Origin of the sequence: Hymenobacter sp. BRD128 (assembly GCF_013256625.1) — a bacterium.
GTDB lineage: Bacteria > Bacteroidota > Bacteroidia > Cytophagales > Hymenobacteraceae > Hymenobacter.
Genome location: NZ_CP053908.1, coordinates 341,920 through 399,590, shown reverse-complemented (window position 1 = coordinate 399,590; position 57,671 = coordinate 341,920). Strand labels below are relative to the sequence as shown.

The 57,671-nt window shown below is 57.8% G+C and carries 45 protein-coding genes, 1 other RNA gene and 1 pseudogene (2 of these 47 only partly in view); 17 read left to right on the top strand and 30 right to left on the bottom strand.

The genetic code is table 11. The annotated features are described in order from the left end of the window. Together GKZ68_RS01925 and GKZ68_RS01920 are read right to left on the bottom strand one after the other, a co-directional pair. Nucleotides 1–202, bottom strand: partial view of a glycosyltransferase family 4 protein gene (locus GKZ68_RS01925; protein WP_173110207.1) — the 5' end (the start) only. It extends 1,094 nt beyond the left edge of the window; the window shows 202 of its 1,296 coding nt (coding positions 1–202); its start codon is at nucleotides 200–202; its stop codon lies beyond the left edge, outside the window. Nucleotides 203–275: 73 nt separating this feature from the next. Next, nucleotides 276–2,039 carry an ABC transporter ATP-binding protein gene (locus tag GKZ68_RS01920; RefSeq protein WP_173110205.1) on the bottom strand — a complete coding sequence of 588 codons (1,764 nt, stop codon included), beginning with the start codon at nucleotides 2,037–2,039 and terminating at the stop codon, nucleotides 276–278. Nucleotides 2,040–2,306: 267 nt separating this feature from the next. Between GKZ68_RS01920 and GKZ68_RS01915 the strand changes: the two genes are divergently transcribed. Next, nucleotides 2,307–3,308, top strand: coding sequence for a beta-1,6-N-acetylglucosaminyltransferase (locus tag GKZ68_RS01915; protein WP_173110203.1), 1,002 nt, complete (start codon nucleotides 2,307–2,309; stop codon nucleotides 3,306–3,308). 1,132 nt (nucleotides 3,309–4,440) lie between these two features. After that, nucleotides 4,441–4,635 carry an integrase core domain-containing protein gene (locus tag GKZ68_RS01910; protein ID WP_173110201.1) on the top strand — a complete coding sequence of 65 codons (195 nt, stop codon included), beginning with the start codon at nucleotides 4,441–4,443 and terminating at the stop codon, nucleotides 4,633–4,635. Nucleotides 4,636–5,165: 530 nt separating this feature from the next. Here GKZ68_RS01910 and GKZ68_RS01905 read toward each other — a convergent pair. The 6 genes and pseudogenes from GKZ68_RS01905 to asnB all read right to left on the bottom strand — a co-directional run bounded on the left by GKZ68_RS01905 (nucleotide 5,166) and on the right by asnB (nucleotide 13,354). Next, nucleotides 5,166–6,242 carry a DUF563 domain-containing protein gene (locus tag GKZ68_RS01905; RefSeq protein WP_173110199.1) on the bottom strand — a complete coding sequence of 359 codons (1,077 nt, stop codon included), beginning with the start codon at nucleotides 6,240–6,242 and terminating at the stop codon, nucleotides 5,166–5,168. Nucleotides 6,243–7,156: 914 nt separating this feature from the next. Beyond that, a pseudogene (locus GKZ68_RS01900) lies at nucleotides 7,157–7,516 on the bottom strand (sugar phosphate nucleotidyltransferase); the annotation flags it as partial. 254 nt (nucleotides 7,517–7,770) lie between these two features. Then, nucleotides 7,771–8,838 carry a DegT/DnrJ/EryC1/StrS aminotransferase family protein gene (locus GKZ68_RS01895; RefSeq protein ID WP_302052003.1) on the bottom strand — a complete coding sequence of 356 codons (1,068 nt, stop codon included), beginning with the start codon at nucleotides 8,836–8,838 and terminating at the stop codon, nucleotides 7,771–7,773. A gap of 179 nt (nucleotides 8,839–9,017) precedes the next feature. After that, nucleotides 9,018–9,971, bottom strand: coding sequence for a UDP-glucuronic acid decarboxylase family protein (locus GKZ68_RS01890; RefSeq protein WP_173110195.1), 954 nt, complete (start codon nucleotides 9,969–9,971; stop codon nucleotides 9,018–9,020). Between the two features lie 36 nt (nucleotides 9,972–10,007). Beyond that, a complete protein-coding gene (locus GKZ68_RS01885; RefSeq protein ID WP_173110193.1) occupies nucleotides 10,008–11,348 on the bottom strand; it encodes a UDP-glucose/GDP-mannose dehydrogenase family protein in 1,341 nt (446 codons plus the stop codon). Nucleotides 11,349–11,449: 101 nt separating this feature from the next. Further along, nucleotides 11,450–13,354: an asparagine synthase (glutamine-hydrolyzing) gene (gene asnB, locus GKZ68_RS01880; RefSeq protein WP_173110191.1), complete on the bottom strand. Its 1,905-nt coding sequence runs from the start codon at nucleotides 13,352–13,354 to the stop codon at nucleotides 11,450–11,452. A gap of 172 nt (nucleotides 13,355–13,526) precedes the next feature. Between asnB and GKZ68_RS01875 the strand changes: the two genes are divergently transcribed. Then, on the top strand, nucleotides 13,527–14,027 hold the full coding sequence (locus tag GKZ68_RS01875) for an acyl-CoA-binding protein (protein ID WP_173110189.1): 501 nt from the start codon (nucleotides 13,527–13,529) through the stop codon (nucleotides 14,025–14,027). 6 nt (nucleotides 14,028–14,033) lie between these two features. Here GKZ68_RS01875 and GKZ68_RS01870 read toward each other — a convergent pair whose 3' ends face one another. From GKZ68_RS01870 to radC, 8 genes are all read right to left on the bottom strand, one after another. Next, nucleotides 14,034–14,870, bottom strand: a complete 837-nt coding sequence (locus tag GKZ68_RS01870; protein WP_173110187.1) for an N-acetylmuramoyl-L-alanine amidase — start codon at nucleotides 14,868–14,870, stop codon at nucleotides 14,034–14,036. 126 nt (nucleotides 14,871–14,996) lie between these two features. Next, a complete protein-coding gene (rny, locus tag GKZ68_RS01865) occupies nucleotides 14,997–16,697 on the bottom strand; it encodes a ribonuclease Y (protein ID WP_173110185.1) in 1,701 nt (566 codons plus the stop codon). A 135-nt stretch (nucleotides 16,698–16,832) separates the two neighbouring features. Continuing rightward, nucleotides 16,833–17,126, bottom strand: coding sequence for a cell division protein ZapA (locus tag GKZ68_RS01860; RefSeq protein WP_151087641.1), 294 nt, complete (start codon nucleotides 17,124–17,126; stop codon nucleotides 16,833–16,835). Nucleotides 17,127–17,163: 37 nt separating this feature from the next. Then, a complete protein-coding gene (locus GKZ68_RS01855; RefSeq protein ID WP_151087640.1) occupies nucleotides 17,164–17,463 on the bottom strand; it encodes a hypothetical protein in 300 nt (99 codons plus the stop codon). 113 nt (nucleotides 17,464–17,576) lie between these two features. Then, entirely contained in the window at nucleotides 17,577–20,606 is a 3,030-nt protein-coding gene (locus GKZ68_RS01850; protein ID WP_173110183.1) for a pitrilysin family protein, read from the bottom strand. Nucleotides 20,607–20,729: 123 nt separating this feature from the next. Then, nucleotides 20,730–23,147 (bottom strand): phenylalanine--tRNA ligase subunit beta, encoded by a 2,418-nt coding sequence (gene pheT / locus GKZ68_RS01845; protein WP_173110181.1) that lies wholly within the window; start codon nucleotides 23,145–23,147, stop codon nucleotides 20,730–20,732. Nucleotides 23,148–23,269: 122 nt separating this feature from the next. Next, a complete protein-coding gene (locus tag GKZ68_RS01840; RefSeq protein WP_173110179.1) occupies nucleotides 23,270–23,905 on the bottom strand; it encodes a DUF1684 domain-containing protein in 636 nt (211 codons plus the stop codon). 80 nt (nucleotides 23,906–23,985) lie between these two features. Continuing rightward, on the bottom strand, nucleotides 23,986–24,744 hold the full coding sequence (gene radC, locus GKZ68_RS01835) for a DNA repair protein RadC (RefSeq protein ID WP_173110177.1): 759 nt from the start codon (nucleotides 24,742–24,744) through the stop codon (nucleotides 23,986–23,988). A 112-nt stretch (nucleotides 24,745–24,856) separates the two neighbouring features. Between radC and GKZ68_RS01830 the strand changes: the two genes are divergently transcribed. The 5 genes from GKZ68_RS01830 (at nucleotide 24,857) to GKZ68_RS01810 (ending at nucleotide 29,185) form a co-directional block, all read left to right on the top strand. Then, nucleotides 24,857–26,104 carry a metallophosphoesterase gene (locus GKZ68_RS01830; RefSeq protein ID WP_173110175.1) on the top strand — a complete coding sequence of 416 codons (1,248 nt, stop codon included), beginning with the start codon at nucleotides 24,857–24,859 and terminating at the stop codon, nucleotides 26,102–26,104. 109 nt (nucleotides 26,105–26,213) lie between these two features. Then, a complete protein-coding gene (locus tag GKZ68_RS01825; protein ID WP_173110173.1) occupies nucleotides 26,214–26,903 on the top strand; it encodes a hypothetical protein in 690 nt (229 codons plus the stop codon). A gap of 122 nt (nucleotides 26,904–27,025) precedes the next feature. Continuing rightward, a complete protein-coding gene (locus GKZ68_RS01820; RefSeq protein ID WP_173110171.1) occupies nucleotides 27,026–27,718 on the top strand; it encodes a carboxypeptidase-like regulatory domain-containing protein in 693 nt (230 codons plus the stop codon). 101 nt (nucleotides 27,719–27,819) lie between these two features. Next, on the top strand, nucleotides 27,820–28,803 hold the full coding sequence (gene uvsE / locus GKZ68_RS01815) for a UV DNA damage repair endonuclease UvsE (RefSeq protein WP_173110169.1): 984 nt from the start codon (nucleotides 27,820–27,822) through the stop codon (nucleotides 28,801–28,803). Between the two features lie 40 nt (nucleotides 28,804–28,843). Further along, entirely contained in the window at nucleotides 28,844–29,185 is a 342-nt protein-coding gene (locus GKZ68_RS01810) for a hypothetical protein (RefSeq protein ID WP_173110167.1), read from the top strand. Between the two features lie 105 nt (nucleotides 29,186–29,290). Here the strand turns inward: GKZ68_RS01810 and GKZ68_RS01805 are convergent, their stop codons facing one another. Further along, complete coding sequence (locus tag GKZ68_RS01805; protein WP_173110165.1) at nucleotides 29,291–29,662, bottom strand: hypothetical protein; 372 nt, start codon at nucleotides 29,660–29,662, stop codon at nucleotides 29,291–29,293. A gap of 134 nt (nucleotides 29,663–29,796) precedes the next feature. Then, nucleotides 29,797–30,078 (bottom strand): hypothetical protein, encoded by a 282-nt coding sequence (locus GKZ68_RS01800; protein ID WP_173110163.1) that lies wholly within the window; start codon nucleotides 30,076–30,078, stop codon nucleotides 29,797–29,799. A 772-nt stretch (nucleotides 30,079–30,850) separates the two neighbouring features. Between GKZ68_RS01800 and GKZ68_RS01795 the strand changes: the two genes are divergently transcribed. The 3 genes from GKZ68_RS01795 (at nucleotide 30,851) to GKZ68_RS01785 (ending at nucleotide 35,284) form a co-directional block, all read left to right on the top strand. Further along, nucleotides 30,851–32,638, top strand: coding sequence for a hypothetical protein (locus GKZ68_RS01795; protein ID WP_173110162.1), 1,788 nt, complete (start codon nucleotides 30,851–30,853; stop codon nucleotides 32,636–32,638). Between the two features lie 2 nt (nucleotides 32,639–32,640). Further along, nucleotides 32,641–34,209 (top strand): gliding motility-associated C-terminal domain-containing protein, encoded by a 1,569-nt coding sequence (locus GKZ68_RS01790; protein ID WP_173110160.1) that lies wholly within the window; start codon nucleotides 32,641–32,643, stop codon nucleotides 34,207–34,209. 133 nt (nucleotides 34,210–34,342) lie between these two features. Further along, nucleotides 34,343–35,284 carry a type IX secretion system membrane protein PorP/SprF gene (locus GKZ68_RS01785; protein WP_173110158.1) on the top strand — a complete coding sequence of 314 codons (942 nt, stop codon included), beginning with the start codon at nucleotides 34,343–34,345 and terminating at the stop codon, nucleotides 35,282–35,284. Between the two features lie 89 nt (nucleotides 35,285–35,373). Here GKZ68_RS01785 and GKZ68_RS01780 read toward each other — a convergent pair whose 3' ends face one another. After that, a complete protein-coding gene (locus tag GKZ68_RS01780) occupies nucleotides 35,374–35,832 on the bottom strand; it encodes a hypothetical protein (RefSeq protein WP_173110156.1) in 459 nt (152 codons plus the stop codon). A 121-nt stretch (nucleotides 35,833–35,953) separates the two neighbouring features. Between GKZ68_RS01780 and GKZ68_RS01775 the strand changes: the two genes are divergently transcribed. Next, nucleotides 35,954–37,051: an alpha/beta fold hydrolase gene (locus GKZ68_RS01775; protein ID WP_173110154.1), complete on the top strand. Its 1,098-nt coding sequence runs from the start codon at nucleotides 35,954–35,956 to the stop codon at nucleotides 37,049–37,051. Here GKZ68_RS01775 and GKZ68_RS01770 read toward each other — a convergent pair. The 3 genes from GKZ68_RS01770 to ssrA all read right to left on the bottom strand — a co-directional run bounded on the left by GKZ68_RS01770 (nucleotide 37,048) and on the right by ssrA (nucleotide 39,960). Further along, on the bottom strand, nucleotides 37,048–38,655 hold the full coding sequence (locus GKZ68_RS01770; RefSeq protein ID WP_173110152.1) for an amidase family protein: 1,608 nt from the start codon (nucleotides 38,653–38,655) through the stop codon (nucleotides 37,048–37,050). The genes GKZ68_RS01775 and GKZ68_RS01770 overlap by 4 nt on opposite strands. A gap of 248 nt (nucleotides 38,656–38,903) precedes the next feature. Continuing rightward, nucleotides 38,904–39,245: a hypothetical protein gene (locus tag GKZ68_RS01765; RefSeq protein ID WP_173110150.1), complete on the bottom strand. Its 342-nt coding sequence runs from the start codon at nucleotides 39,243–39,245 to the stop codon at nucleotides 38,904–38,906. Between the two features lie 343 nt (nucleotides 39,246–39,588). Next, nucleotides 39,589–39,960: a transfer-messenger RNA gene (gene ssrA, locus GKZ68_RS01760) on the bottom strand. A 189-nt stretch (nucleotides 39,961–40,149) separates the two neighbouring features. On the opposite strand from ssrA, the gene GKZ68_RS01755 reads away from it, so the two are divergent. Genes GKZ68_RS01755 through GKZ68_RS01745 form a run of 3 tightly spaced genes read left to right on the top strand, consistent with a single transcriptional unit; the run spans nucleotide 40,150 to nucleotide 46,277 of the window. Continuing rightward, a complete protein-coding gene (locus GKZ68_RS01755; protein ID WP_173110148.1) occupies nucleotides 40,150–42,150 on the top strand; it encodes a DNA polymerase III subunit gamma/tau in 2,001 nt (666 codons plus the stop codon). Beyond that, entirely contained in the window at nucleotides 42,137–43,654 is a 1,518-nt protein-coding gene (locus GKZ68_RS01750) for a CapA family protein (RefSeq protein WP_173110146.1), read from the top strand. The genes GKZ68_RS01755 and GKZ68_RS01750 overlap by 14 nt, the downstream gene beginning before the upstream one ends. 31 nt (nucleotides 43,655–43,685) lie before the next feature. Continuing rightward, entirely contained in the window at nucleotides 43,686–46,277 is a 2,592-nt protein-coding gene (locus tag GKZ68_RS01745; protein WP_173110144.1) for a DUF3160 domain-containing protein, read from the top strand. Nucleotides 46,278–46,282: 5 nt separating this feature from the next. On the opposite strand, the gene GKZ68_RS01740 is transcribed toward GKZ68_RS01745, so the two are convergent. From GKZ68_RS01740 to GKZ68_RS01730, 3 genes are all read right to left on the bottom strand, one after another. Next, nucleotides 46,283–47,200, bottom strand: coding sequence for a 1,4-dihydroxy-2-naphthoate polyprenyltransferase (locus GKZ68_RS01740; RefSeq protein WP_173110142.1), 918 nt, complete (start codon nucleotides 47,198–47,200; stop codon nucleotides 46,283–46,285). A 165-nt stretch (nucleotides 47,201–47,365) separates the two neighbouring features. Next, nucleotides 47,366–47,941 (bottom strand): glutathione peroxidase, encoded by a 576-nt coding sequence (locus GKZ68_RS01735; RefSeq protein WP_173110140.1) that lies wholly within the window; start codon nucleotides 47,939–47,941, stop codon nucleotides 47,366–47,368. A 68-nt stretch (nucleotides 47,942–48,009) separates the two neighbouring features. Beyond that, on the bottom strand, nucleotides 48,010–50,169 hold the full coding sequence (locus tag GKZ68_RS01730; protein ID WP_173110138.1) for a biosynthetic peptidoglycan transglycosylase: 2,160 nt from the start codon (nucleotides 50,167–50,169) through the stop codon (nucleotides 48,010–48,012). Nucleotides 50,170–50,341: 172 nt separating this feature from the next. Here GKZ68_RS01730 and purB point away from each other — a divergent pair, with 172 nt between their 5' ends. Both purB and GKZ68_RS01720 read left to right on the top strand, forming a co-directional pair. Next, the gene (gene purB, locus GKZ68_RS01725) at nucleotides 50,342–51,673 is read left to right on the top strand and encodes an adenylosuccinate lyase (RefSeq protein WP_173110136.1); all 1,332 of its coding nucleotides are present in this window, start codon (nucleotides 50,342–50,344) and stop codon (nucleotides 51,671–51,673) included. Nucleotides 51,674–51,723: 50 nt separating this feature from the next. Next, nucleotides 51,724–52,842: a glycosyltransferase family 9 protein gene (locus GKZ68_RS01720; protein WP_173110134.1), complete on the top strand. Its 1,119-nt coding sequence runs from the start codon at nucleotides 51,724–51,726 to the stop codon at nucleotides 52,840–52,842. Between the two features lie 32 nt (nucleotides 52,843–52,874). On the opposite strand, the gene GKZ68_RS01715 is transcribed toward GKZ68_RS01720, so the two are convergent. The 5 genes in view from GKZ68_RS01715 to GKZ68_RS01695 are tightly spaced (at most 52 nt apart) and all read right to left on the bottom strand, a layout consistent with a single transcriptional unit that may run on beyond the window. Beyond that, the gene (locus tag GKZ68_RS01715) at nucleotides 52,875–54,017 is read right to left on the bottom strand and encodes a glycosyltransferase (protein ID WP_173110132.1); all 1,143 of its coding nucleotides are present in this window, start codon (nucleotides 54,015–54,017) and stop codon (nucleotides 52,875–52,877) included. Next, nucleotides 54,014–54,991, bottom strand: coding sequence for a glycosyltransferase family 2 protein (locus GKZ68_RS01710; RefSeq protein ID WP_217275294.1), 978 nt, complete (start codon nucleotides 54,989–54,991; stop codon nucleotides 54,014–54,016). Before GKZ68_RS01710 ends, GKZ68_RS01715 begins: the two co-directional genes overlap by 4 nt. Then, a complete protein-coding gene (locus GKZ68_RS01705) occupies nucleotides 54,984–55,511 on the bottom strand; it encodes a DUF4199 domain-containing protein (protein ID WP_173110130.1) in 528 nt (175 codons plus the stop codon). Before GKZ68_RS01705 ends, GKZ68_RS01710 begins: the two co-directional genes overlap by 8 nt. A 28-nt stretch (nucleotides 55,512–55,539) precedes the next feature. Next, nucleotides 55,540–56,100, bottom strand: a complete 561-nt coding sequence (locus GKZ68_RS01700; protein ID WP_173110128.1) for a DUF4199 domain-containing protein — start codon at nucleotides 56,098–56,100, stop codon at nucleotides 55,540–55,542. A 52-nt stretch (nucleotides 56,101–56,152) separates the two neighbouring features. After that, nucleotides 56,153–57,671: the 3' portion of a BatA domain-containing protein gene (locus GKZ68_RS01695; RefSeq protein ID WP_173110127.1), read on the bottom strand. It continues 536 nt past the right edge of the window; the window shows 1,519 of its 2,055 coding nt (coding positions 537–2,055); its start codon lies off the right edge, out of view; it ends in the stop codon at nucleotides 56,153–56,155.

Below are 57,671 nucleotides of genomic sequence, written 5' to 3'. Positions count from 1 at the left end.
CTCGTTCTAGCCGCTGCTGCGCCTGAATATACCTGCGCTCGGCCGAGAAAAAACGATGGGAAAACTGTTGAGCCCGTAGCTGTAGCGCGGCCAGTCTATATACACAAGCATAGCGCAACGCTTTTCCGAACCCCATATATTGCTCTAAATCTTCTTCCAACTGCTGGCGCTGCAAACAAGTCTGAACCCGTTCTTCTTGCAAGAATTTTAAATATGAGTTATTCGCGTTGTGCATGTGATATTATGTTGGTAACCGAGCCACCAATGCGCTGCTCTTAGGCATGCTGTTGCATTAAGTTTGCATACGTGTGCTCAGCCCATATACGACCGTTCTTCAATTCATATATCCTATCACAACCCTTCAACGTAGTCAGGCGGTGCGCGATAATGAAAATGGTAATACTTGTGTGTGAGAGCTTACTAATTGACTCACTTATTTCTCGTTCTGTCTCGTTATCGAGCGCACTGGTTGCTTCATCCAGCAGAAGTACTTCGGCCTGTTTATACAAGGCTCGGGCAATACCCACCCGTTGACGCTGCCCCCCCGATAACCGCGAGCCACGTTCCCCAATCGGCGTATTTATGCCTTCAGGCAAGCTAGCTACGAAGTCCGATAGGGAAGCCTGCTCCAGCGCGTACTTCATTCGTTCAGGATCTATCTGCTCATCGCGCAGTGTAATATTTTCGCCAATAGAGGCCTCCATCAAAAAAGTATCCTGTTTAACATAGCCCACTAATTTAAACCAAGCAGATTCATTTTCTGGCGTCAGAGGCACACCATCCACTTTAATAGCCCCCTTTTGCTCAGTATATGAGCGCAGCAGCAAATTCATCAGGGTTGTTTTGCCAGAGCCAGAAGTGCCGATGAAACCAACCTTTTCGCCCCGCGCTATACACAGAGAAATATCCCGAACCACGGGCTCTTCACTCCCAGGAAACGTAAAGGAGAGGTTATCAAATATTATGTCGCGCTCAAACTTCAGCGGTAATTGGGCTGGCTTGGTTGTAGTTAGATATTCCCGCATTTGCATAAGGTCATCAAGAACGTATTGACTTTGCCGTAGTGAGACTATAGAGGTTAAAATGCGGTTCATCGAAGGCATCAGCCGGTAAGCAGCCGCAGCGAATAAGCCAATAATAGTCACCATTTCCGCCGCATTATCAGCAAATAGAAGTGAGTACAGAAATATGAGCACAATAGCCGCAATAGCTACCATCTCGATAAGACGCTGCGGCATCAGCGAATACAAATACGAAGTGGCTTCTAGCTCCTGAATTGCCTCTTGATTATCAATAAGATATTGCTTAAATTGCTGCTGTTTACCAGCAAGTCGCAACTCAACAAATCCTATAAAAGACTCTATAATAGGCGGATAACTCAGCGGTCGCAACAAATTCAATTTTGTACCTACTTCATTAGCTCGGTTGCGTAGCAGACGATATATCAACACCATACTAGGCACTAATACAGCACCCAAAATAAGAAACAGTATTGGTTGGTAAACCAACATGCTCACAATTACTAATATTACAATAATAATTTCTGCGAAAAGAATAAATAATTGCCGAATAATACCGGCAACATAAGAGTTGGAAATATTCAGTGTACTATTCATGAAATTGGGCGACCCAACCTCATTAAATTTCAAGTAAGGAAGATTAATATGTTTTTGAAACTGACTGGAAACGACTTGTACCGCCAATCGGGCACTGAATTTCACCTGCTGGTAATTAATCAGCGTCGATAATATGTTCTTCGCAATGAAAAACAAAAAAATGCCAACCATTAGAAATAGCAGAAAATGCTTTTCTGAATTAAAATTCAGTACATTATATAGCCAATATGAATATCTATTTTTTAAAATAGAGCCAGGTCGCGATGCTGCCATAATGACTGGTACAAGGGAGGCTAAGCCGAATACATCAAGTACTGAAGTCAATATAAGCCAAAATAACATGGCAATGGACTTTTGCTTATCATTTGGCGACAAATAGTAACGGATACTATCAAGAGAACGCCAGACTATATTTTTGCTCATACTGTTTTAAAAACTATTGCTTTACTATTTTACTTTTACTTTTTAGCGACGCTAAGCATACAAGACAAAATGCTTCTTGTTTGCAAGTATCAGTAATGGCTTGCAAGCTACTCCACCTGCAGCTTAGGCAAGCTCTGCAGTATACTTGCGCATAACAAAGATACACCATAAGCGTACATCAAGATGCCTGCGCGTTAGCCTTAAGACCAAAAGCATCAGTTGTTTTTATTTACCTTTAATACCTAATTTTTTTCTACTCCATCCACAATGCACTTGAATTACATTGTTCTAGCCCATAAAAATCCTGAACAGCTGACCCGCATGATAAAGCGGCTTGACTGCCCTGAAGCCCGATTCTACATCAACATTGATATCCCCGTAGAGTTGGCTCCTTTTCAGGCAGGGCTGGCTGAAAACCCTCGATGCCTCTTCTTCACAGGGCCTCAACGGCTGAATACAATGTGGGGCCATGTAAATGCTGTAAAAGCAGCTTTAGTAGGCATCGCCCAAATCTTAGCCGACCAGCGCACTGGCTACACTATTCTTATTAGCGGTCAAGACTATCCAATTAAAAGCAATATATTTGTAAAAGAATTTTACAAAAAAAACTATGGCATTAATTTTATTGAATGTTTCCCATTGCCTGTCACATCCCATACCGCACCCAATATTCACGGCGGCTTGGCCCGTGAAAGTTGGATTCATCCTGAATATGGATCTAACGGTGGTATGGATAGACTAAATCATTACACCTTCTTTCTTTCGACCAAGCGAGAAGATAATGTAAGTATTCCACCCATCTTCTCGCGCGATTTTTTGAGCATGCGCAATATGCGTTGCGCGTTAGGCCTCCTTAGACGCCAACCAGCTATTTTCCGCAAACTATTATCTAAACGCAAGTTTCCCAGTGACCTACTCCCCTACGGTGGCTCACAGTGGTGGGCACTCCCTTACGAAACAATCGCTTTTTTGAATAAATATATTAAAGAAAATCCGTATTTTCTTGATTTCAACGACTTTACCTTATTATCCGATGAAATTTTTTTTCAAACAGTAGTAGCCAATAATTTTAAGAGGATTGCCCCACCAGTTGCATATGTCAACTTCACACGCCCCACCGGTCCTTGGCCTGCAACCTTTGTCGCTACTGATGTGGATGAATTAGTTGAGAGTACTTGTTTATACGCTCGGAAATTCGACCAAGACCAAGACAGAAAAATTTTAGATACTCTGGATGAGATAAATCAAACTGCGAGTTTTCTCAACTAACTAATTCACAGTGCTAATATGATTGCGCTAGAAATAGTTTAATATCGGAGGTAGGGGGCGGGCACAAACGATTCTGCTATCGCTCAGCATAATACAATTAAGAACAAAGCCACGCCAGTCACCAAGTAATCAAAAAATATTACAGCATATTTGCGAATGGCTTAACAAGAACTGACTGGTAGCCGTATGCGGGGGTATACATCCTTACTCGCTTGATTTACGTACCCGCATGGTAGCTGACTGCCAGCAGCCGGGAGCCAAAAAAGGTAGCTGTAGCCCGGCGCTTCGGTGTAAGCCACGCTTTTATCAAGGATTTAGTGTACCAGTGAGACGCCAGCGGCTTGCTGTCCCTTAAACCAGCCAAACCTATGCTGCCCGCTACTTCGACGCGGGCAGCATAGGTTTGGCTGGTTTAAGGGACAGCATCACCCGGATGTTACCATAGCCGAGTATTCGAGCTTGGCAAGCGCAAGGCGGGCCGTGGGCTAAACCTGCCTATAATAGGTGTTAAATGAGCACTGAGGCGGTTGGGTAAAAATGAATATATATAAATTAAATCTCCCTTGTTATAGAAGCAGAAAAGCCAGCCGGAAGCCGGAAGCGCACCAAGGATGATGCAGCATTTCGGACCGAGGAGGTTCGCCGTGTGCATCAGGATGGGCAAGCAATGATGCGGGTAGCATAGGCGTTGGGTATGAGCGGAGCCGTATTAGGTAAGTGGGTGCGGACAACTCGCGCCAAAGCAGCTCGTCCCGCAGGTAGCAAAGCGCTGGAGCAGGAAAATAAGCAGTTGCGGACCGATGAAACGCTTCGCTTTGATTGCCTTACATGCTCCCGGCCGCCTCGCGCTACCCAGGCCGACCCGCAGGCTGTGGCCGCCGCTAAAAAGCTCGCCACCTAGCCGTGGCCACGGCTCCCAACCAAATTTGGGTCGGCGACATTACCAACCTCGCCCTAGCCACAGGGCAGTGGGAGTATCTGGCCTGCTAGCGTGACTCTTTTTCCCGCCGTGTGGTGGGCACGGTGTCGCCGGAGTGACACTTAGCACGTCAGCGAATCGCTGCATACGGACTTGATTCTAAACGCCTTTAACCAAGCAGTAGTGGTCTGCCGGCTCCCGTTCGACCTACTCGTGCACGCTGACCGCGGCAGCCAGTACACCAGCGACGCTTTTACTACCCTGCTCGACCGCACCCAGGCCATTTCCAGCCTGAGTCGGCTTGGCAACCCCTACGACAACGCCTTGGCTGAGAGCAGCTGGAGTACCCTCAAAACCGAACTACTGCCCCGAGTAGCCTGCTTCACCGACTTGGAGGAAGCGCGCTAAGAACTGGCCGAGTAGCTAGACCATTACTACAATACTCAGCAACTGCACGCTGCTCTAGACTACTTTACCCCGCTCGAAATCGAACTCCGATACCTTTTTAATCTGCCTTAGCTCGGTGTCTATTTGTACCCGACCACCTCAGTCTGTAACAAATAATTTATTTAGATTCTTTATAAAGAAAATTCTAAATAATATATTTATATAATTTCTTTAACGTTAAAATGTATCAGATGAACGAAAACAAACGCTAGAAAATAGTTATAAATGATAATTATTATCTTTATAACTATTTTCTATGTACACAATTTTATCAATAAAATTATATAATACGATACCACCTTTGGCATATACCATTACTCCTCGATTTTTAGGTATTCGGTAATTGTTAAGCAAGAAGCAATAGAATAGAAATTAAGGGGTCAAGCTTTATTATCATAGATGACAGAACCAACAGCAACGAAAAAGGGGTATATATAAATTTTATCAATAGATGAACGAATATTCATATGATATTAATTACTCTTTAAAACCTAAACACAATTCGCAATGGCCCTCGTAAGCACATTTTCAAAATACTCAACGTTCACTTCAAGATCTCCATCATTATCAATATACTGGCTTGCTTCACAAGGTATTGAATAGTATTTTAAATTCAGATTTGTGCATAACCTAAAGTACAAGAAATTATCTGTATTCTTATTATGCATTTCTACTACAGTAGTTCCTGGGTAAGCAAAAAGTATATTAGTCAAATTAGCTCCGTGAGTGCTCACTATTAATTTAGAAGCAATTATCATTCGTACTTGGTCTTCAAATGGCATACCTTCGAAAGTAATAATTTCAAAATTATTACTTTTTAAAATAGGCAAAATATCATCTTCATTTAATAATCTGCGCACAGTTTGCTTAGAACGAGAAATATACAGTCTTTTGCTCTTATCACCTGCGGTAATAGACAGTGAACTTAGCAACTCCTGTCTCAAACGCCTTATCATAATCGAACTATGAAATTTTGGCGGAGAAGTATGCTGAACCAATATTAGATTTTTAAAATAAGTAACTTCTTGATTTTTAACAGGAATAAATTCTTCAAACCCAAGCAATGTAGTTGTCTTAAGAATGTATGCTGGTATCGGGTATGGTAAAAGTATTTTACATTTAGGAAAATTATCGCGAAGAAGCAACAATCTTGGCAAAGAATCGATAATCCAGTGATAATAATTAGCTGATGACCATTGGTCGAATATTAGTGCTACCTGCTCCTCATCTACAAATTTTTTCTTAGCAAACCACTGTTTGATGAGAATTGTATATTTAACATGATCAATTAACCACTCTTCAGGTAAACTAGGAATGAAGAATTTGAAATTTTTAAATACTATTCCGTCATTATATAAAAAAACATTATTTAAAACAAAAATTTTTGTTGATTTAATAATACTTCTTAATTTATAGTAAGGTTTTAAATTTTCGGGTAATTCATCATAATTTTCTGGCAAAGTATAGGCAAATGGACTTTCCGCACTTTTGATATCCCAGCTTTCGCTTTTTATCTGTTGCGGTATAAATTGAGAAACCCTATGTATAATGGATGACAAAGTGGGCATGTTTTGCGCAATTTATTACTAAGACAATCAAACAATACTCCTTGAATTCTAACTAACAAGCTACTTAATTAATAAGAAGCCGATAGCATCAATTAACTTCAATTAATTAGCGTGAATTATTTTTAAAATAAATTTAAGCAATATCAAATACTTTCAAGTATTATTGCTTGTCAAAACATCTATGCTAGCATGTGAATCACACGTGCTAGATTATCGCCAACTACTGAGTTTATAGATATGCATTTCTTAATCAATGCATTAGCACATACTATAGCATTAACACTGGTAATAACTTTTGAAATTATGTATGTTCCTTCTTCAATACTAACATTATACTCGATTATTACTAGTCCTTTTGTATACAGTGGGCGGCGCAAGGGCACAGCATTTAATGCAACATTAGAAATATTACTATTTTAATTGCCTGAGATATAAATTCCAATTACTAAAAGCACGTTATATCTTGTTTTAATAAATTAAAACAAGATATATAATAATTCAAGTTATACAAAATAACAAAAATTATTATAAAAGTAAATATGTTTATATATAAACATCTACTACGAATTAGTAAAATAATATTGGGCAGATGCAAAATTCTTAAAGTCCTTACCTATGCTGGTGAGTGAATATTTTTTTCATATTGAGCAAATACGCCTTATAATACGCGCTATCAATATGCGAATGGAATTTATGTATGCATCCATAACGTGTTGTCTGGACCATAGATTAGTCTGTGCTGCTAAATTTGCAGAAAATTATCATTTTCATAGTTCACTTCTAATTATACAGCATATGAAATATTTGTTTGATATCATAAGAAATAAACATCTAAGAGGGTTGCTCAAATGAAAATACGAGAGCAGTAGAAAAACGACTATTACTCTTGTCTTTTCTAATCAAGGTAATAACGGCTCATTATTGAGATGCTGCGCAATACGCTTGATACGCCCGCCTGTCATGGTTTCGAGGCCCGTATCAACAAGCGTAATGTTCCATGGCTCGGCGTAAGAGTCGTGTACCTGCAACTTATTTTCCTTCAAATTAATGGTCACATCGGATTTATGGAGGAAGTAATTAGCAAAATATTCCTTAATAACGTAGCCTTTGTAGCCCAGGCAGATGATAAAGTCATTGAAACCATGGGCGGAGTAGATTTTCATGATGTGCCATAAAATGGGCATATCACCAATCTCTACCATTGGTTTGGGTTTGAGGACAGTTTCTTCTGAGAGGCGGGTACCGAGCCCGCCCGCGAGAATGACGACTTTCACGAGGGTTTCTTAAGTAGGTTTTTTACTAAAAGCAGCGGTAATAGGAACAAAGGTAGCCATAATCTCAAGTCCGTTAGGGCATCTTACTAAATAGCGCTTTGCAAAAGCTGCTTCCATTCAGATACTCTTCTCCTTGTTTTTTACGCTTAGCAGCGCTGGGTAGCTTTTTGCAGACCCTGTTCAGCAGCATGAGCTAGCCTTTCAAATTCATAAAACTTAATACCTCATTAACAACTGGCAGTATTACAATCAGGCTAGTTTCGCGGACTCACTTTACCGAAAAAACAGCGAATGCATGCCGCTATTGTAGCAATGTTATCTTCTTGCATGCCAGGCCACAGGGGCAAACTGAGGCAGGTGGCCGCCAGTGCTTCGGCAATGGGCAGCGCACCGGCAGCTAATCCTAGCGTTGCGTAGGCGGGCTGCTGGTGCGGTGGCACTGGGTAGTGCACGAGCGTATTAATGCTGTTAGCTGCCAGATGATGTTGAAGGGCATCGCGCTGCGAGCAATGTACCACGTAAAGATGCCAGACTGGCTCAGCTCCCGGCGCTATTACTGGCAGGCGCAGGCCGGGCAAATCGGCCAGATAGTGGTTGTACCACGCCGCTAGCTGGCGGCGCTGTGCCATCCAGGCAGGCAGATAGCGTAGCTTGACGCGCAGTATGGCTGCCTGTAACTCGTCAAGGCGTGAATTATAGCCCAGCAGCTGATGATGATTTTTCTGGTCAGAGCCGTAGTTGCGCAGTTGCCGGAGGCGCAGGGCCAATGCCGTATCATTAGTAATAATGGCGCCGGCGTCACCTAAGGCACCCAGGTTTTTGGTAGGGTAAAAACTTGTGCCACTGGTTATTCCGAAACTGCCCGTCAGCTGCCCCTCAAACGTAGCTCCCTGGGCTTGGGCATTGTCCTCTACTACGGCTAGGTAGTAGCGCCGGGCTAGGGCCATGATTTCGGTCATGCGGCAGGGCTGGCCATATAAATGCACTGGCAGCACAGCGCGCGTGCGCGGCGTAATAGCGGCTTCCAGCCGGCTAGGGTCCAAATTGCTCGTGGCAGGGTCTGGCTCGACTGGCACGGGCGCTGCGCCAGTGTGCGAGACGGCCAGCCACGTGGCGATATACGTATTGGATGGCACCAGCACTTCGTCGCCCGGCCCAATGTCCAGAGCTCGCAGCGCCAGCGTCAGGGCTTCCAGCCCGTTGCCTACTCCTATCGTATGAGCTACTTGGTTGAAGGTGCTGTACTCCTGCTCAAATAAGGTGAGTTCCTCCCCTAATACATACCATTCGGCGTCGTACACGCGCGCCATAGTGGCCAGCATTTCGTCACGAACTGCTGCGTGCATGCCATGTACAGAGTAAAAGGGAATGGCCGGTGTAGGCATGCGGTCGGCGGGCAGGCTAAATAATAAGTTGCTGCTGGGCTTTACTACAAAAACGGCTGAGCCCGGGAAATTCCCATCAGCTCAGCCGTTTCCGCGATATTATTGGCAGTGATAATTTACTTTACGTGTTCCTTGAAGTATTCCAGCGTGCGGCGCAAGCCTTCGGCGCGGTCTACTTTCGGCTCCCAACCCAGAATTTCTTTGGCTTTCGTAATATCGGGCCGGCGCTTCATCGGGTCGTTTTCGGGCAGCGCCTGGTAGGTCGGCTTAAACTCAACCCCCGTTAGCTTGGCAATTTCCTCACCGAATTCTTTAATAGTAATCTCGGCTGGGTTGCCAATGTTTACCGGCAGGTGGTAATCGCTGAGCAACAGCCGATAAATACCATCTACCAAGTCATCGACGTAACAAAACGAGCGCGTTTGCGAGCCATCGCCAAATACCGTGAGGTTTTCGCCCCGCAAAGCCTGCGAGAGGAATGCTGGTAATACGCGGCCATCGTCAAGGCGCATGCGCGGGCCGTAGGTGTTGAAAATGCGGATGATGCGCGTTTCCAAACCGTGGTGGTTATGGTAAGCCATCGTAATAGCTTCCTGGAAGCGCTTGGCCTCATCGTAGCAGCCACGCGGCCCGACCGGGTTCACGTTGCCCCAGTACTCCTCTACCTGTGGATGAACCTCTGGGTCACCGTATACTTCCGACGTACTGGCAATTAGCATGCGAGCACCCTTTACACGAGCCAGACCCAGCAGGTTATGCGTACCGAGCGAACCCACCTTCAGGGTTTGAATGGGAATTTTGAGATAGTCAATCGGTGAGGCCGGCGAGGCGAAGTGCAGGATGTAGTCGAGCTTACCAGGCACGAACACAAACTTGCTGACGTCGTGGTGGTGAAACTCGAAGTCTTCCCGCTTAAACAGGTGCTCGATGTTGGCCAAGTTGCCCGTCACGAGGTTATCCATCGCAATCACGTGGTAACCTTCGGCCAAAAACCGGTCGCAGAGGTGAGAGCCTAAGAAGCCTGCGCCACCAGTAATGAGAATGCGCTTTTTTTCGGATTTATTATCCATGTAGCAATTTAATTATGAGTTCGCTAACTGATTTGGTTACGCTACTGGCTCAGCGTGCGTAGTGCGGATACCAATGCAATGGTAGGCAAATCCGGCTTCTTTCATCTCAGCCGGGTCATAGATATTGCGCCCATCGAAAATTACTTTTTGCTTGAGCAGGCGACCAACTACCTCAAAAGAAGGTGACCGAAATTCGGGCCATTCCGTCACTACCAGCAAAGCATCAGCATCCACTAGGGCTTCAAACTGGTCCTTCGCATAAGTAATAGTATCGTGCAGTGTGTGCTTGGCTTCAGCAATGGCCACCGGGTCGTAGGCCGACACTGTAGCGCCCTCGGCGAGCAGCTTTTCAATAATAACCAGCGAAGGGGCTTCGCGCATATCATCGGTTTTGGGCTTGAATGACAGGCCCCAAATAGCAAATTTTTTACCCTTTAGGTCGCCCCCAAAGTGTTTTTTTACCTTGCTGAACAAGACCTCCTTCTGGGCTTCATTCACGCCTTCCACTGCTTGCAGCACCTGCATCTGGTAGCCGTTTTCCTGAGCTGTTTTTATGAGTGCCTTCACATCCTTAGGAAAGCAAGAGCCGCCATAACCGATGCCGGGATAAATAAACTTGGTACCAATACGGGCGTCGGAACCGATACCCTGGCGCACTTTATTTACATCGGCCCCCATGATTTCGCACAGGTTAGCAATATCATTCATAAACGAAATTTTAGTCGCCAGCATGGAGTTAGCGGCGTATTTCGTCATTTCGGCCGACGGGATATCCATGAAGATAATCGGGTGGCCATTCAGTAGGAAGGGCTTGTAGAGACGGCGCATCATTTCCTCGGCCCGGTCGGAGCTAACGCCTACCACAATGCGGTCAGGCTTAAGGAAGTCATCGATAGCCGCGCCTTCCTTCAGAAACTCCGGATTAGATGCCACGTCAAATTCGACGCTGGCCCCACGCTTGGCCAAAGCACTTTCTAGCTCCGTCCGTACTTTGGCGGCAGTACCAACCGGTACCGTGCTTTTAGTCACGACAACGCAATAATTATCAACATTCTCGCCGATGCCACGCGCCACAGCGAGCACATATTTCAGGTCGGCTGAGCCATCCTCACCCGGAGGAGTACCTACCGCAATAAAGGCCACGTCAGCTCCCTTAATCGCTTCTCCAAGGTTAGTCGAAAAATGTAGCCGTTCTGCTTTCACGTTACGGCTTACCATTTCTTCCAGGCCAGGCTCGTAGATGGGCAAAATTCCATTGCGCAGGTTTGCAATTTTCTTCTCATCAATGTCAATGCAGGTTACATTGATGCCCACCTCGGCAAAGCAAGTTCCCGTTACCAATCCGACATAGCCGGTTCCTACAACTGCGATTTTCATTGAAAAAAAGAATGGTTAAATCAGAATTAAAACTCTTCAGCGGCAATGATAAAGCGCATTTGTGAGCTAAGTTTTGCTTAAAAATTATTAGCCTGGAGTTTTTAAGCCATGTAGTGTTTCCACCAATATTGAAACACTATCAGCGCCCAGATGCGCGCGTGGGCGTCACCAGGATTATTTGAGAAAAGCTGCTTTTTAAGCTTCTGCACAGCAGCCACCTCGAAAATACCTTGCCCTGCTACGAAATCATCGGCTAGCAGGTCCTGCTCGATGAGTGGGCGCAATTCGCCGCGCATCCACTTGAGCAGGGGCACTTCAAAGCCGTGCTTGGGGCGGTCGTAGAGCTCGGGCGGCAGCATGGGCCGGAAGGCATCCTGCACGATTTTCTTCTTCATCGTGCCATCAACTTTGCTGCTGACGGGCAGCGAGAAGGCAAAGTTGACTACTTTATAATCCAAGAATGGTGTTCTGACTTCCAACGAGTTAGCCATGCTCATTAGGTCCACCTTCGTGAGCATATCGTAGGGCAGTACCAACTGGGTATCCGTAAGCAGCACCTCATTAAGGTCGCCGTCGGCGTGGATATTCTCCAGAATGTCTTTGCGACGCTTGGCGGCGATTTTTTTATCCACCTTCCGGCGGCTGGCGGGGCTAAGCAGGTCGCTAGCCTCCTTTTCGGAAGCGAAGCTAGCCCAATCCCAATACCGGTCCTTGGGGCCGCTGAGCATACCGCGCGAGAAGCGCTGAAACTGCCGGATTTTGTTGCCAAAATATGAGTTGCGCGACTTGGGCAGAATATCCCAGAGCAGGTTCAGGCCCGTCACGGCTTCGGCCTTGAAGCCGCCCTGCCGCACCCGGAAGTCGCCCATGTGCTTGTTATAGCCGCCAAAAATCTCGTCGGCACCATCGCCGCTCAGCGCCACCGTCACGTGCTGGCGGGTGCGCTGGCTCAAGATGTGCACCGCCAGAGCCGAAGAGTCGGCAAACGGCTCGTCGAAGTAGTCGAGCATTTGAAAAATATGCTCGTACAAGTCATTGTTGCTCAGCGAGAACACCGTGTGATTAGTGTTATGCATCTTCGCTACCAAGTTGGCATACTTGGTTTCGTCGAAAAAAGGCTCGTCGCGGAAGCCGATACTGAACGTGTTGAGGTGCGGCGTATGGCGGGCAGCCAGCGCAGTTACTACGCTCGAATCGATGCCCCCGCTCAGAAAAGAGCCCAGCGGCACGTCGGCCACGAGGCGGCGCTCCACGGCCTCATCCATGAGCTGCACCAGCTTCAGCTGTTGCTCGTCGTAGGTAAGCTTGTTTTTAGCCACCTTCTTGGGGTCGTAAGGGACTTTATACCAACGCTTACGTACCACCTTATCACCCTGGATGAAGAGATAGTAGCCCGGCAGTATTTTCTTGACCCCTTTGAAGATGGTGGCTGGCCCCGGAATGTAGTTGAGCTGCAAATACTGGCTCAGCGCCACGTAGTCGAGCTTGCGCGGCACGCCCAAGGCTAGCAGCGATTTCAGCTCGGAGCCAAACAGCAGCTGGTCTTCGTCGCGGTACACGTGCAGCGGTTTCACGCCGTAGCGGTCGCGGGCAATGAGCAGCGAGTTTTCTTCCTTGTCGTAAATCGCGAAGCCGAAGAAGCCGTTCAGCTTCTTGATAAATCCCCGCCCCTCGCTGATATACAGGTTCAGAATAACCTCGGTATCGGTCTGCGAATGAAACTGATACCCTTTTTTAATCAGTTTTTCGCGCAGCTCCCGAAAGTTGAATATCTCCCCGTTAAAGACAATGGTATAGCGGCCCGAGGCGTCGGTCATCGGCTGGTTGCCATCGGCCGAAAGGTCAAGGATGGCTAGCCGACGAAAGCCCAGGCCGCACTGGTCATACACGAAATGACCTTGCGAATCGGGGCCCCGGCGCACAATGGCGTCGGTGGCCGCCTGCAAGCGGGTCAGGGCCAAGCGGCCGGAGTCGGAGAAGGCGTAAGCGCCGGTTATTCCACACATAGCTAGGCAGCAAAGATAGGGGCCAAGCTAGCCTCGCGGCTACGCTTGGGATTGGTAAGAACTCATCTCGCCATTCGCCGGGCGCAACCCCGGCCATGCTCTGCTAGTACACCCCAGCGGGGGCTGCTGGGCGGCCCTGTCTTTTTTTCGCTATATCTCCCCTATTATTCCGATGAGCTTACAACAGGATTTTGACGCTGCCGCACAGAAAGTCAATAACTTACCCGCCGACCAAGCTTCGCAGCACATGACCGAGCTATATGGCCTCTACAAGCAGGCAACCGAAGGCGACGTAAACATGAAGAGCGGTGAGGTAGATGCTACGGCGGCCGACCAGGCCAGCGGCCCGGCCGGCCTGTCGCAGGCGCAGTGGGACTCGTGGGATAAATACAAAGGCACTTCGACCGAAGACGCCAAGCGTCAATACGTGGCCAAAGTAGCGGAAATAACCGGCGCAAACGGCGCTGGCGGCACCGATGCCAGCGCCGTGCCTACCGACGCACTTACCAATGCTCCGCTAGCCCCGGATGGCCCACTACCCACCGGTATCGAAAACGAGACTACCGCGCCGCAGCCGGGCTTCGGCCCCGGCCAGAGCACGGGCGGCCTGCGCGGCGATATCACCGCCGGCGCGCCGTATGGCGGCGAAGACAAGCTAAAAGGCAATCAATAAATTGCCTTATAAGCTTTTGCGATAAATATTGTAGAGGATGCGGCGGTCCTGCTCCGAAAGCACGGGGCTGGTATCCGTCTGCACAAAGTGGCGCTTGAAAGCCTGGATGGCGGCCGGCAGGTCCTGCGTATCGTAGCCAATGATGCGCAGGGCCTCGCGGGGCGTGAGACCGGGCAGCGGTACCCCGAATGAGTCGGCCGTGAAGGGTGCGGCAGCGGTATCGGTCAGCACGCTGGCGTCGTACCAGAGGCCAAAGCCGCGTGTGGCCAGGCGCTGCCACGGAAAAAGGATGCTAGGGTCGTTTTTGCGCACCGGCGCAATGTCGCCGTGCCCGATAAAATTAGCAGCCGGGATATTATAAGTACGTTTCAGGCTAGCCAGTACTTTCAGCAGGCTAGCCAGCTGGGCTTCCTGAAAAGGCTCAATGCCATCGTTATCCAACTCAATTCCAATCGAAACCGAATTGATATCGGTGATGCCACCCCAGCGGGCCACGCCACCGTGCCAGGCCCGCAGGTAGTCGTTGAGCATGTGGAACACCTGCCCATCGCGCCCGATGACATAATGCGCGCTCACTTGCGTTTTAACGAGCGTGAACGTCTTGAGAGTCTGCTCGGTGCTGTGCTGCGCCGTGTGGTGAATGATGACGTAGTTGGGCTTGCGCAGGTTAAAATTGACGGTGCCGGCCCAGTAGGGCGTGGCGGGCAGGCTATCGGCGGGCGGCTGGGCAGGCTGGGTGCGCAATTGGCGGACCAGCGTTTTTACTTGCTGGCGATATATCTTATTGGTTGCTGCGTAGGGGTTTCGCACGCAGGCGGCAGCTAGCGCAGCTAATGCCAGCATACTAAGGTAAATGGGCCGTGAGGAGCTAATTGGGCGACAAAAATTATTTTTCATAAAGCACAGGCAAAAGTAAAGCCCCGTTAGCAGCTGCTAACGGGGCTTTACTTATCCTTGCTGAGCAAGTACTTATTTAGCGTAGGCTACCGAGCGCATTTCGCGGATAACCGTGACCTTAATCTGCCCCGGGTACTGCATTTCCTTCTCAATTTTCTGCGAAATCTCGAAGCTTAGCTCGCCGGCGCGGTCATCGCTCACGTTTTCGGCGTCCACAATCACGCGCAGCTCGCGGCCGGCCTGTATGGCGTAGGTCTGGTTGACGCCTTTGAACGAGCTAGCGGTTTCCTCCAGCTGCTTGAGGCGCTTGATGTAGCTCTCCATCATTTCGCGCCGGGCGCCGGGGCGCGAGCCCGAAATGGCGTCGCAAGCCTGCACGATGGGCGAAATGAGCGCCGTCATCTCGATTTCGTCGTGGTGGGCGCCGATGGCGTTCACCACGTCGGGGTGCTCCTTGTACTTCTTGGCCATCTCCATGCCCAGAATGGCGTGGGGCAGCTCGGGCTCCTCGGTGGTTACCTTGCCAATGTCGTGGAGCAGGCCGGCGCGGCGGGCGTGCTTCACGTTGAGGCCCAGCTCGGCGGCCATTGTGGCGCAGAGATTGGCTACTTCGCGGCTGTGCTGGAGCAAATTCTGGCCGTAGCTGGAGCGGAAGCGCATGCGGCCTACCATCCGAATCAGCTCGGGGTGCAGGCCGTGAATGCCGAGGTCGATAACCGTGCGCTCGCCGATTTCAATGATTTCCTCCTCGATTTTTTTGGTGGTCTTAGCCACAATTTCCTCCACCCTAGCCGGGTGAATGCGGCCGTCCTTCACCAGCAGGTGCAGCGAGAGGCGGGCAATTTCGCGGCGCACCGGGTCGAAGCCCGAGATGATGATAGCCTCGGGCGTGTCGTCTACGATGACTTCGACGCCCGTAGCCGCTTCGAGCGCCCGAATGTTGCGGCCCTCGCGGCCGATAATTTTACCCTTCACATCGTCGCTTTCGATGTTAAACACCGACACGCAGTTCTCGATGGCGTGCTCCGAAGCGGTGCGCTGAATGGTTTCGAGCACTACCTTCTTGGCATCCTTAGTGGCCGTGAGCTTGGCCTGCGCCACGGTATCCTTGATGTAGGAGCTAGCCTGAAGCTGCGCCTCGTTCTTCAAGCTTTCCACCAATTGCTCGCGGGCTTCGGCGGCGGTGAGGCCGGCTACTTTTTCGAGTTGGCTCTGTACTTCGTGGATTTGGGCCTCGGCCTGCTGCTGTTTAGCCTGCAGGTCGGCTAGCGTAGTTTCGTGCTTTTGCTGGCGCTTTTCTTCTTGCTGCTCCAGGCGCTCGCGCTGCTGCTGGGCCTGGGTTTCCAGTTTTTCGCGGGTGGCTTCCAGTTCTTTCTCCTTGTGTTGCAGGGCTTCGAGCTGGCGCTGCGTAGTATCAGTGAGGTGTTTGATGCTCTGCTCCTGGGCTAATACACCCTGGCGGCGCTCGGTCAGCTCTTGGTCGAGGGCGGCCTTGAGGCGCTGGCTTTCGGTGTCAAACTCGCGCCGCTGGCGCTTCTGCTCCTGCTCGTACTCGTTTTTGAGGTTGCGAAACTTGTCTTTCGACTGCTGAATGCGCTCGTCGCGGGTGCGGTTGGCCTGGGTTTCGGCTTCTTCGAGTAGCTGCTGGGCTTTGGCCCTAGCTTCGCCTTCGTGGTCTTGCCGGGCTTTGCCGGCTAGCTGCCGGCCCACCAGCACGCCCACCACGAGGGCGACGATGGCAGCAACCGCGCAATATAAAATTAGTTGAGACATGGAGTTATGGAAGTGAAGTGAATCAAAACCATAGCCACGGCAAAAACCCGGAACCGGAACACTCGCGAAGGCCGCTCGCCTTCGGTGCGCCCGGCCGGGCCAACGAATCAGTCACGGGTGCTACCCGGCGGCCCGCTAGGCCGCCAGCACCACGCCAGTCAGCAGCTCGTCGAGGCGCGCCAGGCGCTCGGTGAGGGCTGCATCGGTTCCATCCTTTTCTTTGCTGACTTTCAAGGAGTCAGCCATTGTGGCGAGGGCTACCATCGCCAGCAGGTCCTGTTTGTCCTGAATGCCGTACTGCTCCCGAAACTCGCGCAGCTTTTCGCTGAGCTGCCGGCCGGCCAGGCGCAGGCGCTCCTCGTCGGCCACGGCTACCCGCATGGGATAATCGCGCTCGGCAATGCGAATTTTGATAGCTAAGTCGTTCATTTAGAGAGCAAGATACGTATTCATATGAGAAGGGGCATTATTCCCTCAAATAAGCAAGGCACTTATCTAGTTCGCGGATGTATTCGTTGAGGCGTTGTTTCAGCTCGTTGGCCTGGGTGGGTTCCCCGCCGGCTATAGTCTGGACAAGTTTAACAATGTTTTCCTGGTTTTGGTACTCGCGCAGCTGTTTTTCTCGCTCACGCTCGTCGGCCCGCAGGTGTTCAATCGTGGTGTGGGCATCGGCTAGCTCCTCGCGCAGCTGCTGATAGGCAGCCACTAAGGTGGTTACCTGCCGCTCCAGGCGGTCGAGCTGAGCAAGTTGTTGAGACGAAGCCACAATAAAAGATGATTTAGCCCGCGAAGGTAGGGCGGGAACGCATGCCGACCCAACCGGCTGCAAAAAAGCCCGCCGAAGCGGCGGGCTTTCCGGGCAAAATTCATTCCACGCCGTTATTCGCCGCGCTTCTTCTTGGTTTTAACCTTGCCGCCGTCGGGCGTTTCGGTCTTGGTTTTGCCATCGGGCAGGGCCGGCAGGGCGGGGCTAGCCGCACCAGTTACCGGAGCAGCGGGCACCGCCGAAGCCACTATGGGCTGGCCATTCAGGTCCAACTCCTGCACGTCGTAGCCGAGCTGCGAGAGGCCGGGGAAGGCCTTGGCGCGGTCGCCCACCACCACAATATACATCTTGTCGGCGGGCAGGTATTTCTGGGCCGAGGCCTGCACGTCTTCTTTCTTCAGCGCCTTCAGAATGCTGGCCTGCTGGTTTACGTAGTCGGGCTGTAAATTATACTCGACGAGGCGCGACAGGAAGCTGGCTTTTTGCTGGCCGGTTTCGTAGCGCAGGGCGTCGCTCTGGCCCACCGAGGCTTGCAGAAAGGCCAGCTCTTCATCCGAAATACCATTGCGGTAGTTCGTGATTTCGCTCATAAACTCCTTTACCGAAGCAGCGGTGGCATCGGCGCGCACGCCAGCCTGGGCCGTGTAGGGACCAGCGTAGCGACTAGCCCGGTAGCCCGAGTTGGCGCCGTAGGTGTAGCCCTTGTTCTCGCGCAGGTTCAGGTTGATGCGCGAGTTGAAGGCCCCGCCGAGCAGGTAGTTCGAGAGGTAGGCGCGGTAATAGTCGCCGGTGGCGTCGTAGGCGAGCGGCGTGAGGTAGCCCACCCGGATTTCCGACTGCGCCGCGCCGGGCTTGTCGATAAAGTAAATCTTGGTTTTATCGGGCGGCGCGGGCGTGCTGGCTACGGGCAGCGTCACGGGCTTGGCCGCCCAGCTTTTGAGGAAACCCAGGCCCGGCTCCACGGCCGCCTGGGCCTGGTCGCTCACCACGGTGAGGAAGCTCACGCTGGGTGAGTAGTACTGCTGGTAAAACTGCTTTACGTCGTCGAGGGAAATGCCCGTGACGCTAGCGGTGGTGCCGCTCACCGGCACGCCCATGATGTCGCTTGGGCCGTAGAGCAGGCGCGCATAGGCATTGTTGGCGATGGTAACGGGCTGGGTCACTTGGTTGGCAATACCTTGCAAGGTCTGCTTTTTCACCCGGTCGAAGTCGGCCGCGTCGAAGCGCGGATGCAGCAGGCGCTGGTCGAGCAGGGCGAGCGTGGCAGGCAGGTTCTTGGTCAGGCTCTGCACATATACCATTGTGTTGTCGTCGCCGGCAAACACCTGCACGATGCTGCCCAGGCGGTCGAGGGCGGCGGCAAACTCCTCGCCGGTGTATTTCGCCGAGCCTTCGTTCAGCATCTGGGCCGTGAGCGAGGCTAGCCCGGCTTTACCGGCGTTGGCCTGCTCCAGGCGGTGGCCACCTTCGATGGTGAGCAGCATGGTGGTAGTAGGCAGCTCGGTGTTTTTGGTGCCGATGAGCTTGAGGCCATTGCCAAATTTATCCTGCCAGATGGCCGGCACCTTTACTACCGGGTTAGCACCTGGCTTGGGCTGCTGCGAGCGGTCGAAGGTGTCGGTGGCTTTTACGTATTTCAGGCCCTCGTAGCCGTAGTTAGGGGCTACGTAGCCGGCGCTTGAAGCCGTATAGTTATCCTTAGCAGCTACCTCGTCGGCTTTGCCCTTGGGCACTACGCTCAAAATGACGGCGTGCTTGCCCTGGATATATTTGTTGAATACGCGCTGCACATCGGCCTTGGTGAGGCTGCGCAGTTCCTTAAGGTCGAGGGGTAGGCGGTTAGGATTATTGAAAAAGGTCTGATTAGCAGCCAGCTGGCTCACTTTGCCGCTCACGCTGCTCAGGCTGTTGATGAGCTGGGCCTCGGTGCTGGCTTTGTAGCGGGCCACCTGCTCGTCGCTGATGCCGGTTTTCGCCACTTCGGCCAGCGTCTTGCGCATAATGGCCTCGGTGCTATCGAGGCGCGTAGTGGGCACGTTGAGCGCAATCATGGCAAACTCACCGGCCAGCTCCGAGTTACGCTGGTAGGCCTGAGCCTGCACCGCTTTCTGGGGCTTTACCAGGTTTTTATAAAGCAGCGACGTTTTGCCGCCCCCAATAATGTCGGCCAGCGCATCCAGCGCTGCCTCGTCGGGGTGGCCGTGGGGCACGGTCGGAAACACCAGTTGCAGCATCGGGAAGCGCACATTGTCCTCGTAGCTCACGTAGCGGTCGGCGGTGAGTACGGGCTCGGGCAGCTTCTGTACCGGCACGGCCGGGCCGCGCTTGATGGGGCCAAAATACTTCTCGGCATACTTCAGCACCTGGGCTGCCGTCACATCGCCGCCCACCGTCAGGGTGGCGTTGTTGGGGCCGTACCAGCGCAGGAAGAAGTTTTTCAGGTCGTCAACGTTCGAGTTATCAAGGTCTTTGAGGTACCCGATAGTCAGCCACGAATACGGGTGGCCATACGGGTACAGCGTCTTCGACACGTACTCGCTGGCTAGCCCGTAGGGGCGGTTGTCGTAGTTCTGGCCGCGCTCGTTTTTTACGGTCGAGCGCTGAATTTCAAATTTTTTCTGGCTCACCGCATCCAGCAAGAAGCCCATGCGGTCGGCTTCGAGCCACAGGGCCGTTTCGAGCTGGTTGCTCGGCACGGTTTCGTAGTAGTTGGTGCGGTCCTGGTTGGTCGAGCCGTTGAGCGTGCCGCCGGCGGCCGTCACCAGCTTAAAGTGCTGCTGGTCGCCGACGTGGTCGGAGCCCTGAAACATCATATGCTCGAAAAAGTGGGCAAAGCCCGACTTGCCAATCTGCTCGCGGGCCGAGCCCACGTGGTAGGTCACATCCACGTGCACCAGCGGGTCGGAATGGTCCTCGGCCACGATGACAGTGAGGCCGTTAGGCAGCACATACTTTTCGTAGGGAATGACCAGCTCGCCGGGCTTGGCAGTCACTTTCTCGACGAGGCGGGCGCCGCCAATTTTAGCCGTCGGAACGGCCTTTGCGGAGGCAGGTTTGGTGGTGGCAGGCTTTTTCTGGGCAGCCGCGGGGGCCGCTACCACGGCCAAGCTAAGCAGCAAGGGGTAGGCAAAATGTGCTTTCATAACAGAAAAAAAGATGAGAAGGCCAGCCCGACTTACAAAGGATTACCTTTCTCAGTCCGACTGGCCTGCAATGTTACTCGCCGCTCCGCATTCGGCATTACACCAAAGCTTCGTTTTCTATACTTATTTCCGAATTAAAGCGCCGGCCTGCTTTTCGAACTGCTGAATGAGCCGCTGCATCACCTGGTCGATGGCCTGGTCGGTGAGCGTCTGGCTAGGGTCTTGCAGCAGGAAGCTGACCGAGTACGACTTCTTGCCCGCTTCGAGGCGGTCGCCCTCGTACACGTCGAACACGTTGAGGCCTTGCAGCAATTTTTTCTCGGTTCGCTGCGCAATGGTGCGCAACTGCTCGAAAGTCACCCCCTTATCAACGACTAATGACAGGTCGCGGCGCACCTCGGGAAACTTGGGCAGCTCGCGGGCCACGAGGCTGGCCTTGTACTTTTTGAGCAGCCAGTCCCAGTCCAGCTCGGCATACCACACCGGCTGGCTCACGTCGAGGCGCTTGAGCACCTGCGGCGCCACGGCGCCCACGTTGCCCACTGGCTGGTTTTGCACCAGCAGGGCTAGCCCGCCGGCCAGGTAGGGGTGCTGCGTAGGCTGCGGCGCGGGCTGGGCGTGGCCCAGCGCGGCCAGCACCTGCTGCACCGCCCCGGCCGCATCGTGGAAGGCGGCTTTCTGGCTAGGGTGCTGCCAGGTTTCGGCCGTGGCCGCGCCCGTCAGCCAGAGGCCGAGTACCGTCTTTTCCTGGTACTTGCCGGCGGCGGTGCGCTGGTAGGTGCGGCCAAACTCGTAGAGCTTGAGGTCGCGCTGGCGGCGGTTGAGGTTGTGGCGCACCACCTCCAGGCCCGAATGCAGCAGCGCGGGACGCATTACGTTCAGGTCCTGGCTGTTGTAATTAAGAATGCGGACCAGGCTTTCAACCGGCACGTCGGCTTTCTCGAAGTACTGCGAGTTGGTGAGCGAGTTGGTGATGATTTCCGAAAAGCCCTGGCCGCTGAGCAGGCTAGCCACCTTCTGGCGCACTACCTCGGGGTCGGGGTTGGGGAAGGGCGACAGGAAGGAGGCCGCGTTGTGGGGCCGCAGCGCCACGTTGTTGAAGCCGTAGATGCGCAGAATCTCCTCAATCACGTCGGCCTCGCGGGTCACGTCTACTTTATAGGGCGGCACGGCCAGCAGCCACTCGTTGCCCGCCACGTGCTCAATCTGGATACCCAGACCCGTCAGGATTTCGCGGATGCGCGCCTCCCCTACCTCCTGGCCAATGAGCCTAGCCACGCGGTCGAGGCGCAGGCGCACTTGGTTGTTAGGGATGAGGTGCGGAAACTCATCCACGACCGGCGCGGCGATGCGGGCGCCGGCCACCTCTTGCAGCAGCAGCGCGGCGCGGCGCAGCGCCGTGGGCACCATGTAGGGGTCGGTGCCGCGCTCGTAGCGAAACGAGGCATCGGTTTTGAGGCCGTGGGCCTGGCTGGTGCGGCGCACCACGGCCGGCGCGAAGTAGGCGCTTTCGAGGAATACGCGGGTAGTCGCGTCGCGCACGCCCGAGGTTTTGCCACCGAATACGCCGGCTAGGGCCATTGGCGCGCCGTGGGCGTCGGCAATCACGAGGTCGTCGGCCAGCAGGGTGCGCTCCGTGCCGTCGAGGGTCACGAATTTCTCGCCCGCGGCGGCGCGCTTCACCCGGATGGCGGCGCCCGTAATCTGGTCGGCATCGAAGGCGTGCAGGGGCTGGCCCAGCTCGTGCAGCACGAAGTTGGTGACGTCCACCACGTTATTTATCGGCGAGAGGCCGATGCTGCGCAGGCGGCGCTGGAGCCACTCGGGCGACGGGCCCATCTGCACGTTATCAAGCAGCAACCCGGCGTAGCGCGGGCAGGCCTGGTCGTCCTCAATTGTGACTCCGATATTCTCGCCGCTGGCGGGCGCGGCGAAGGCACTCACGTCGGGCAGGTGCGCGGGCTGGCCCAGCAGGGCGCGCAGCTCGCGGGCCACCCCGTAGTGCGAGGCCGCGTCGGCGCGGTTGGGCGTGAGGCCGATTTCGATAATCGTATCCGAGCTCAGCCCGAAGTATTCGGCGGCGGGCGTGCCGTCGGGCAGGTCGGTATCGAGCACCAGAATGCCGGCGTGCGAAGTGCCCAGGCCGATTTCATCCTCGGCGCAAATCATGCCCTCGGAGGCCGCGCCGCGGATTTTCGACTTCTTAATTTTGAATGGCTCGCCCTGGCTAGGGTGCAGCGTGGCGCCTTCCAGGGCCACCACCACGCGCTGGCCGGCGGCCACATTAGGGGCGCCGCACACAATCTGGCGCGGGGTTTCGTCGCCCACGCTCACGGTGGTAAGGCTGAGCTTGTCGGCGTCGGGGTGGCGCTCGCAGGTGCGCACGGTGCCCAGCACCACACCGCGCAGGCCACCCGGAATGCTTTCCAACTCTTCCAGGCTCTCGACTTCGAGGCCCGAGCCGGTGAGCAGAGCGGCCACCTGGTCGGCGGGCAGCGTGGTGGGGAAGAGGGTCTTGAGCCAGTCGAAGGAGATAGTCATGTGCAAAAAGCGCGGGCATTCTTGGGGCCGGGCGCGTGTTGCAAAGGTACCGGCTGTTTACAAGTAGTTCGGTTATTTACCGAACTCGCACACACATTTCCCGGCTAGCCCCTGCTACTTATTTACTCTGGAGTTAGCTGCTCGCCGGCCAGTACCGGCACCGTGAGGCGATTGTCGGCGGGAGGCTTAGGGCAGCTATAGTCGTGGTTATAAGCGCAAAACGGGCTATAGGCGGCGTTGAAATCAAGGGTAATTGCACTTGCTTCGGGTGCGGGCACCGGCAGGTCGAGGTAGCGGCCGCCACCGTAGGTCTGCCGGCCATTGGTGGGGTCGGTAAAGGGCAGAAATAGCTCCCTGGTTTCGCCCTGCTTTTGCAAGAGAATCAGCTTCTGGGGCTGGCCATCCAGCTCAAACTCGGCCGTGCCCCAGCGCACATAGGCATCGGCCGCGCCGCCGGTGAGGGCTAGCGGCAGCGGGGCCAAGCCGGCAGCCCGAGTGAGGCGCGCCACCACGCGGTAGGCTGCATTGGGCTTATAGTAGCGCAGGCCGCCAAAGGCCGCCCGCTGCGCCACCGGAATAGGCGAGGTTGCGGCCGTGCGAAACGCCGCGTTTTTCTGCGCGCGGGCCTGCTGCACCTGGGCGGCGTAGGCACTATCGGTTTTGGCTAGAGGGCTAGCGATGGGTTGGCTTCCCGAAAAATTGTAGATAAGCAGGCCCACCACGGCCAGCAGGCCAGCAAGCAGAAGAATTTTACGCATAGCAGTAGCGCGAACTTGGTAGTTCGCGACCCCAAACGATATGGCGGGCGCGGGGTCGCGAACCACAAAGTTCGCGCTACTTATAGCAAGCCCTCATCGGCAAAGCTGAAGTAGCCGCTATCGGTATAGATGAGGTGGTCGAGGATGGGCAGGTCGAGAAAATTGCCGGCTTCTTTCAGCTTTTTGGTCAGGCTGATATCGGCTCCGCTGGGCTGGCGGTTGCCGCTCGGGTGGTTGTGCACCAGGATGAGGCTGCTGGCCAGGTTTTCGAGCGCCTGCTTGAAAATCATTTTGGGGTCGGCCACGGTGCCGGCCACGCCGCCGCTGCTGATTTTTTCCTGGCGCATCACCACGTTGGCGCGGTTGAGCAGAATAACCCAGAATTCCTCGTGCGGCAGGTCTTGCAGCGCCGGTCGCACCAGCTGGTAGATGTCGCGCGAGCAGGTGATGGCCACGCGCCGGCCCGCGCCGGCCTCCTTGCGGCGGCGGCCCAGCTCCAAGGCGGCCACCACCGCAATGGCCTTGGCCGGCCCCACGCCGGGGTGGCGGCACAGCTGCTTGATACTGAGGCGCGCCAACTCATTCAAATCATTATCAACGGCTTGCAGCATGAGCATGCCCACATCGACGGCCGTAAGTTTGGTGGTGCCCGAGCCAAGTAATATGGCCAGCAATTCGGCGTCGGAAAGGGCGGCGCGGCCCTTCTGCATCATTTTTTCGCGGGGGCGGTCTTCCTCGGCCCAACTCTTGATGCCGAAGCTGGCCGGCGTGGTATACGGCGCGGTGGGCAGCTGGTCGTCGTCGAAATCTTGAGCTGAAAGCGGCTGGTCGGGAAGCATACGGGCGCTAAACTATAGCCGCAATGTAAAATAAAAATCCCGCTCCCCCGTCAGCCCCAGCGGGGGCGGGGTCTCTCAACCAAAACCCGCGCCCGGCCGTTTGGCTCATCGTATGCGAAACCGACTTGTTTTCTGGGGAATATTCCTGCTTATTCTCGTGGCCGAGGCCTACGGCTACGTGGCCGTGCGCACGGCCCTGGCCCCGGGCACGGCCGCCAGCCGGCGGGGCTTCGCCGCTAGCTATTGGGCACTCACGCTGGGGCTATGGGCGCTGTGCTTCTGGGCCGCCTCTACCCGCCACGATGGCAACGTGGCGCTAAAAAGCTACCTGCTGGCCGCGCCCCTGCTGCTGCTGGCGGCCAAGCTAGTTATCATTTTTCCGCTTTTGCTCGAAGACCTCACCCGGCTGGGGCGCTGGGCGGCGCGGGGCGGCGCTAGCCCCGCGACCGGCGCCCCTGGAACCCCGGCCATCTCGCGCAGCCAGTTTATCAGCCGGCTGGCGCTGGGGCTGGGAGCGGTGCCGCTGCTCGCCCTCATCTGGGGCATGGTGAAGGGCAAAACCGACTACACCGTGCGCCGCGTGGTGCTGCGCTACCCCAACTTGCCGGCTAGCTTCGAGGGGTTTAAAATTTTGCAAATCTCCGACTTGCATACCGGCTCGTTCAACGGCAACCAGGAGCCGATGCGCCGGGCGGTGCGCATCATCAACGCCCAGAACGCCGACCTTATCGTGATGACCGGTGACCTTGTGAACGACCGCGCCACCGAGGTCGAGCCGCACATCGAGGCGCTGGCGGGCATCAGGTCGGACCTGCCGATTTTCTCCATCCTCGGCAACCACGACTACGGCGACTACGTGCAGTGGGAAAGCCCGGAGGCCAAGCGCGCAAACCTGCAGCGGCTAGCCCGCAACCACGCCAAAATCGGCTGGCGGCTGCTGCTCGATGAATGCCACACCATCCGGCGCGGGGCCGATGAGCTGGCGGTGCTGGGGGTGCAAAACTGGAGCGCCCACCCCAACTTTCCCAAGCACGGTAACCTGGCGCAGGCGCACGCTGGCAGCGGCCAGGCGCCGTTTAAGCTGCTGCTCTCGCACGACCCGTCGCACTGGGAAGCGCAGGTGCTCGGCTATAAAGACATCGACCTCACGCTCAGCGGCCACACCCACGGCATGCAGTTTGGAGTCAATTTGCCCGGCTTCAAGTGGAGCCCAGTGCAGTACTCCTATCCGCAGTGGGCCGGCATTTATGAGCAGGGCGCCCAAAAGCTTTACGTGAACGTGGGGCTGGGTTACCTGGGCTTTCCGGGCCGGATGGGCTTTTTGCCCGAAATAACGCTGCTCGAGCTGCGGCGGGCCTAGCCAGCGGCCGCGCGCTGAAGGTCAGGGGCTAGCGGTAACCCCCGACGGGGCAATTTCGTTAAAGCGCGGAACCAAAACACCCGTTCTCTTCAAATTTCCCCATCTTCCCATGAAAAATGCCTTGTTGCTGCTGGCCAGCGCCGCAGCTTTCTCGCTGGGTTCGTGCTCATCGAACTCGACTTCTACCACGACTACTACCGGCACGCCGTCGGACTCGACGGCTACTACCACTACCACCAGCACGGCTTCGACCGGCCCGATGACGGACGAAGCTTACCATGCGCGGGGCAACCGCATGGCCGACCGCTTTGCGACGAAAATGAAAATCAAAGACGCCGCTACCCGCGAAAAGCTGCGCCAGGCTTATTACGAGCGCTCGAAGCGCTACGACGCCCTGATGGCTAAGTATAAGGCCGATACGACTGGCTTCGGCGCCGCCCGCCGCCAGTATTATGCCGATACCGATAAGGAATTCCAGACTATCCTGGTAGTACCCGAGCAGTATCAGGCCTATCAGTCGTCGCGCCCGGAATACGATGAGGCTAACAACCTCGATACCAGCGGCCAGACGGCCGCCTCGTCGAGCGCCACCATGCCGTCAGATAGCAGCTCGTCGGCGATGAGCAGCTCGACTACTACCGAAACTACCACCACGACCACCACCGACGACAACTCGATGGGCAGCGGCGCGGCCGTAGCCAAGGGCAAGTCGAAAATGACCGATGGCTCGAAGGTAAAAGTAAAAAATGACGGCACCGTAAAAGTGAAGGATGCCGCCGGCAATAAAGCTAAAATGTAAGCCCCCGGGCGGCGAAAGCGGCTTGTTAGTCTGCAAAAAACCCGCGTCTGCAACGGCGCGGGTTTTTTTTGGCTCATTTGGTGGCAGCTTTGCAGGAAAGTTGCGTTAAAAGATTCGTGTTTTTGCTGGCCGCCCCCCTTTTTCTTAAGCGCAGGTTACTAGCTATCAGCCTGCTGCTTATTACCTCCCTGGCCGCCACCAGGGTGCAGGCCCAGGCGGGTAGCCCCACGCCCACCGTGCGCGTGAGTGGCCGGGTTTCGGCCGCCGAGAATAAGCAGGCGATTCCGGGGGCCACGGTGCAAATTCAGCGCACGCGCCGGGGCGTGGCGGCCGACGGTGCAGGCGACTTTTTTATTGTGGCGCTACCCACCGATACGGTATTGTTTCGGGCCGTGGGCTACAAGCCGCACCGGCTGGTGCTGGGCGGCACCACGCTTTCGCAGCTGGTGGTGCAGGTGAAGCTGGTGCGCGATTCCATCCAGCTTGGCGAGGTGCGCGTGACGGCCGACCGCCCCGACCGCGCCATTATCAACCGGGCGCTACGCAACATGAAGCGCCCCACCCCGCCAGTAGTCAAAATTCCCAAGAAGGGCCCCAAGCCCAAGCCGCTGTTTGCCGTCGATTCGACCGCGCCCCGGCCCGAGGCACCCACCATCAGCGGCTCCAACGTAGACTGGCTCTACGACCAGTTTTCGCGCCAGGGCAAAGAGCGCCGCAAGATGGAGCAGGTCAAAGCCCGCGACGCGGCCGAAGCCGCCGCCAAGAAGCGGGCCGAGTATAACAAGGCCTTCCGCGACAACCGGGGCTATGAGTAAAATTTACTTTAGAATAAGAAACGAAGAATTATTGCCGAGGCGATTCGCCCTTCCTATTCCAAAGTAAAACGCACGGCTCCCTTCTGGCGTAAGCCCAGAAGATGAAAATCGGATATCCCTGCGTGAATGAGACGCTGCCGTGCAGCGCGGCCGGCACCTTTCGGCTAGCCTCCTACTCGGCCGAGCGCCTGGTACCCACGGTGGCCGCCAACCTGGCCTGCCTCCAGCAAATCCTGGAGTGGAATGTGGCGCACGGGCTGCTTTTTTTTCGCATGGGCTCGGGCATTGTGCCGTTTGGCTCGCACGAAATCAATACATTTCCGTGGCAGGCGCATTTTAAGACTGAGTTTCGGGCCATCGGCGACTACGTGCGGCAGCACGACCTGCGCATCTCGTTTCATCCCGACCAGTTTGTGGTGTTGAACTCGCCCGACCCGGCCATTGTGCAGCGCAGCATTGCCGAGCTCGTATACCAGGGCTCGATGCTCGACTTGATGGAGCTGGACTCGACGGCCAAGCTGCAAATTCACGCCGGCGGCGCCTACGGCGATAAAGGCGCGGCGCTGGCCCGCTGGGTCGATACCTTCCACACCATGCTGCCCGAGGCGGTAAAGGCCCGGTTGGTGGTTGAAAACGACGACCGCCTCTACAGCCTGCGCGAGTGCCTGAGCCTGCACGACGAAACGGGCGTGCCTATTCTGTTCGATAACTTTCACCACGAGTGCCTCAACCACGGCGAACCCATGCGGCTAGCCTTGCGCCTGGCCGCCGCTACCTGGCACCCCACCCGCGACGGCGTGCTGATGATGGACTACAGCTCGCAGGCGCCCGGCGAGCGCCGCGGCAAGCACACCGCTACCCTGGTGCCCGAGCTTTTTCAAGCCTTCCTGATTGACCTCGACGGCCTGGAAACAGACATGATGCTTGAAATCAAAGACAAAGAGGCTAGCGCCGTGCGGGCGCTGCAACTGGCGCGTCAGGCGGGTCTGGTGCCAGCGGCGCCGGCCGGCTATACGCCGCCGGTTTTTGCGCCACGCGCGGCGCCGGCGCCACCCAAGCCGCGTGCTTCTAAGGCCAAGGCTTGATTTATTTCCGTTTCGCTTACCCCCATTTCCCTTTTTATCGATGAATGACCTTCTGCACGCAACCCTATCCGGGCTGCAAAATGGCCTGACCAGCTTACCGCTAGGCTCGGCAATGGATAATACCGAAACCTGGCAGCAGCAATTTTTGCAAAGCGGCCTGCCTGAACTGCAAGACATTGCCCGCGAAATGGGCAACTTGCAATCGCTGCTCAGCAGCGGTAGCCTCAGTGCCACGGCCGTCGGCCACTCGCTTAATATGCTCGGCGACCAGACCAGCCAGGTAAGCCACCACGCGCCCGCCGACCTCAAGGCCGACCTGCTCAAGCTGGCCGATACGCTACGCCGCCACGGCCACGACTTGCTGGCCCACGCTGCTGGCTAGCCCATAGGCCTGATACAACGAAAAAGGTGGGGCGGGCTTTTTGAGAAAGCCCGCCCCACCTTTTTCGTTGTATCAGGGTTGGTAGCATTAAGCCGGCCGGAAAAATCAGGGCTGACTAGTCCCGCCCATTGGCTGCGGGCTGCGGCGCTGATTGATGTTGCTCGAACTGGAGCTGCGGTTCGGTACTACATCGCTCGACTGCCGCCGCTGCTGCTGCGGAATAAGTCCCTGCTCACGCACGTCAGGCAGCGTCGTGGGCGACTGCTCGGGGGTGCCCGCTACTGGGGCAGTGCCTACCGGCGGGCGGCTAGGCTGGGCGTCGTAGCTGGTAGTGGTGCGCTGCACCTGCGAAGGCCCCTGAATGGTGCTCTGGTTCAGGGCCGGGTTTACCGGGGGCACCACCGTTTGGTTTTGCGAGCCGCCGCGCATGGGCGCCGTGGCATCGAAGGGCACAGTCTGGGCGTGCGCCGTAGCCACAGCACACACACTGAAAAATAGAAGGTAAAGGCGTTTCATGGCGCAGACGCGTTAAACTGAAATACTGAAAAAAGCTGGTCAGCCCAACGGACCAACCAGCTTTGCTTCATACGATGGATATAGCTTAGTAGCTACTACATCGTCGTTTTGGTGGTGCCGTTGGTCGACTTCGACTTCATTTTCGAGCCTTTGTTCATGCGGCGGTTGCTGCGCATGGTGGCACGGTCAGTACCCATTGTACCGTTGTTCATGCTGCTTCGGTCGGCACCCATTGTACCGTTGTTCATGGTGCCCGAGCTGGGCGTCTGGTTCATCGTGCCCGAGGTGGTAGTACCCGTGGTGGGGGTAGTCTGGGCAAAAGCGGCGTTGGCACTCAGCGCGAAGGCAGCAGCGAGGAAAAGGAAGGTGGATTTCATGACTTTCAGGAAGGAAGTTGAGGAAAATAATAGCTAATCAGCTGCGACTTTTACGTGTCCTACCACCATGATTGTTACCTGATTACCAGACATTTTCCTTCAATCACCTGATAAGCCCGGCACTGCTGGTGCAGCCACTAACTCATTCCTACGCACTTATCCCCAGAAATAAATACTCTCTATTTTTTAAGCGCATTAGCATTTTTAAGCGCATTAGCAGCCGGCCGGCGAAAAGCGCCGCTACTGCAACCCGGCGGGGCCACGCTAGGCTCAGAATAAAATATTTCGTAGTTTTTATTAAAAGACTTTTATTGTTCACGATTTAGGAGGTTTTTTGCTGCGCTAAATTTTACAGCTCAGAAACTGCTTGGGAAACACCTACTTTCACGCTGCATTTATTGCCCTTTTATGGCCCTGACACTACCGTTGGCTAATAAGTTGCTACTTGCCGTTGCTGCCCGGGAAGGTATAATGGCCCTCGCCTTGCCAGCGGCAGGGTACACTCCGGTTTTGCCGGCTTATTCTGTCCGGCGCGGCCTGCTACCCGGGGCCGTCTAGCAGCCACATTTTCGCCTTCTTTTATAATCAATAATTTGCCTTATCACTGATTAGTGATTGCGCTACTGGCATTCTGGCGCTTAAGCTGCGCTAGCCACCAGCTCGGCGGCCGTTTGCTTACTTGCTTCTACGCTTTGATTCTCTGCCACTCCTCTCTTCGTCTATGCTCACAAGCTTACTTTCTCGGGCGGGAATACTGCCAGGGCTTCTTTTCTTGCTGTTACTAGCCGGCGCCCGACCGGCGCGGGCCACCCACCTGCTAGGGGGAGAAATGACGTATCGCTACCTCGATAATAAAGGGCCGGCGGCGGCTCCACTCCGCTACGAGATAACGGTGACGCTGTACAATAACTGCGGCATTTCGGGTATTGCCTCGCCCCGTACTACGGCTGGCGTCGGCATTTATGACCAGGCCACTGGGGCCAGAATTATTCTGAATGCTACTAATTATCCCACTACCTCGACGTTTGTGGGGCAAACGGGCATGATGAGCATTCCGCAGACGTCGCTTACCGCGTGTATTTCGCCGCCTATTCCGCCGGGCTGCACCATCTCGGGCGTGTCGCAGCCTTACCAGCTGCAAAAATTTGTTGGGGTCGTCAATCTGCCAAATACGAGCAAAGGCTACTACGCCTTGTTTACGGACGGCAACCGCAATGTTGATATCACCAACCTGTATGACCCCAGCGCCCAGTCCCTGACCTTGTACACGGCCATGGCTCCGCCGACGTTGCCCAACCACTCGCCAGTGTTTTCGGATATTGCCGTGGCTATCATCTGCGCCAACGATACGACGTACCTGCTCAATAATGCCGTCGATGCCGACGGCGACCGCTTGGTGTACTCGTTTGGACAGCCCTATGCTACTACTGGGGGGCTGGGCATCTTACCCTTTACTACCTTTACCCCGCCCCCTGCCCTAGCCGCTTACAGTGGGGGAGCCAATTATACGCCCACCACGCCCTTTGGCACTATGACGGGCAACTTTGCCCTCCTTAATCCTTCAACGGGGCTAGCCAAGTACGGCGCTTCCACGGCGGGGCGTAAGTACGTGGTGGCGGTCGATGTAAAGGAATACCGCACCATCGCGGGGCAGGAAGTGCTCATTGGGGTCACGCGGCGCGATTTGCAACTGGCAGTGGCGACGTGCCCACCTACTAAAATTCCGCTGCTGCCACCCATCAGCGTGATGCCGCGCGACTATACTATTGAGGCGGGCAGTACGCTTACCATTCCCGTCACGGCTACGCAGGCCGATGCCCACCCCCTAGCCCTGACTCTGAACAGCGTGCTGCTCGACGGCGCGGGGGGCTATACTGCCACGCTGAACGGGGACCCCGGTACGCGGCTGGCTGGCAACCCCACGGGCACGGCGGTAGTGTCGGGCATCAACGGCGTCGTATCCGGCACCTTTGTGTACACGGCCGGTTGCGATGCCGCCCGTGCCACGCCCTACGATGTAGCTATTACGGTGAAAGACAATGGCTGCGCCGGCAAAACAATAGCCGATGTGCTGCACATCACTGTAACGAAGCCCACCGGACCGACTGCTATCAGCGGCGACCAGCTCGTGTGCGGGCTCAATGCTACCCGCAGCTACACGGCCAGCGGCGGCACGGCTCCTCAGGTAAGCTGGCGCGCGGTGGGCGGCACCATCGTGGGTAGCCCCACCGCCAATCCGGTGCAGGTGCAGTGGCGCGGGGCGGGCACCGGCACCATAGTGGCTAGGGGCCTGACCAAATATGGCTGCCTCACCGACTCAGTTGCGCAAAGTATCAGGGTGTCGCAAACTGCTACGCTAGCCATTACGGGTAAGCTCGCCATTTGCCAGGGCAGCAGCACTACCCTGACCGTGGCGGGCGGCACGGCCCCGTACACCGTTAGCGGGGGCCTAGCATTATTACCGGGCCCGGACCTTTTACGGTTAGTCCTACCGCCACTACTACCTATACCATTACTGGTGCGGCGGCCCCCAACAGCTGCGGCGCTACCGGCCAGGTAACCGTGACACTGCTACCCGTGCCGGCTGCCAGCGTGGGTATTTCGGCGCGCAGTACCTGCTCGGGCATCCCGATTACCATCGGGGCAGCGGCCGTAGCGGGCTCTGCGTATAGCTGGAGCCCAGCTGCGGGCCTCAGCAGCAGCACGGTAGCCAACCCTATCGTCACGCTTATCAACACGGGCGCTGCGCCCACTACCACCACATATACCCTCACCGAAACCAATGCCAGTGGGTGCCAGGCTACGAATACGGTGGCCGTGACGGTAAACCCGGCCGTGACGGCGGGCACCATCAGCGCTAGCCAAACGGTGTGCTCGGGCACTGCTCCGGCGCCGTTTACGGGTACGACCGGGGTTGGCAGCGGCCCCAACACCTATACTTATCAGTGGGAATCGTCGCCCGACAACTCGACCTGGACGGCCATCGCGGGCGCTACCGACCCTGGCTACGCGCCCGGCCCGGTAAATGCCGCCACTTACTACCGGCGGCAGGCTACGGCCACCTGCGGCACGGCCTATTCCAATGTGGTAGCGGTGCAGCTGCAGCCACTGCTTGTGTCGGGGGTGGCGCTGGCTACGCCGCCGGCGCAGTGCGCCGGCACGGCCTTCACCTTTGCGCCCTCGCCGACCAATGCCGGTGCGGCGCCCACCTACCGGTGGTTTGTGAATGGGGTATTGGCGGCGACCAGTCCCACCTTCAGCAGCACGACGCTGCGCGATGGCGACCAGGTACAGGTAGAATTATCGCCCACCGTAGGCTTTTGCGCCAGTGGCCCGGCCACGGCTACCGTTACGATAAGCCTGACGCCGGTGGCCCAGCCCGCCGTAACGATGACCCTGCAAACCACGTTGCCGGTGTGCGCGGGCGTGCCCGTCACCTTCAGCCTCGACAAGGCTACTAACCCCGGCCCTAGCCCGCAGTATCAGTGGCAGGTAGATGGCAAGGACGTGGCCGGGGCCACAACCCCGGTGTTTACCAGCAGCACCCTGCGCGATGGCCAGACCGTGACGCTGCTGCTGCGCGCCGCCACGGTGTGCGGCCCGGTCACGGCTGCTGCCAGCGGCGTGCGCGTCAGCATCAGCCCGGTGGTGCATGTGGTGGCCGGCCCCGATAAGACCATTATGGAAGGCGACCAGGTGGAGCTGGAAGGCCAGGCCGACGGCAACTACCCGGTGACGTGGAGCCCCCTGGCGGGTCTCACGTTTGGCAATAACCCGCTGCGGCCCACTGCCTCACCCGTCATCACGACCACCTACACGCTGTCGGCCGGCACCGGCAGTTGCGCCGACAGCAGCCCCGTGACCGTGACCGTGACGCCGCGCGTGCGCATCCCCACGGCCATCAGCCCCAACGGCGATGGCCACGACGACACCTGGGAAATTGACAACATCGGCAGCTATAGTGGCAACCATGTGCTGGTATTCAACCGCTGGGGCAGCAAGATTTTTGAGGCTTCGGGCTACAGCCACGCGGCCGAGTGGAATGGTACTATTGGGGGGCAGCCGGCCCCCTTGGCACTTATTATTACGTCATTACGCTCGGCAACGGCAAGGCGTATAGTGGCCCTGTGACGGTAGTGTATTAACTTATCAGGCGCTTAGCGGAGCCGGCTAGCCCGCCGGCTCCGCTAAGTCGCTCATTTCCTCCCGACTACCTCCCTAGCAATCCTGCTCAGTGAAAAAAAACTTACCCGGCCTTTTCTTTTTGCTGCTGCTAGCAGCCGGGGCGGCCCGGCCGGGACAGGCCCAGCAACTGGCGCAATACAGCCAGTACATGAACAATAATTATATCCTCAACCCCGCCGTGGCCGGCACCGAGGATTATATCGACCTCAAGTTTAGCTACCGGGCGCAGTGGGCCGGCCTGGAGGGCGCTCCCCGCACCTACTACGCCAGCGCCAACTCCTCGCTGGGCAGCCTGCGCTCGCAGTCCAAGCGCACCAAGCACGACTGGGCGCGCGGCTTTCACGCCGTGGGCGGCATTGTGTACAGCGACGTAACCGGCCCCACCAGTCGCACCGGTATCTACGGCTCCTACACCTATAACCTGGCCCTGTCGCGCACCGTGCGCCTGGCAATGGGCGCGTCGGTGGGCATGCAGCAGTTCGCCGTCGATGGCTCGCAGCTGCAATTTCACAGCGGCTACATTGCGGCTAGCCAGTCATCGCGGGTGCCCGACGCCACGATTGGCCTGTGGCTCTATAGCCCCGATTTTTACGTGGGCGCCTCGTCGGCCCAAATCCTGGGCAATCAGCTCGACCTCGCCTATTCGCCCGTCAACCAGGTCACGTACACCAACAAGCTGGAGCGCCACTATTTTGCCACGGCCGGCGGGCGCCTGCCCATCAGCGAAGACCTGTCGCTGGTGCCCTCGGTACTGGTCAAGTATATGAAGCCCGCGCCCGTGTCCGTCGACCTCAACATGAAGCTCAAGTTTCGGGACCTGCTGTGGGCGGGCGCCTCGTGGCGGGCCACCAATGCCTTTGTAGGCATGGTGGGCGTCGATTTCAGCTTTGGCAGCCTGAGCTACTCCTACGACGCCAGCACCACGGCCATCTCGGCCTACCAGTGGGGTAGCCACGAAGTCATCTTGGGTATCAAGCTCAAGAAAGTGCCCCGCCCGGCCTGCCCCGACCCCTTCTGGTAGGCTAATGGGGCCGCGCGGGCAGGCCAGCCAGCGGTGCGAAACGATGGCTGATGTTCCGCAAACTACCTTACCTGGGCACGCTTCCTGCGCTACTTAGGCTGCGAGCGGGCTAGCCGGCGGCGCACATCGTCGTGCTGCCGGTACAGGCTCATCTCCTGCGAGTAGGGGTCGGTGTTCCAGAAAGGATTGAAGGTTTCGAGGTTGGTGCGCAGGCGGCTGAACTCCTTTTCCTGCGCCACATCCAGTACCAGGGCGGTCGAGTCGGCTTGCAGGGCGGCAAAGCGGCTAGCCAACAGCTGCTCGATAGCGGCGATTTCGGTGCCGCCCTTGTCGGGCTTGGGCAGCTTTTTGGCGGGGGTGCGCTTCTGCGGAAAGGCGTGCGCCTGGTAGGTAGCCGGCGTCACGAACAGCGTGGCTTTTTGCTGCGGTGCATCGCGGTTGCTCAGGGCGCGCACGCCGAGCGTGACCAGGCCGCCTACCGGCACGTACTGGGCCCGGGCCGAAAAAGTGAGGCCCAGCAAGCCGGCCACGAGGAAAGTGTGTTTCATCGCGCCGAAGATATAGTACAATCTCGCCTCCGTTTAACTTCAGCCCAGTTGGCGGGCCACTTTTTTTGTGCGTCATTTGAAAACTGGCTGGCTGCTTACTTCGGGCCAGTCGGTTTTTTCTATGCCCATTCTGCGACTTGTCTTTTTCTGCTGCTGGCTAGGGCCGCTCCTGAGCCTGGCCCAGTCCCAGGCGCCTGCCCACTACCCCACCCCGGTAGAGAGCGATTTTGCGCTGGCTAATTTTCGCTTTGCCAGCGGCGAGAGCCTGCCTAGCCTCAACCAGCACTATACCACCGTGGGCCAGCCGCGCCGCGACAAAGCCGGCCATATTATGAATGCGGTGCTCATTATGCACGGCACCACGGGCGCGGGCACCAGCTTTTTGAGCGAGCTGTTTGCGGGCCATCTGTTTGGGCCGGGGCAGCCGCTGGATGCGGCCAAGTACTACATTATTCTGCCCGATGCCATCGGCCACGGCAAGTCGAGCAAGCCGAGCAACGGGCTGCACATGCAGTTTCCGAAGTACACCTACGACGACATGGTAGTGGCCAACTACCGTCTGCTCACCGAGAAGCTGGGTATCGGGCACCTGCGCCTAGTGATGGGCACCTCAATGGGCGGCATGGAAACCTGGGTGTGGGGCTACAAATACCCCGACTACATGGATGCGCTGCTGCCACTGGCTAGCCTGCCCGTGGAGATTGGGGGCCGCAACCGTATGCTGCGCAAAATGGCCATCGATATGATAGAGCTGGACCCCGCCTGGCAGGGCGGCAACTACACCACCGAGCCTAAAGTAGGGCTAGCCGGGGCCGCGTCGTCGCTGATTTTTATGACCAGCAGCCCCAAGCAGATGCAGAAGCTGGCTCCCACCCGCGCCCAGGCCGAGGCCGCCCTGGCCCAGACCGAAAGCCGCCTGTATAGCTCGCTCGATGCCAATGACTTTATCTACCAGTTCGATGCCTCGCGCGACTACAATCCGGCGCCGCACCTAGCGGCCATTAAGGCGCCGCTATTCGCCATCAACTCGGCCGACGACCAGGTGAACCCGCCCGAGCTTGGCATCCTGGACGCTGAAATCAAGAAGGTGCCGCACGGGCGCTACATCCTGCTGCCCATCACCGACCTCACAACCGGCCACGGCACGCACTCCAACCCCAGCATCTGGGGCAGCTACTTGCTGGAACTGCTGGCCCTCACCGAAAAGCCCGTGCGCTAGGGCTGGCCTTTTTTGGCCGGGGCCGGCAGGGCCGGGAAGCGGGCCGGCGCCCGGCGGTGGTGGGTGGCCTGCTCGTAGCCGTAGGCATACTTTATCAGCGTCGGCTCGTCAAACGAGCGGCCCAGAAACTGCAAGCCGGCCGGCAGATTATCGTAGGTAAAACCCATCGGCACGGTGAAGGCGGGCTGGCCCGTGTGCGGGGCAATGAGCTGGCTGTTATCGCCTTTATACCCTTTAAAATCGCCGATTTTGGCGGGTGGGTTGTTCCAGGTCGGGTACACCAGCGCGCCTACGCGGTAGCGGTCCATCACGGCCGTCACGGCCTGGCGAAAGGCTAGCCGGCGCGGGTCGGTGTAGGCCTCGCCGCGGCCGGGCTGGCGGGGGCTCGGCGCCACGCCGTGGGCCAGCTCATCCTGCAAATTCTCTTTGATGTAGGCCGAATACTTGCCCGAAGCCAGTACCTCATCGATGTTTTTTACCGGCACCTTCGGCCCCTGGTCGGCCAGGTATTGATTTACGTCGTGCTTAAATACCGAGCTCCACTGCCCGGCGCTCACGCGGTCGAAGTCCGGGATTTCAACGTCTACCACCGTGGCCCCAGCCCGGCGCAGGTCGGCCATGGCCTGCTCAAATAGCGCCTTCACCTGCGGGTCGGGGTGGCGCTCGCTCAGGGTACGCAACACCCCAATGCGGGCGCCTTTGAGGCCGCTAGGGTCCAGAAACTGCCGGTAGCCCCGCGCCGGAATTTTGCCGGCGCTATAGCTCGTGAGCGGGTCGGCCGGGTCGGGGCCGGTCGCCAGCACGTCGAGCAGGCGGGTGGCATCGGCCACCGAGCGAGCCATGGGGCCGCCGGTATCGTTGCGCAGGTACAGCGGCACGATGCCGGCCCGGCTCAGCAGTCCCAGCGTGGGCCGGAAACCTACCAGCGCATTGTGCGACGACGGCCCCCGAATCGAATTGCCGGTGTCAGTGCCCAGGCCGGCCGTGCCGAAGCTAGCCGCCACGGCCGCCGCCGTGCCGCCGCTCGAGCCGGCCGGCACGTGCTCCAGGTTGTAGGGGTTGCGCGTTTCGCCCGCGAGGGAGCTAATCGTTACCATTGGGCTGAAGGCCCATTCGGCCATGTTAGACTTGGCCAGCACAATGGCGCCGGCCGCTTTCAGCGCCTTTACCATTGTGGCATCGGTGTTCGGCGCAAAGCCTTTGAGGGCTAGCGAGCCGGCCGCCGTTTGCAGGCCGGCTGTGTTGTAGTTATCCTTCACAATTAAGGCCGTGCAGTGCAGCGGGCGCAGCTTGCCGGTGCGCCGGTATTCGGCGTCGAGCTGCCGGGCCGCAGCCAGGGCTTCCGGATTGGTAACGACGATAGCGTTGAGTTGGGTAGGCTGGTCGTAGGCCGCAATGCGCGCCTGGTAGGCCCGCACGAGCTGCTCGCAGTTGCAGTCGCCCCGCCGAAGTGCCTGCTGCACCTGCTCTATCGACGCCTCCGCCACCTCAAAAGGCACATGCGCTACCGGCTGTTCGCGCGCGGCCTGCTGGCAGCTGCTACCAAACAAAGCACTCAGCAACAATAACAAAAAGAGCCGACTGGCTTGGAATAAAATGCTCATGCGGAGAAAATTTCGGTGCGGGTAGGCAAGAGCCCCAGATTGCCCGGCCGAAAATAGGCTTATTTCGTTGGGCTTGTTACCCCGGGTCGGGCATTTGGCAGGCCAGCCTGCCTTCGAGAGGCGAAAAAATCACCACTTGGCTAGCTAAACGGCACAAAAAAAGCCCCGTTCGCACGGGACTTTTGGATAGGCTACTGCCTGTTTTATTCGCGAGGTATTAGGGGCTAGTGCCCGGCCCCCGGCGCTACCTAAAGCTGCCGGCGAAAGGCCTGAAAAGCACTACCAGTTGCGACTGGTAGCGGAGCCCCCATACCGCCGTGGGCCGCGTAGAAGGCGGCCATCGCGGCCTCCAGGGCGGGCCGGTCGTGCAAGCCTACGCTGGCAAATACATCTTGGGCGGCCAACGGAGCCTCGCGGCTGCTAAGCCGGCAGGCATCAACTCCCAGCGGATGCTCCAGAAACAAGCTGGAACCATCGGCAGCCAAGTGGTCGAACTGATAGCGCCAAGCGTGCGCAAAGGAAGCAGGGCCACTTACGGGGGTGCGGGCGGTGGGCGAGAAGCCGAGGCTCCGCAGATAGGCATTGGTCATGGCACAAGTATTTAAAATATAATTATTTTACGCACAAGCACTTATATTCGTTATAATCCTACTTACGTGGCGGGCAGAGTCCTATTCCTGGCGCAGTCTACGCGGCTCGCCGCTTATCCCGATTACCCGGCGAAGCTATTGGCTAGGGTCACTTGCTTCGGCATAAGGCCCGGTACACCGTCGGCACTGGTTGGCGCACCCTGCTTATTACTCTTGCAATCTAACCCGTTGAGTAGTTACCAATCCAGCGCAGGCAACACTGGCCACCACGCAAGCCAACTCTAGCTGTGCTTGTCTTCACTAAAATAGAAAAACCCGCCTAGAATCACTCTAGGCGGGTTTAAAGTGGAGATGCAGGGATTCGAACCCTGGTCCAGACAAGGAAGCCGACGTGCTTTCTACGTGCGTATCTATGCTTGATTTTTCGAAGAAGTCCAGGCGCACATCAGGCCCTTGAACTTCCCTTATCCGCAGTTGGGTTTCGCCGCCGAATCACGGCTCTTCGACGGCTAGTTTCTACTTACGACGCTCCAGACTCCCAGGTGTAAAAACTTACCCGAGTGGAACGATGGCAGTGCGTAGTTCTAAACTAGGCAGCCATGGCGTACGAATAGTCGCCAGTTGTTGTTTGATAGATTTTTTGGCGGGAGAGCTTCCATCAACTCCCGGCACGCTTACCCGCGACTTACGCAAGCTGTCAATTCCGGTCATCCCCAAATTAGAAAGAACGAGTTCCGCGCCGAAGAGCGGGGCGCAAAGATACGCGCCTGGGCTAGTAAATGTTTTGAGACTGGCTTTTGTTCCGTTAGGAGCGCGCTGGCCGGGGCTAGCGGCGGCCCCCTTTCGCAGCCGGCCAGCGCGCGGCCTCACGCCCCGGCGGCGGTATCTTTGTGGTGTATCGACTATGGAAAATTTTGTTGTTTCGGCTCGTAAATATCGTCCGGTCACGTTTCGCAGCGTGGTGGGGCAGCAGCACGTCACTACCACGCTGCAGAACGCTATTCAGAGTCAGCATTTAGCGCAGGCGTTTCTGTTTTGCGGGCCGCGCGGGGTGGGTAAAACCACCTGCGCCCGCATCCTGGCCAAGACGATAAACTGCACCAACCTCACGCCCGAAGCCGAGGCTTGCGGCGTGTGCACCTCGTGCGTGGCGTTTCAGGAAAACGCTTCCTTTAACGTGCACGAGCTGGATGCGGCGTCGAACAACTCGGTCGAGGACATTCGCTCGCTGGTGGAGCAGGTGCGCTACGCGCCGCAACAGGGCCGCTTCAAGATTTACATCATCGACGAGGTGCACATGCTCTCGAATGCGGCCTTCAATGCCTTTTTGAAGACGCTGGAGGAGCCACCGAGCTACGCCATTTTTATTCTGGCAACCACTGAGCGCCACAAGATTATCCCCACCATCCTGTCGCGCTGCCAGATTTTTGACTTCAACCGCATCCGGGTCGAAGACATTCGGGAGCACCTGCGCTACGTGGCCACGAGCGAAGGCGTGGCGGCCGACGATGACGCCCTGCACCTGCTAGCCCAGAAAGCCGACGGTGGCCTGCGCGACGCCCTGTCGATGTTTGACCAGCAGGTAACGTTTGCCGGCAATAACTTGACCTACAAGGAGGTGGTGCAAAATCTGCACATCCTCGACTACGACTACTATTTCCGGCTGGTAGACGCGCTGCTGCGCGAAAACCTGTCGCAGGCGCTGCTGCTGCTCGACTCAGTGATGCAGCAGGGCTTTGACCTGCATAATTTTGTGGTAGGCACCGCCGAGCACCTGCGCGGCCTGCTGGTGTGCAAAGACGCCGTGACGGTGCAGCTGCTGGAAGTATCGGATAATATTCGGCAGCAGTACGTGCGCCAAGCCCAGGCCGCGCCCCTGCCTTTCCTGCTCTCGGCCCTGAACCTGGTGAGCCAGTGCGACCGCGAGTTCAAGCAAGCCAAAAACCAGCGCCTGCACGTCGAGCTAGCCCTCATGAAGCTGGCGTATCTCAATGGCGCCGTGCAGTTTGTGCGCGACCTGACGCCCGCCGCCACTGGCGAGGCTAAAAAAAAAACTAGCAGCCTAGCTAACGGCGCGGCTAGCCCGGTCCCGGCTAGTCTGCCCGCCGCTAGCCCAACTCCCAAGGCGCTACCCCTCAACGAAGCGCCCGAGACCAATGTGCCTGCCGATGGCCCTGAGCCGCTGCCCGTCGAGAGCGGCGTAGTTGAGCTGCATGCCACGCCCAGCATTGAGCCGGAGGCTAGCGAGCCCGTGACGCCGCGCCACCAGGTACGCGACACCCTCCCGCACGTCGAAACCGGCCGGCCCAGCATGCAGGGCCTGGAGCCCACCCAGCGGCCCACCGATGTGCGCCCCGGCACCATTGCGGCCCCTAGCGCCGCGCCCGCTCCGCTGCCGACCCTGCCTAAGCTGCCCAGCTTAGGCAGCCGCCTGCCTGGCCTACGCGATGTGGGCACGCCTACTGCTGCGCCCGCCGCCCGCGCCACCCCGGCCGCCGCCGAGCCAACGGCAGCACCGGCCCCCACCGGCCCGCTAGCCCCCATTGCCCCCGAGCTGCTGCAAGCCGTGTGGCAGCAGCTGGCCGAAGAGCGCCGCGCCCAGGACAAGATGAGCGAGTTTATGGTGCTGAACCGGCCGGTGGCAGCTGATGCGGGCCACGTCATCACGCTCACCGTCGATAACCCGGTGCAGGTCGTGCAGTTTAACGACTTTCGGGCCGAGTTTATGGCCGAGCTGCGGCGCCGCACCGGCCACCCGGGCCTCACGGTGCAGACGGAAGTGGCTAGTGCGGCGCCCACCGGCCGCAAGCTTTACACTTCCAACGATAAGTTTGCCTACTTGGCCGAGAAGTACCCCGCCTTGCAGGAAATGAAGCAGCGGCTAGGGTTGGATGCGGATTTTTAAGCGCTGCTGGCTGGGGCTGCTGGCCCTGGCTGGCTGCCACGCGCAAGCCCCGGCCCCACCACCCTTGCGCGTGAGCGTAGTGGGCGATGTGCTGCTGGCCCGCGCCGTGCCCGCCGCCCTGGTCCGCGATAGCGCCGCCCTGCGCCGCACCACGCGGCAGTTGTGGGCTGGCAGCCGGTACGTCATCGGTAACCTGGAATGCCCGCTCACTGACACGGCCCAGCCAGTTCACAAAGTCTTTGTTTTTCAAGCTAATCCGCACTGGGCGGCGTGGCTGCACAGCCTGGGTTTCACGCACTTTTCGCTGGCGAATAACCACACCCTCGACCAGCACCTGCTCGGCCTACGGGCCACCGCCCGCGCCGCAAAAGCGGCCCGGCTAGGGCCGCTGGGCTACCAGCCCGACTCGCTAGCCGGCTGCCTGCCCACCGTGCTCGGGGCCGATAGCAGCGTGGTGGTATTCGCTTTCTCGGCACTGCGGCAAGGCTTAGCGGGCGAGGGCTGCGTGTGCGGGCGCGACTTCGCTACGCTCTGCGAGCGGGTAGCCACGTATAAAACGCTGTTTCCGGAGCGAGCCGTGCTTGTGTACTTGCACTGGGGCACCGAATACGCCGCTCAGCCCAGCCCCGAGCAGCGCCAACAGGCGCACGACCTGCTCGATGCGGGCGCGGCGGCCGTGGTGGGCGCGCACCCGCACGTGGTGCAGCCGGTGGAGTTTTACCGGGGCCGGCCGATAGTGTACAGCCTGGGAAATTTTCTATTCGACCAGCGCGGCGGCGTTACTTCGCTGGCCGCGCAAGTCGATTTCGATTGCCGCCAGGGCTGGGTAGTGGCTACTTATTTTCGGCCGTTGCAGCTCGCTGGGGCCATTCCGCAATTGGCTGGCGCCACTAGGCAGCAATTAACGCAGCGTCTCACGCCAGCCGATGGCAGCGCCATTCTTGCCTCCGAAGCAGCTGGCTGGCTGGCCCGGCCCACCGTCCCTACTGCCAATTCGCTGCCCGCTTACTTGGTGCCGCATCTCACGCTGACCGGGCCCGGCAACAGCCGTACCACCGTGCGTCTGCGCTACCTGCCTCACCGCCGCGAGTATCAGGTGCGCGCCCGCACCGGTGATGTGGACGCTGTATTGCCGCTGGGTTTTCCACTGTACCGCCTGACGCAAGGCGACGTTGATAAGGACGGGCAGGCCGACTTGCTTATCGGTCCCATCAAACGCACGCCGCTCGATACCACAGTGCAGCGGCGGCTCTTCGTGTATAGCCTCGACAGCGCCGGGCGGTGGCAGCCGCGCTGGCGCGGTTCGCGTTTGGCGTATAAGTTATTATATTTCAAATTAATAGCTCATCAAAGACGCACCTACGTGCTTAGTCTGGAGCAGGAGCCGGACGGGCACTATTGCATCGGGCAGTATTATTGGCAAGGCTTCGGGCTGGGGTTGGTTAGCTTCAAAGAGCGGGGCCTGAGCAAGGCCGGCGCGTATCGGGCATTCGTGCACCAGTGACGGCTTCACTTACTGATTTTTAGTTATTTGCATGAATCGCAGACGTTTACTCGCCGGACTGGCAGTGTTGCTGCTGGTAGTGGCCGGCTTGGGCTATTATTGGGCGCGGCCGACTACGCCAGCTACCAAAGCCCCGGTGGCGGCCCCCGGCTCGCCGGCGCGTACTACAGTTAGCGCAGCGGATACTACGTTTCAACTTACGCGGCTAGCCGATACGACCCACGACAACGGCTTTGGGGAGCAGGTACCCATTGTGCTGACGGAGGATAAAAAGGAGCTGGCCCACCTGTACCAGCGGCCCGACATCAAGGAATACTACGCGGGCGAAGGGCCAGGCGGCGATGAACCGATGACCGCGCACCACGCCCCGCCGCCCCCGCTGAATTTCACCCAGTCGCTGGCCGGCAAGTCGTACCTCGATTTGCTGCTGCTGCGCAACGAGCTGTATGCCCGCAACGGCTACTGCTTTATGAACGCCACGGTGCGGCGCTTTTTTGATGCCAAAAAGTGGTATCGCCCGGTCTGGAACGACGAAACCTGGGTTGACGGCAAGAAAGTAGCCGCCGCCCAGCCTATCCCGGTGCCGCTGAACAAGCAGGAAGCGGCTTTTGCCCAGCAGATTCATGACCAGGAGCAACGGCTGCTAGCCCACCGCGTCGTAACCCAGAATGGCTACCCGATGCTAGCCCTCGATTTTGTGGTAAACCAACGCCAAGGTCCCTTTACCCCGGCCATGCAGCAGGTGCTGGCCCGCCACAATTTCGTGATAGTGCCCACTCGGGAGGAGCAGCTTTTTTACGGCTACGACCAGAGCGAATACGACTACACCCCCAATTTCGTCACCACTGACCTGGTGCTGCAACTGCTGCACAAGTATCTGAATGGGATTCTGAGCGATGTGGAAGAGGTGCGGCTGGTGCCCGTGGTAACCCAGCTAATGAGCCAGGGCGCCACCCAGGCGCAGGCGCTGGCCCGGCAGTGCCAGAACCCCCAGGCCCGCGACGCGGCCGACTGGGCAGCCGCCTACTACGCCATCGGCCGCAATCTCCTCACGGGCGGCCGGGCCACCGTGGCCGGGGCCTACGCCGACCAGGTGCCCAACGAGGTAGCCCACGCCACCTTAGCCGAGGGCAGCGGCTCAACCTTTTTGCAAGCCCCTGGTTTCCAATACGGCGGGCTTAAGCCGCGGGGGCTGTACACCCGCACCGATACCACGCGCCGCTACTTCCGGGCGGTGAAGTGGCTGAATACGGCCCCGGTCTTCCTGGACTCGGATGCCGGGCTGCTGCGGGCGCTGGCGCTGGCCAAAGCACTGGCCGCTAGCCCGGCCGCCACCCAGAGCTTTCAGAGCCTGACCCACGTGCTCGACGTGCTGGTAGGCGACGAAGACAACCGCTCGCTCACCCATCTGCTGCGCCTGCTGGCAACCGACTACGCCGGGCAGTCGCTCGACCAATTGACGGCGCCGGCCAAGCTGGCCAGTCTCCGCCAGGCACTGCTCGCCACTGGCACCGACCGCATCCGGCCCAAGGGGGCCGGGGCCGAAACCCGACCGGCGCTCCTGTTCACGGCCGGACGCTACACGTTTGATGGCGAGATTTTGTCGCGCCTTACCGAAGTGCTACGCGAGCCCGCCCCCAAGCGGCCATTCCCGAAGGGCCTGGATGTTTTTGCGGCCTTCGGCGACCACACAGCCGAAGACGTTCTGCTCAACCACTACCAGGAGGCCGCCCACTGGCCCGCCTACCCCGATACGCTGCGGGTAGTGCAACGGCAGTTTGCCAGCTATACCAACTGGGACCAGAATCTCTATACTAAGACTATGCAGTTGCTACTAGGGCTAAACTCGCCTCAGCCTGATACGGCTCTGCCTTACTTTGCCCGCACCCCAGCCTGGCAGCGGCGCAACCTCAGCACTGCCCTCGGCGGCTGGGCCGAGCTAAAGCACGACCTGCTGCTATACACCGAGCAGCCAATGGGGGCCGAAGGAGGCGGCCCGGATGGCGGGCCGCCCGAGCCCAATCACTTGGGTTATGTCGAACCTAACCTGCCCTTCTGGGAGCGGGCGCTGGCCCTGCTGGCGTTTCAGGACAAAACCCTGCGCCAGCTCCACGTCAATACGCCGCACCTCGATGGGCTAAACGTCAGCCTGCGCGACCTGGTAGTCAAGCTACAAAAGCTGGCCCAAAAGGAAGTAGCCCACCAACCCCTGACAACCGACGAGATGAACGACCTGGTGCACATCGGCGCGGAAGCGGAGCAGCTTCTCATTGAAATTCTCAAAACTGCTCAGCTACCTGACCGCGAGCGCCATATGGGTCAGGTAGCCGACGTATACAGCTTCAATGATACGGCGCTGGAAGAAGCCGTCGGAGCAGCCGATGCGCTCTATGTGGTAGTGCCCATTAACGGTACGGCGGTGCTGGCGCGCGGGGCCATTTTCAGTTACTACGAGTTTCCCAGCACTACCCGCCTCACCGACGAAGAGTGGAAAGCGCGACTGAGCAAACAAGCCCCGCCCCGCCCCACCTGGCTGCGCGACCTGATAGTACCGGTACCCGCGCTCAACAAGAATAGTAATGCTGACTACGCAGGCTCCCTCAACCTGCCCCAGGGAAAATAGCTGGGCTACAACACCTGCCCCAGCCCAAACAATACCGTGAATACTAAGGTGCTCAGCGCCATTTGCTTGAGCAAGGGGTCGAGCCGCATTGACTCCTGGCGCTGCCACACTTGCAGGCCGTTGAAAGCGAACAGTGGCAGGCTGAGCACAAACAGCCACTGCCAGGGCGAGTGGTAGGTGAGCGCTACGTAAAGCACCGCGCAGCCCACGCCCAGCAGCAGCAGCAGCCAGTGATAGCGCCGGGCGTGGCCCGGCCCCAGCCGCACCGGCACCGTAATTTTGCCAGCTAGCTTATCCGACACAATGTCGCGGATGTTGTTGACGTTCAGCACCGCCGTGGCAAAGCACCCTAGCGCGGCCGCCGGCAGCAGCACCGTCAGTGGCAGGGCGTGGGCTAGGGTATGCTCCTGCGAGTAGGCCTGCAAGAAGTAGGTGCCACACACGCCCACGATACCAAAAAACAGAAATACTGATAGGTCGCCCAGCCCGGCGTAGCCATACGGATTGCTGCCCGCCGTGTAGTTCACTGCCGCCCAGATGGCAGCTAGCCCTAGCACGAAAAACGCCAGCAGCACCCACGCGCCGGCTAGCCCCAGCGCCAGCAGCAGCAGCGCAACACCGCTCAGCAGGGCCGCCGCGCCGAAGCCCCACATGGCGCGCTTCATCTCGGCTGGCGTGATGGCGCCGCTCTGCACGGCGCGCTGCGGGCCCTGCCGGTGCACGCTGTCGGCCCCATTTTGCGAGTCGCCGTAGTCGTTGGCGAGATTGCTCAGGATTTGGAGCAAGATGGTGGTGAGGGCGGCCAGCGCCACCACCGGGCCATTAAAATGCCCGGTAGCCTTCGCCAGAAAGCCGCCGGTGAGGATGCTAGCCAGCGCCAGCGGCAGCGTGCGCGGGCGAAACGCGGAAATCCAGGGGGACATAAACAGTGAGCAATTAGCGGTTATCAGAGAACAATCAATAAAAAGAACGTCATGCTGAGCTTCGCGAAGCATCTCACTCGCGCCGCTAGGGTTGCTATCCTAACGATTCAGGCAAGATGCTTCGCGAAGCTCAGCATGACGTTCTTTTTATCCAAAAGACCTGGGTTACTTCGTGATGGCTGCTACCAGCTCGGGGTCGCTGGGCTTCACCTTCGACGGGTAGAAGGCTACCACGTGGCCTTTCTCATCGACCAGGTACTTGCAGAAATTCCAGTTCGGAGCTTCGCCCACGGCGCCATTTTTCGACTTGTCGGCCAAGAACTTATAAAGCGGCTGGGCATCGTCACCCTTTACCGGCGCGGTGTCAAAAAGCGGGAACGTCACGCCGTAGTTCTTCTCGCAAAACGAGGCTACTTCGGCATTCGAGGCTAGCTCCTGGTTGAAGCTGTTGCTCGGGAAGCCCAGCACGGTCACTTTGCCGGCGTATTTCTTCGAGAGCTCCTCCAACTCCTTGTATTGCGGAGTGAAGCCGCACTTCGAGGCGGTATTCACGATGAGGATTTTCTTGCCCTTGTACTTGCTCAGCTTTACTTCCTTCCCGTCGATAGTCTTCACGGTGTAATCGTACACGGTGCCAGGGTTGGCGGCGGTTTCGGTGGGGTGCATGGGCGCGGGGCGATGGGTGGTGAAAGCCAAACCCAGCGACGCGGCAGCGGCCAGGGCCAGAACGGAGAATTTCATGATAAGCAGTAAATTAAAGACGTGAAAGCTGCTGATAACCAACAACCGGGCCGGAGGTTTGGCCGGGTTTAAGGCCGGGTGCCGGGTGCCGGCGCCGGGGGCGTGCCCGTAGCGGGCGCCGGGGCGGGCGTGGCACCGGTATTGAGCAAGTCTACCAGGTTGAGCGGGGCTAGCTCGGCGGTATCGCCGGGCTGCACGGCCCGCACGGTGTCGCGGATGGCCCGCACGATGTACTTATTGGCCGGGCCTTTGAGGCTCACCGAATAATTGAGGTTATCACGCTGGCCGGGCGTTATCAGGCCCTTGTCCTGCATAATGTCGGCGATAAAGCGGAAAAACCAGCGCGTGGTGCCGCGCAGCTCGCCGTATTTATTGAACGACTCGCGGTAGTACTTAGGCTTGGGGATGATGCTAGCCAGGTAGATGCATTCGCCCAGGTTGAGCTCGCTGGGCCGCTTGGCGTAGTAAAAAAGGGCCGCCTCCCGAATGCCATACACGCCGCGCTTGCCGCTGGGCCAGCGGTAGGCGGTAGGCCCCCACTCCACGATGTTAAGGTAAATCTCAAACATGCGCTCCTTGGTGAGCGTGTGCGTATCGGCCACCAGCCAGTTTTCAATGAGCCACACCATCAGCATTTCCTCAGCCTTGCGGCCCACGGTCTTTTCGCGGCTCAGAAATACGTTCTTCACCAGCTGCATGCTCAGGGTGCTGCCGCCGCGCGCAAAGCGCTTTTCCTTGATATCCTGGATGGCCGCGTTCACGAAGGCCTTTTCCATAAAGCCATGATGCCGAAAGAATTGCGGGTCCTCAGTAGTCTGGATGACGGCCGGCATGAAGGGCGATACCTCGGCGAAGGGCGTAAAATCGGGGTTGCTCGGCCCCACCAAAAAGGTGCGCAGCGAGTCTCCCTTGTCGTTGTAGGCCGTGAAGGGAAACTCACGCTCCAGCATACTCAGGTCCTCGGCCCCGAAGTGCGTGATGCTGAAATCCTTGCTTGGCTGCAGCGACGAGGTTAAGTGCAGGCTATCGACCCTGGCCAGGTCCACGTCGGCCCGCAGGTGGTAGGCGAGCGTGCCAGTGCCCGCCGTGCCGGCCACCACGTCGAACATGCCCTCGGGCAGCGAGTTGAAGAAGGCGTTGGTGGCCGTGGGGTCCGAATCTATTTTCAGATTTACCGCTAGCTTGGGCTTGAGGCGCACCGCGATTTCAGGGTGAAAGACGAGCTGATTGAGCACGGCGCGCGTGCCGGGGTCGAGCGACACGGTGCCGCGGCCCAGCGTAGCCACGAAGTCGAGCTGGCCCCGATGCACCACGATGTCTTCCGAAGACAGCCGCTTGTGAAAGAAGCTGAAATTGCGGGCCGCCACCGAGCCGCGCACCGTAAGCTGCCCGCCCGTCTGGTCGTCGGCCTTAAAATCCTTGCCGGTCAGCTGCACCCGAATGGTATCGAACGACACCAGTGCGCCAAACTTGCGCGGCACGTAGGGCACTTGCACCGAGCCATTTACCCCGAATAAGCGCAGGTTCAGCGCATCGTCGCTAGGCTCAATGGTGCCGCTCACGCCCAGCTCATTCACCACCGAGTCGACGCTGGCCGTGAGGCGCCCCTGCACCTGGCCCTCGTCAATGCTGAGGCGCGGCATGGTAAGCTGCACGCGGTGGTGGGGGCTGGCGTAGCTCACCACAAACTGCCGAAAATCGGCCGCGCCCGGCACGTTGCCGAAGGTGGCGTCGAGCACTTGGTTGAGCAACAGGCCATAGTTGCGACCGTGCGCGGTGTCGCGCGCCACCGGGGCCGGCCCTTTTTTCTTCAGCAAAAAAGAAAAATTGTTGCCGCCCCGCGCATCCTTGTGCGCCGTGAGGTGGGCCTGGTCAATCTGCAACTCACTGAACACCGGCCGGCCCGCGAACAGCGAGCGCAAACTCAGGCCCGCTTGCAGCCGGCGGGCAGTAAGCAAAGTATCGCCGGCGGCCGCGCGGCCCGCCGCCGCAGTGGGCACCAGGCTCATCCCGCCGATTTCGACGGTTTTCAGGCCCGTAAAGCGGGCCCGGCCCAGCGTGAGCGTCACCGGGTATTTCGCCTCAACTTTGGCTTTCACCTGCACCAGCGCGTAGTTGAGCAGCTGCTGGCGCTTCCACAAAAAGACCACCAAGGCTAGCAGCAACACCGCCAGCAGGCCGCCCAGGGCGTAAATAATTCGTTTTTTAGCAAGGGCGGATACGCGCATGCCCGCAAAGTTACCCGGTCAGCGGTTTCTGGTTTCGGCTTTTTACTCCGAAGACTGCGGTTTTACGCACATTTTCAATGGCGCCTCCGTTGGCCGCCGGCTAGGCTAGCCCGCTCCACGCTTGCTTAAGCGCTAGTTTTGCGGGTGCAACCCAGCCTGCGTGCTCCTCTTTATGCTAACTGCCCTTTCGCCGCTCGACGGCCGCTACCAACGCCAAACCGCCCCGCTAGGCCCATATTTCTCCGAACTGGCGCTGATGCGCTACCGGGTACGGGTCGAAGTCGAGTACTTTATTGCCTTGTGCCAGCTGCCGCTGCCGCAGTTGGCGGGCGTACCGGCCAGCGTGTTTCCGGCGCTGCGAGGGCTCTACGAGCAGTTTAGCGAAGCTGAGGGACTAGCCATTAAAGCCCACGAAGCCGTGACCAACCACGACGTGAAGGCGGTAGAATATTACCTGCGCGACGAGTTCAAGAAGCTCAACCTGAGCAATTATCTCGAATTCATTCACTTCGGCCTCACCTCGCAGGATGTCAACAACACCGCCATTCCGCTCAGCCTGAAAGATGCCATGACCGACGTGCTGCTGCCGCGCTTCGCGGCCATGCAGCAGCAGCTAGCCAGCCTAGCCGCGGGCTGGGCCACGGTGCCCATGCTGGCCCGTACCCACGGCCAGCCCGCCTCTCCCACCCGCTTGGGCAAGGAATTAGAAGTATTCGTGGCCCGGCTGGTTGGCCAGGTGGCGCTGCTCAACCAGGTGCCCTACGCGGCCAAGTTTGGCGGAGCTACGGGCGGCTTCAATGCCCACTTTGTGGCGTATCCGACCCACGACTGGCACGCCTTTGCCGATGATTTCGTGAACGAGAAGCTGGGGCTAGCCCGCACGTTTCCGACCACCCAGATTGAGCCATATGATAACTTGGCGGCTTTCTGCGACGGCTGGAAGCGCCTGAATACCATTCTTATCGACTTGTGCCGCGACGTGTGGCAATATATTTCGCTCGGGTATTTCAAGCAGACGCTCAAGGCGGGCGAAGTAGGCTCGTCGGCCATGCCGCACAAAGTCAACCCCATTGATTTTGAGAATGCCGAAGGCAACCTAGGCGTGGCCAATGCGCTGCTCGAGCACTTTGCCGCCAAACTGCCCATCTCGCGCCTCCAGCGCGACCTCACCGACTCCACGGTGCTGCGCAACCTGGGCGTACCGCTCGGGCACATCCTCATCGCGCTCGGGGCCATCGGGCGGGGCCTGGGCAAGCTGGCGCTCGACGAAAGCGCCCTGGCCCGCGACCTCGACCAGAACTGGGCCGTGCTGGCCGAGCCTATCCAGACCATCCTGCGGCGCGAAAACTACCCCGACCCCTACAATGCCCTCAAGCAGCTCACGCGCACCGGCGAGGCCATTTCGGCCGCCACGCTAGCCCGCTTTGTGGAAGAACTGGCGGTGCCTGAAAATGTAAAAGCTGAACTGCGCGCCCTCACGCCGAGCGGCTACGTGGGGCGATAAGCCTGGCGGAGCGTGCTATTTTTACTGTTTGTTTGATTCCCTGCTTCTCCGTGGCTCAACTTCTTCACGACATCCCCGTTTGCCCCGATTGCCGTTTCTTTCGCGGTGACCTGCCCTGCCGTCCTAATAAAGAACACGACTACATGTGCGGCGACTGCCCGGTGTATGAGCCGGTTACGAAGCGTATTCTGCTCATTAAGCTCGGGGCCATCGGCGATGTTATCCGCACTACGCCGCTGCTGCGGCGGCTGCGGCAGGAGTATCCGGGCTGCTACATCACCTGGCTTACCCTCACGCCGGCCATCCTGCCGCAGGGGCAGATTGAGGAGATATTGAAGTTCGACTATGCCAGTGCCTTGCAGTTGCAAGCCCGGCAGTTCGACATCGCCATCAATCTCGATAAGGAGAAGGAAGCCTGCGCGCTGCTGCTCAATGTGCAGGCTTCCAGCAAGTTTGGCTACACGTTGCGCCCCTACGACGGCGTGCCGTGGCCCATCAACGAGCTAGCCGACCATAAGTATCTTACCGGTGTCTTCGACCAGCTGAGCCTGGGCAATACCAAGCCCTACGTGCAGGAGATTTTCGAGCTCTGCGGCTTTGACTTCCGGGGCGAGGAGTACGTGTTTGACACGCACGATGACAAAGGCTACGATTGGCGCCAGCTGCCGCCCGCCAGCGCCGGCCCGCGCATCGGCCTCAACACCGGCTGCGGCGACCGCTGGACCACTCGCCTCTGGAGCACTGAGAAGTGGATTGAATTGATAACCAAGCTACAAACTGCCGGCTATGCGCCGGTATTATTGGGCGGCGAGGCCGAGCACCCGCGCAACCTGGAGCTGCAAGCCGCCACCGGCGCCACCTACCTCGGTACGTTTCCCCTCCCCCAATTCATCAACCTGATGAACCAGATGCAAGGCATCGTGACGCAGGTGACGATGGGTATGCACATTAGCATTGCGCTGCGCAAGCCCACGATTTTGATGAATAATATCTTCAACCCACACGAATTTGACCTCTACGGCCGGGGCCAGCTCGTGCAGCCCAATAAGCAGTGCGTATGCTTCTACCGCGGCACCTGCCGGCTAGGCACCAGCTGTATGGAAGACCTGCCGGCCGAAAAAGTGTTTGGGGCAGTAGTAGAGAGCGTGCCGCTAGCCATACCGAGCTAGCATTAGCTGGCCACCAGGTGCACAACGGCAGGCTAGCGCTTGTCTTCTGCCCGCGCCACCTCTTTGAGCGCGGCCACCATCACTTCCCACGAAAACTTTTTGGCTTCCTGACGCACGCCGGCCGCGAAGGCATCCTCGCGGTTGTGCGTGTAAAAATCAACCAGTGCGTCGGCAATGGCCCCGGCTGTGGGCGGCACCACATACCCTACCACGCCGGCCGGAATCAGCTCGGCTAGCCCACCTACGTCGGTCACCAGCATGGGCCGGCCAAAGTGATAGGCCACCTGCGACACGCCGCTCTGAGTGGCATTCTTGTAGGGCTGAATAACAAGGTCGGCGGCGCTGAAGTAGTCGGCCACGCGCTCATTCGGAATGAAATCGGTGGCGCGTACCAACTGGCTTTCGAGGGCGTATTTTTTGATGAGCGCTTCGTAGGGTGCGGCATCTTCGTAAAACTCGCCGGCAATGATGAGCTTCACCGGCAGGGCGGCCACGCGGGCATCGGCCAGGGCTTCGAGCAAGATATCCAGGCCTTTATACGCGCGGATAAACCCGAAAAACAGCACGTAATGAAACTCCGACGCCAAGCCCAGCGCGGCTAGGGCCTCCGTTTTGGGCCGGGCCGGGCCAAAGTTGTCGTAGAGTGGGTGCGGCCGGTAGAGCGCGGGCTTTCGGCCAAAGCCCAGGCGCTGCAAATCGGCCAGCACAGCGCGGCTCATGGTCACGAAGCCATCGCAGGCGCTCAGGAAATAGCGCGTGAGCGGGCCATCGCCGGGGCGCTTCTCGTGCGGAATCACGTTGTCGGTAATAGCCACCACGCGGGTGTGGCCATTGCCGCGCGCCAGCCGCGCCACCGTGCCCAGCGCCGGGCCCATAAATGGCAGCCAAAACCGAAATACCACCAAATCAGGCCGCTCGCGCCGCAGCCGCTGACCCACGGCCAGCCACGACAGTGGATTTACCGAGTTCAGGCTGACTTCAATGTCGAGGTCGGCTGGCCCTGCTTCGGTGCTGAGCTGCGTTTGGCCAGGAAACAGAAAATCAGGGTACTGCAGCGAAAACGTAATGATGCGCACCTCATCGCCCGCCGCGCGGAAAGCCCGCGCCAGGCGCTCATTGTAGGTGGCTAGCCCGCCGCGCAGCGGGTAAGCCGGGCCGATGATGACCACTTTCATCGCAGGGTTTCGCGGACCAGGTAGTCGTTGCGACGCGGGCCGTTGAGCTGCACCATCTCGGCCAGAAACCCGGCCAAAAATAGCTGCACCCCAATTATAACTGCCACCAGCGACAGAAAAAACAGTGGCTGCTCGGTCACGTTGCGCGCCCGCAGGTTGTGCAGCGACAGCCACACCTTCTCGCCCGTGAGCCACAACGTGAGTATCATGCCCAGGAAAAAGGAAAGCGTGCCCAGCGTACCAAAAAAGTGCATCGGCCGCCGCCGAAACCGACTCACGAAGGTGATGCTAGCCAAGTCGAGAAAGCCGTAGATGAAGCGCTCCAGCCCAAACTTGGTTACACCGTACTTGCGCTCCTGGTGCTGCACTATTTTTTCACCTATCTTCCTGAAGCCCGCCCACTTAGCAATGACCGGGATGTAGCGGTGCATCTCGCCGTAGACCTCGATGCTCTTTACCACGCGCTGGTCATAGGCCTTGAGGCCACAGTTAAAATCGTGCAGCTGAATGCCTGAAATTGCCCGCGTAGCCCCGTTAAACAGCTTGGTCGGAATGGTTTTAGAGAGCGGGTCATAACGCTTTTGCTTCCAGCCGCTTATCAGGTCGTAATCATCCTCGGTTATCATGCGGTAGAGCTCGGGTAACTCTTCGGGCGAGTCTTGCAGGTCGGCATCCATGGTGCACACCACCCGGCCGCGCGCCGCGCTGAAGCCCACGTTCAGCGCCGCCGACTTGCCGTAGTTGCGATTGAAGCGAATACCACGCAAGGCCATGTCTTGGCCCGCCAGCGCCTCAATTACTACCCACGAATCGTCGGTCGAGCCGTCGTCAATCAGAATAACCTCGTAGGAAAGGCCCCGCGCCGTGAGCACGCGCTGAATCCAGCGCGTGAGCTCGGGCAAGGATTCGGCTTCATTGAGCAGGGGAATAACGATGGAAAGCTCCACCGGAAAGCTGGCAGCTAGCTTATTCAAACTCGGGTTTGGGATTTTTAACAAAGGCGGCCGCTATTAAGCTGATAATCAATCCTAAGACAAGAGTACCTACTACGGCAAAAATCAACATAAAAGGCCCAGTCGTGAACTTGGCTGACATTGCCATCGCCTGGTCTATTTGCGCATCCGACATGGTGCCTTTGGCTTCCATATCGGCCCGCGCCTTGTCCATCACGCGTGTCATCATTTCGGGGTCTACAAACGTGGTGTAGACATACGTGAATGCCGCACTCAACAACCCTACTACACCAGCTACTGTCATGCCGACACCTAGGCCCTGACCGTAATTCATAAATCCGGCATTTTGCTCTTTAAAGCTGCGCATCGCCAGAATAATGCCCACCACCAGCACCGCCATTGTCAAAAAGCGCACGGCCGCGTTTTGCTCCAGATGCAAGGCGTAGATACCAAACGAAACGATGACGCTCACTAGGCCGGTGAGCAGGCCATACCGCCCACCCACGGCGGCAGTAGAAACAGAAGGCGTAGCAGTTTGCATGATACAATAGGAAAAGAGGTGAAAGAAGCTACTTGCGCAAAAATATACCACTCGGCACCGCCAGCAGCAGGCCCAGCAAAATAGTCCACGTAAATGTACCCCTAGCCAAGTCATTCACTGACAAGGCACCTGCTTGCGCCAACTCCTGTTTTTCAAAAGCGGCGTTGCGCTTTTCCTTGGGTCGCAGCCGCTGCTGCACCTTAGTTATTTCAATCAGCTCGCTGCGGTTACGGGCCAGTTCTTGCTCGCCCACGGTGTGGGCCAACGCCCACACGCTGGCGGCGGCCATGCTGGCGGCCAGCAGTACGGTCAGGCCGCCCACGGCCAGGGTCCGGCCCACGCCAGGCCGGGCCGGCGCTAGCTTATAGCGCAAAAACCACTGGCTGCCCGCCGCCACGAAGGGCACCACCAGCAGGCCCATTATCTGCTTGGGACTGAATGGATTATTACCCGACCACTGCAAAAAAAGCAGCCAGGCGGCACACACTAGCCCGGCTCCCACGCCAAAGCGCAGCCCCAACTGCCCCACTAGCCCTGGGGCAGCTGCCCCCCTGACACTGGCACTACCTTTTAAATCTTCTGGCTGCATAACCTACAAATCGGCCCGCAAGATACGGCTCGTTGGGGCGCCCCCTTGCTGGCTAGGCTGCGGCCAGACTCGCGCCGGTGCGCGACCGGCCAAAGCGTAGCAACAGTGCTTCGGCCAACAGGCAAGCCAAGGCTAGCAGCAGGCAATAGCGCCAAAGCGGCTGGCCGGTTTGCTCGGCGCGGTAGCGCGCTACCGTTTCGGGCTGCGCGCCGCCCTCCAGCACCCGTACATTGGGGTGGTTGGAGCCAAGCAGCTGCCGCAACTCCGCCGCGGAGTAAGCCGCCAGTTCCGATTCACGCTTATCCGCGTTAAAGGCTAGCGTTGTCAGCACCTTGCCTTGTTTGGTTAAGTTGTAAAAGCCTGGGGTTGTCAGGCCAGTCGGCACATCTAAGTGCAGTTGCCCCCCGAGCAGGCGCTGCGCCGGAATATAGGTTAGGCTGTCGCGCACCAGGCGGTAGCTAGCCTCATCGGCAGTGCGGCTGGCAGCCAGCGGCACCGGTAAGGTCAAGGCGGGCGTGCTGAGCCGATAAGCTAGCGGCTGGTCGCTGTGGTAACTAAGCATTGCCAACCGGTAAAGCACCGGTACAAAGAGCGAATGCATTGTGAAGTCGGAATACTCTTTTGCAAAGGGCGCCGCAAATACATACGCGTGCCCGGCCCCGCTGCTGAACTCGGTGAGGAAGCCATCGCCGTCGCGCAGCCGCAGAATATCGGTGCCTCCGCGACCTAGCCGCACTACGGCAGTTACAGTTGGCATCACTACTTGCCGTGGCTGCGCCCCTAGCACGTCTTTAAAGAATGGATTGCTTGCGCTAGGCATAGCTACCTCCTGCCGCGCCGCGCCGCTGGCACTCGGCGTTTCCCACTGCTCTCCCCCAATTCCCAACGCCCGGAATATTTCGTGGTAAGAAGTTCGAGCGGACGGGCTAGCCGGTGGCACTACCACTACGCATTTACCCCGCCGCACCACGGCCGCCAGCGCCTCGCGCAACCCAGTATCTACTTGGGGCACTTCGCGCAGCAACACCAAGTCAGCCCGCCGCATCTCGTCGTAATTCACCGATTGAGGCTTAGCGAACGAGTACGTAAATAATGGCTCACCCGCATATGCCTGTTGCGCAACAGGCTCGGGCCCTATTTCCAGCACCCGAATGGCGGCGGCCGGCTGCAAGGTGAAATAGTAAGTATTATCAAAAATCACGGGAGCATCACCAGTCAATACTTGCCCTAGCGCCAGGTTGGCATTCGGCAGTTGTACCTGAGTTGTTACCTCGCTAGCTTGGCCAGCACCCACTGTCACTTGAAAAGTAGCCACTTGCTGCGTTCCCAGCAATATTTTCACCGGGCAAGCAGCTACCGCTTCGCTACCGCCATTGCGTAACCTAATGTGCAACCCAACATTAGTATGCGCGCGCACAAAGGCATCATTCAGCCACACACTATCTACATAAATATTACCGGCCGGTCGTGCCACTTGCGGGACCAATACCACCTCTCCGCCCCGCCGAATGTGCTGCCACAGTTGTGGATTTGCCTCATTTTTCTGAAAGTCACTAAATAAATAGAGCGGT

What these genes read in the sequence shown, in the direction of transcription:
- GKZ68_RS01920 (WP_173110205.1), bottom strand. Translation starts at nt 2,039, where the DNA reads ATGAGCAAAAATATAGTCTGGCGTTCTCTTGATAGTATCCGTTACTAT.
- GKZ68_RS01915 (WP_173110203.1), top strand. Translation starts at nt 2,307, where the DNA reads ATGCACTTGAATTACATTGTTCTAGCCCATAAAAATCCTGAACAGCTG.
- GKZ68_RS01905 (WP_173110199.1), bottom strand. Translation starts at nt 6,242, where the DNA reads ATGCCCACTTTGTCATCCATTATACATAGGGTTTCTCAATTTATACCG.
- GKZ68_RS01895 (WP_302052003.1), bottom strand. Translation starts at nt 8,838, where the DNA reads ATGCTGGCCACTATGGCGCGCGTGTACGACGCCGAATGGTATGTATTA.
- GKZ68_RS01890 (WP_173110195.1), bottom strand. Translation starts at nt 9,971, where the DNA reads ATGGATAATAAATCCGAAAAAAAGCGCATTCTCATTACTGGTGGCGCA.
- GKZ68_RS01885 (WP_173110193.1), bottom strand. Translation starts at nt 11,348, where the DNA reads ATGAAAATCGCAGTTGTAGGAACCGGCTATGTCGGATTGGTAACGGGA.
- asnB (WP_173110191.1), bottom strand. Translation starts at nt 13,354, where the DNA reads ATGTGTGGAATAACCGGCGCTTACGCCTTCTCCGACTCCGGCCGCTTG.
- GKZ68_RS01875 (WP_173110189.1), top strand. Translation starts at nt 13,527, where the DNA reads ATGAGCTTACAACAGGATTTTGACGCTGCCGCACAGAAAGTCAATAAC.
- GKZ68_RS01870 (WP_173110187.1), bottom strand. Translation starts at nt 14,870, where the DNA reads ATGCTGGCATTAGCTGCGCTAGCTGCCGCCTGCGTGCGAAACCCCTAC.
- rny (WP_173110185.1), bottom strand. Translation starts at nt 16,697, where the DNA reads ATGTCTCAACTAATTTTATATTGCGCGGTTGCTGCCATCGTCGCCCTC.
- GKZ68_RS01860 (WP_151087641.1), bottom strand. Translation starts at nt 17,126, where the DNA reads ATGAACGACTTAGCTATCAAAATTCGCATTGCCGAGCGCGATTATCCC.
- GKZ68_RS01850 (WP_173110183.1), bottom strand. Translation starts at nt 20,606, where the DNA reads ATGAAAGCACATTTTGCCTACCCCTTGCTGCTTAGCTTGGCCGTGGTA.
- pheT (WP_173110181.1), bottom strand. Translation starts at nt 23,147, where the DNA reads ATGACTATCTCCTTCGACTGGCTCAAGACCCTCTTCCCCACCACGCTG.
- GKZ68_RS01840 (WP_173110179.1), bottom strand. Translation starts at nt 23,905, where the DNA reads ATGCGTAAAATTCTTCTGCTTGCTGGCCTGCTGGCCGTGGTGGGCCTG.
- radC (WP_173110177.1), bottom strand. Translation starts at nt 24,744, where the DNA reads ATGCTTCCCGACCAGCCGCTTTCAGCTCAAGATTTCGACGACGACCAG.
- GKZ68_RS01830 (WP_173110175.1), top strand. Translation starts at nt 24,857, where the DNA reads ATGCGAAACCGACTTGTTTTCTGGGGAATATTCCTGCTTATTCTCGTG.
- GKZ68_RS01825 (WP_173110173.1), top strand. Translation starts at nt 26,214, where the DNA reads ATGAAAAATGCCTTGTTGCTGCTGGCCAGCGCCGCAGCTTTCTCGCTG.
- uvsE (WP_173110169.1), top strand. Translation starts at nt 27,820, where the DNA reads ATGAAAATCGGATATCCCTGCGTGAATGAGACGCTGCCGTGCAGCGCG.
- GKZ68_RS01810 (WP_173110167.1), top strand. Translation starts at nt 28,844, where the DNA reads ATGAATGACCTTCTGCACGCAACCCTATCCGGGCTGCAAAATGGCCTG.
- GKZ68_RS01800 (WP_173110163.1), bottom strand. Translation starts at nt 30,078, where the DNA reads ATGAAATCCACCTTCCTTTTCCTCGCTGCTGCCTTCGCGCTGAGTGCC.
- GKZ68_RS01780 (WP_173110156.1), bottom strand. Translation starts at nt 35,832, where the DNA reads ATGAAACACACTTTCCTCGTGGCCGGCTTGCTGGGCCTCACTTTTTCG.
- GKZ68_RS01775 (WP_173110154.1), top strand. Translation starts at nt 35,954, where the DNA reads ATGCCCATTCTGCGACTTGTCTTTTTCTGCTGCTGGCTAGGGCCGCTC.
- GKZ68_RS01770 (WP_173110152.1), bottom strand. Translation starts at nt 38,655, where the DNA reads ATGAGCATTTTATTCCAAGCCAGTCGGCTCTTTTTGTTATTGTTGCTG.
- GKZ68_RS01765 (WP_173110150.1), bottom strand. Translation starts at nt 39,245, where the DNA reads ATGACCAATGCCTATCTGCGGAGCCTCGGCTTCTCGCCCACCGCCCGC.
- GKZ68_RS01755 (WP_173110148.1), top strand. Translation starts at nt 40,150, where the DNA reads ATGGAAAATTTTGTTGTTTCGGCTCGTAAATATCGTCCGGTCACGTTT.
- GKZ68_RS01750 (WP_173110146.1), top strand. Translation starts at nt 42,137, where the DNA reads ATGCGGATTTTTAAGCGCTGCTGGCTGGGGCTGCTGGCCCTGGCTGGC.
- GKZ68_RS01745 (WP_173110144.1), top strand. Translation starts at nt 43,686, where the DNA reads ATGAATCGCAGACGTTTACTCGCCGGACTGGCAGTGTTGCTGCTGGTA.
- GKZ68_RS01740 (WP_173110142.1), bottom strand. Translation starts at nt 47,200, where the DNA reads ATGTCCCCCTGGATTTCCGCGTTTCGCCCGCGCACGCTGCCGCTGGCG.
- GKZ68_RS01735 (WP_173110140.1), bottom strand. Translation starts at nt 47,941, where the DNA reads ATGAAATTCTCCGTTCTGGCCCTGGCCGCTGCCGCGTCGCTGGGTTTG.
- GKZ68_RS01730 (WP_173110138.1), bottom strand. Translation starts at nt 50,169, where the DNA reads ATGCGCGTATCCGCCCTTGCTAAAAAACGAATTATTTACGCCCTGGGC.
- purB (WP_173110136.1), top strand. Translation starts at nt 50,342, where the DNA reads ATGCTAACTGCCCTTTCGCCGCTCGACGGCCGCTACCAACGCCAAACC.
- GKZ68_RS01715 (WP_173110132.1), bottom strand. Translation starts at nt 54,017, where the DNA reads ATGAAAGTGGTCATCATCGGCCCGGCTTACCCGCTGCGCGGCGGGCTA.
- GKZ68_RS01705 (WP_173110130.1), bottom strand. Translation starts at nt 55,511, where the DNA reads ATGCAAACTGCTACGCCTTCTGTTTCTACTGCCGCCGTGGGTGGGCGG.
- GKZ68_RS01700 (WP_173110128.1), bottom strand. Translation starts at nt 56,100, where the DNA reads ATGCAGCCAGAAGATTTAAAAGGTAGTGCCAGTGTCAGGGGGGCAGCT.